This window comes from Actinoplanes regularis (genome assembly GCF_900188005.1).
Lineage (GTDB): Bacteria > Actinomycetota > Actinomycetes > Mycobacteriales > Micromonosporaceae > Actinoplanes > Actinoplanes regularis.
Map to the genome: position 1 here is coordinate 56,025 of NZ_FZNR01000014.1, position 55,023 is coordinate 111,047.

Consider the following 55,023-nt stretch of genomic DNA (forward strand, 5'->3'; position numbering starts at 1 on the left):
CCCTGCACGAGAACGCCGAAGCCATGCGCCGGCTCGCGGCCTCGCCGAAGCTGCTGATCCGGCGGAGCGTCGCACGGGCGCCCCATCTGCCCGCCGACGTGGTGGCGGTGCTCGCCCGCGACGAGGATCGCATCGTGCGGCTCTTCCTCGCCGAGTCGTGCGACGACGCGCCGGCGGAGATGCTTCTGGAGGTGGCCGGCTGGTGGGAGGGGAGCCTGTCCTTCCCGGGCCGGCCGCGGAGTCACCCCAACTTCCCCCGCGAGGGCCTGCTGCGCTACGTGACGGATTCGAACCCTCGGATGCGGGCTCTCGCCCTCGCCGACCCGGCCTCCACGAGCGCCGTGGCCGAGCAGCTCAGCCACGACCTCGATCCGATCGTGCGCAGGGCCGCCGCCGAGGACCGGCGCCTGTCGCCGGAGTCGGTTCGGAGACTCGCCGTCGACGCCGATCAACGCGTCCGGCTACGGGCCTGGGTCAATCCGTCGATCTCGCCGGCCGCCCTGGTGATGCTGCTGCTCGACGTCCGCGGTGCCAAGCACGCCGCCCGCAACCCCGCCATCCCGGTCCCGGTCATGCACCGGATGGTCGCGCTCGCGAGCCTCCCGTCCGGAGCCCGGACGTCGTGAGCGCGGCCGCGTCCGCTCGGGCTGCTCCGGTCAGCCCGAGCGGGCCCGCAGGACCCGCAGCGCCAGCTCGCCCCAGGTGATGTTGTCCCGTTCGAAGCTGATGCCACGTTGGAGCGTCAGGTAGGGGCCGATCCGGTTCCCGGTGGCGAGGAACTCCTCGTGGCTCCGGCTGCCCAGAATCTCGGCGAGCGAGCGTTCGTACGTCTCGACGCGCTGCTCGCTCTGCTTGATCCGGGACTCGATCGACGTACGGACGCTGGCGACGTCGGCCCAGGCCAGCGCCTCCACCTGGACCAACAGCTCGTCCCGGACCGTGGTCGGTTTCGGCTCCTGCCGGGTGAAGTCGAACAGCGCGGCCCGTCCCGCGTCGGTGACCGAGAAGAGCCGCTTGTCCGGTCGTTTCTCCTGCTTGACCACCCGCGCCGCGAGCAGCCCCTCGGACTCCATCTTGTCGAGTTCGCGGTAGAGCTGCTGCGGCGTGGCGGTCCAGAAGTTAGCGACCGAGACCGAGAACCGTTTGGCCAGGTCATACCCGGACGATTCCCGGTCGATCAGCGCCGCGAGCACGGCGTTCCTCAGGGCCACAGACGCATCCTACGGGCCCGTGGCCGGAACTCCGGGGTGGCCTTCTTCAGCACGGCGCGCCGCAGGATGCCGGTGTTCGGCAGGCGCAGCAGCCGGAGCTGCTCCCACCGCTCGCGGGCGAACGTCCGCCGGGCGCTGCCGGTCAGCGCGCCGTCGACGAGGCGCTTGGCGGCGGCGAGCGCGTCCGGCGATTTGGGCAGCAGGCTCTCGGCGAACACGGTGGCGGCCTTGATCGGGTCGTCGTGCAGCTCGGTGACCAGGCCCAGGCGGTCGGCCTCGGCGCCGCTGAACTGTTCCGCGGTCATCGTGAGCCGCTTCGCGACGTCCGGCCCGACGATCTCGGTGAGGGTGCGGATGCCGGTCATGTCGGGGATGATGCCCCACTTGCCCTCGAGGACCGACCACTTCGAGTCGGCGGTGGCGAAGCGCAGGTCGGCTGCGAGCGCGATCTGTACGCCGCCGCCGTAGCAGTGGCCGCGGACAGCGGCGATCACCGGCACGGGGATGCGCCGCCACGCCCAGCAGGCCTCCTGGAACAGGTTGGTGCCGCGCCAGGGTGCGGGCACGAAGGCCCGGGCGACCCGGCTGGGGGTGCGCAGCGTACCGGCGATGTCCAGGCCGGCGCTGAACGACGGGCCCTCGCCGGCGATGACGACGGCCCGCACGGTGCGGTCGCGGCGCAGCTGCCGGGCGGTGGCGATCAGCTCGTGCAAGGTGTCGAGGGTGAGGGCGTTGAGCTTGTCCGGGCGGTTCAGCCGGACCTGCGCGATGCCGTTCTCGATGTTCAGGCTTACGTATCTCATGTCAGGTCCCCTGGATCAGATGCGGGCGGCGAGCTCGGTGGCCTGTTTGATGGCGCGCTTGGCGTCGAGTTCCGCCGCGACGTCAGCGCCGCCGATGACGTGCGCCCGGATGCCGCGCTCCTCGAGCGGCGCGACCAGGTCGCGGACCGAGACCTGGCCCGCGCAGAGCAGCACGGTGTCCACGTCCAGGACGCGGGTCTTCTCCCCCACCCGGATGTGCAGGCCCTCGTCGTCGATGCGCTGGTACTCCACCCCGCGCAGCATGGTCACGCCGGAGTCCTGCAGGGCGGCCCGGTGCACCCACCCGGTGGTCTTCCCGAGCCCCTTGCCGAGCGCGGTCTCCTTGCGTTGCAGCAGGTAGACCTCGCGGCGCGGGGGCACCTTCACCTTGGTGGCCAGCCCGCCCGGCGCGGTCTCCGGGTCGGTCACGCCCCATCGCCGCATCCAGTCCTCGACGGGCTCGTCCGTCGAGTGCAGCAGGAACTCGCCGACGTCGAAGCCGATTCCGCCGGCCCCGATGACCGCCACCCGGTCCCCGGCCGGGGCGCCGTCGATGAGCTGCTGGTAGGTGAGCACCTTCGGGTGGTCCACACCCGCGATGTCGGGGATCCGCGGCTGCACGCCGGTCGCGATCACCACCTCGTCGAACCCGGCCAGTTCGTCCACGGTGGCGCGGACGCCGAGGTGCAGGGTGACCCCGCGGACGTCGATCATGTGCCGGTAGTAGTCGAGGGTCCGGGCGAACTCCTCCTTGCCCGGAATCCTCGCGGCGAGCCGGAACTGCCCGCCGATCGAGTCACCCGCCTCGAACAGCTCGACCCGGTGACCCCGGCCGGCGAGCTCGATCGCGGCGGCGAGCCCGGCCGGCCCGGCACCGACGACGGCGACGCGCCGGACGGTACGGGTGGGCAGCAGCACCAGCTCGGTCTCGTGCCCGGCCCGGGGGTTGAGCAGGCAGGACGCCCGCTGGTTGCGGAAGGTGTGGTCCAGGCACGCCTGGTTGCAGGCGATGCACGTGATGATCTCGCGCTCCCGGCCCTGGGCGCTCTTCTCGACCCACTCGGCGTCGGCGAGCAGCGGCCGGGCCATCGACACCAGGTCGGCGTCGCCGTCGGCGAGGATCCGCTCGGCGGCCTCCGGACGGTTGATCCGGTTGGACGCGATGACCGGGATCTTCACCTCCTGCCGCAGCTTGCGGGTGACCCAGGTGAAGGCGCCGGGCGGGACCGAGGTGACGATGGTCGGCACCCGGGCCTCGTGCCAGCCGATGCCGGTATTGAAGAGGGACACACCGGCGGTCTCGAGCCGACGGGCGAGCTCGACGGTCTCCTCCCAGGACTGGGCGTTGTCGACCAGGTCGAGCAGGCTGATCCGGTACTGGACGATGAAGTCGTCGCCGACCAGGTCGCGGGTGCGGCGGACGATCTCGGTCGGGAACCGCATCCGCTTGTCGGCGCTGCCGCCCCAGGCGTCACCGCGATCGTTCGTACGGGCGGCGAGGAACTGATTGATCAGGTACCCCTCGGAGCCCATGATCTCGACGCCGTCGTACCCCGCCCGCCGGGCCAGCCGCGCCGCGCGCGCGAAGCTCGTCACGGTCCGGTCGACCTGCCGCGTCGACATCGCCCGCGGGCTGAACGGCGTGATCGGCGACTTGCGGCTCGACGCGCCGAGGCTGAACGGGTGGTACGAGTACCGCCCGGCGTGCAGCACCTGCAGCAGGATCTTGCCGCCGTGCTCGTGGACCGCGTCGGTGACGACCCGGTGCGCGTCGGCGTGGCGTTCGCTGGTCATCTGGCTGCCGAACGGTGACAGCCAGCCCCGCCACGTCGGGGCGTAGCCGCCGGTCACCATCAGGCCGACCCCGCCCTTCGCCCGCTCGGCGAAGTAGGCGGCCAGTTTCGGCAGGTCACGGGCGCGGTCTTCGAGTTTGGTGTGCATCGAGCCCATGACCACCCGGTTGCGCAGGGTGGTGTGGCCGAGGTCCAGCGGGCTCAGCAGCGTCGGGTACCGGGTCATGAGCGCGACTATACAAAGAGTTGCATAGTAAAGAAAGTGACTACATCAGCATTCGATGACGTTGACCGCGAGGCCGCCGCGCGACGTCTCCTTGTACTTGATCTTCATGTCGGCGCCGGTCTCCTTCATCGTCTTGATGACCTTGTCGAGGGAGACGTGGTGACGGCCGTCCCCGCGCAGCGCCATCCGCGCCGCGGTCACCGCCTTGACCGCGGCCATCCCGTTGCGCTCGATGCACGGGATCTGCACCAGGCCGCCGACCGGGTCGCAGGTCAGCCCCAGGTTGTGCTCCATGCCGATCTCGGCGGCGTTCTCCACCTGCTCCGGGGTGCCGCCGAGCGCCTCGGCCAGCCCGGCGGCGGCCATCGCGCACGCCGAGCCGACCTCACCCTGGCACCCGACCTCGGCCCCGGAGATCGACGCGTTCTCCTTGAACAGGAGCCCGATCGCACCGGCCGCGAGCAGGAACCGCACCACGTCGTCGGGCGAGGCGCCGGGCACGAACGCCATGTAGTAGCTGAGCACCGCCGGGATGATCCCCGCGGCGCCGTTGGTCGGCGCGGTCACCACGCGACCTCCGGCCGCGTTCTGTTCATTCACGGCCATCGCGTACGCCGTCAGCCACTCCATCGCGTGCACGGCCGGGTCCCCCGCCGCGCGCAGCTGACGGGCGGTCGCGGCGGCCCGGCGACGCACCTTCAGCCCGCCCGGCAGCACCCCCTCGGCCTCGAGACCGGCGGAGACGCACTCACGCATCACCGACCAGATGTCGAGCAGCCCGGTCCGGATCTCGGACTCGGGACGCCAGGCCGTCTCGTTGACCAGCATCAGCCGTGAGATCGACAGCCCGGTCGTCCGGGTCAGCTCCAGCAGCTCCGCGCCCGAGGAGAACGGGTGCGGCAGCGGCGTGTCGTCCGTACGTACCGTGGAAGTGCTCTCATCCACGACGAACCCGCCGCCGACCGAGAAGTAGGTGCGGCTCAGCAGCTCGGCGCCGTCGGCGCCGAGCGCGGTGAAGATCATCCCGTTGGGGTGTTCCGGCAGCGACCGCCGCCGGTGCAGCATCAGATCCACGCTGATCTCGGCGCCCGAGGGCAGCGTGATCCGGCCGTCGGCCGGCGGTTCGCGAGTCGTGTCGACCGTCTCCGGCTCCTCCCCCGCCAGCCCGAGCAGCACCGCCCGCGGGGTGCCGTGGCCGTGCCCGGTCGCGCCCAGCGAGCCGAACAACTCGGCCCGGACGCCGGTCACGCGCTCGTCCAGGAACCGGGTGAACATCCGTGCCGCTCGCATCGGACCGACCGTGTGCGAGCTGGACGGGCCGATGCCGACGGAGAAGAGGTCGAAGACGGAGACGGCCATGTGATCCTCTATCGCTGGTTGAAGGGAAGCTGGACGATCGCGGCCGCTTCGTGGGCGCCACGAATATCGACCGCTCGGGGCGCCTTGTCCAGATTTTTCGGGATATCTGCCAGCGAAAGCTTGGTGCATCGCAACAGGGAGGCTCCTTGGCGGTCCGGCCTCCCTCGCTCTGTCATCTTCAAGCCTGAGAGCTTCACCGCCGGCGTGGGCGGCTTGCACCTTGGGCGCGGCGCCCGTCATGGAGGGAGCCGACTTTCCAGAGTCGCCTGACCGCTGCGGTACGTGGGCCTGAGAGATTCTGAGGAAGTAGTTGCTCCTTCGGCGATCCGCCCATCAGGGCGGATACTCTCCCGCGGCGGCTGTCACGGCGAAGTCTTCAGTTGTTCGGGTTGCGACCCTACCTCACCCCCGGACCCCACCTGCCCGGCCTCCGCCAGCCGCACGAGCGCCGGCACCGCCCGCAGAATGGCGTCGCCGTCCTCCGGACTCAGCCGGTCGAAGAGCTGGTCGAGCGTCGCCGCGTAGTGCGCATAGGTCCGCGCGCGCAGCTCCCGCCCCTCCTGCGTCACCTCGACCAGCACGCCGCGCCCGTCGGTCGGGTCGGGCACGCGCCGGACCAGGCCGGACTTCTCCAACCGGCCGATCAGCTGGGTCATCCCCGGCTGCGAGGCCCGGGTCAGCCGGGCCAGATCGGTCACCCGGCCCGGGCCGTCGTCGTCGAGCAGGCGCAGCACCGAGAGCGCGACCGAGCTCGGATTGTCCGGCCCCTCCAGCTCGCGCAGGAAGCGCACGAGCTGCGAGAGCACCGGCAACAACTGCGAACCACGACTCTCGCCGCCACCCATCTAGCCAACCTCATCGTCGATCCGGTGTTGAACGTCCCAGATCTTTTCGCATCGAAGCTTCGGGGATTCGAGGTCCCCTCGGCTCCCTCAGGTCCTCGACCGCCCAGCGCCTGCGGTTGACCGCTTCGGGCTCCGCGTCCGGCACCCTGCACGTCAGCGCCCGGGGCGTTGCGGGCTGCCCTGGTTCAAGCGGTCGCCGCACCGTCCACCGAGTCCAGTGAATCCGCCGCTTGCGGGCTCCGCTGGGCGCGGGGCAGGCGTAGCACGAACCGGCTGCCGTGTGGAACGACGTCCTCGTACCAGACCTGGCCCTGGTTCGCCTCGGCGAGCAGCTTGGACAGGTACAGCCCGAAACCGGCGCCGGTCCTCGCTCCACCGGACTGCTCGGCCTGGGTGAAACGGTCGAACAGGTGCGCGACGAAGTCCGGCGGCACCCCGTTGCCTTCATCGCTGACGGCGAACAGGACCTCATTGCCCATGTCGTCCAGGGACGCCGACATGTGAATGCCGCCGGGGCTGTACTTGACCGCGTTCGTGACGAAGTTGGTCAGCACCTCGTGGGTGTGTACCGGGTCGGCCCACACGGCCGCGCCGGGTGGGCCATAACTGGCGCTGACCCGCTTACGGGCCTGTTTGGTCAGGTTGTCGGTGACCCGGGTCAGCGCCTGCTGGACCGGCAGCGCGACGGGATGGGTATGGATCTGGCCCGGCTCGACGCGGCAGAGCACGAGCAGGTGCGCGGCCATGTCGAGCAACTGGGTGACCCGGTTGCCCAGGGCCTGGACGGCCGCGCGGCGTTCGTAGTCGGTGGTGGTGTCCCACTCGTGCGTCAGTTCCTCGGAGCAGGCCAGGATCACCGCCAGGGGCTGGTTGATCTCGTGGGTGAGGGTGGCGATGATGTCGCTCTTCCAGTTGCTGGCGGCCTCCAGTTCGAGATTGGCAACGGTGAGACGCTCGGCCCGGCGGCTCAGTTCGCGGTGTGCCCGGTCGAGATCCTGGTGGGCTGCCGCGAGACCCTGGTGGGCTGCCGAGAGCTGACGGTAGAGGCTCGCGGTTTCGGCGAGCAGGGCCAGCAGCACCACCCCCGCGGAGATCAGCAGACCAACCCGTGCCGCATACCAGCCGAGCGTGTAGCGGTGCGGAGCGGCCAGATGAAGGATCGCGGTGGCCAGGGACGCGCTGATCGCCACCACCACCCACCGCTCCACCGGTGGCCGGCGGGGCAGATCCCTGCTCACCGCCAGCAGGCTGACAGCCGTGACCAGCACCGCCGTCCACCCTGCCCATTCACCGGCCGCGGTCAGCGTATCGCCCTGATAGAGCGGGGGCAGCCACTGCGCGGCACCGACGACGAGGATCGTCACCGCGACCACCAGGGCGAGCACCGCAGCGGCCGCGACCGCGGCATTGGCTCGCCGCCGAGTCCGGTCCTGTCCGCTCAACCGAGCCGGTAGCACCGGGACGACTCGCTGTTGCGCCGCCACCAGCATCGGAAACCCGAGCGCAAGTGCATAAAACAGCCAGGGTGCATAGATCTCGGCCGAGGTCGAGCTGGCACCCGAGCGCCGCATCCGGATGAAGGCGACGGCGTAAGGCGCCATCATCATGCTGGAGTAGAGGTAGGTCGATGACAGGGCCAGCGTCGCCAGCCGCCCACCGGCCAGGAACTGCTGCACCAGCAGATGCGCGGTCAGCAGATCGGCCGCCGCCATGAGGACGAAGAACACGATGATCAGGTTCGGGAGAACGGGCAGGCGGTGGTCGGCGACCGGCACAACGATCAGGGCGGCGGTGATCACCACGACCGCGTACACCCACAAACCCCGGCGTACCGGGGCCTCTTCCGGTCCGCCCGCCGCACTCCCCGGGCTCACGGCCATAGACCCCCAAACCGTCACAGATTTACCTGGTCGAAGGCTACCTGGGATCGCCGCCGGACTTACCGGAATTCGAGGACGGCCGGGCCCGCGTCTTCGCCGGTTCTCAATCCTGCAATTCGGCTATCCAGCGCAGGGCGCGCAGGCCCGGCAGGAAGCAGTACTCGCCGCCGCGGGTGGCCACGAAACTGGGCAGGTTCCGCAGGCGGCGCCGGACGGGCTTCTCGGGGATGGTGACGCTGCCGGTTCCGTTGTGATGCCCGGCCACCGGGTCCTGCTCGCCGGGGTAGCCGATGAAGTTGCCGTCGTTCACCCACTCGGCCTTGATGAATTCGAACTGCCGCTCGAGGTGGGCTCCGATGAAGACTCCGACCAGGCCCCGGTCGGCGCCGTCGTCCTCCAGCACACCCTCCGGCAACGGCGGGCCGTAGGTGGTGCCGCGGCGGATGAGGCGGTGCATCCGCGCGTCGCCGATGATGGCGGCGTCACGGGGGTTGACCCGCCGGATGTGCGCCCCGGCGGGGCACCGAAGGCCCTGCTCGTCGTTCTCCCGGTACAGGAAGTCGTTGTTGCGGTGCGGATCGGCGGCCAGCTCCGGGTCGTCGTGTTCCGGGGTCAGCGTCAGCGGCGCCCCGCTGGGCCAGCGCCCGACCATCTTCGCGGCCAGGAGCGCCTCGTCCTCGGCACCGGAGGTGTTCGCGCGCAGGTACCGGCGCCAAGCCGCCGCCTTGGTGTGAATCTTGCGTACGGCGACATAGGTTCCGTTGCGCCCCAGGACATCGGGGCTGGGCATGGGCGGCAGGCCGCCGGTTTCGCAGGGGTAGCCGAGGATGAACTCGCCGGCTTTGATGGGCGCTTCCCGTGGGTTGGAGCCGGGCAGCCCCAGGCCCTCGATGTTCGGGTGGCTGATGCCGTCACGGAAACCGAAGGTGGTACGCCCGGTCGGGAGTTGGCGCACCTCCTGCTGCCAGATCAGCTCCACGCCGGGGGTTTCGTGGAAAGCGACGCGGGCCCGCTCCAGGGCCTTGGCCAGCCGGGCCGCATCGGTAGAGAGCGCGCTCACCGCGATGTGCACCTCGCCCGTTCCGAACGGTGGCTCCCAGTTGGCCGGGGCGCTCTCGCCCACGTCTCCGATCTGGTCCGCGCGCGCGGCCATACCCTCGCGAAACGGCCGGGAAAAGCTGTCCAGCGACTCCTGGGGCACCCCGAGGGCCCGCAGTCCCTGATAGGTGAAGGCCACCGCCACCCAGGCGTCCCGGCTCGGGTCCGGGCCGGCAAGGCCACCCCCGATGGTCGGGATCAGCCGTCGCAGCAGGGCACGCCCGGCGTGGCGGTCATCGACGCGCAGGAAGTTGAACTCCCCCTCGTACGGCACGGGCCGTGGACGCAACGCCCCACTCTGGATGTCGTCGATCTCGATGCCCACGCCGGCTCCGCTCAGGCCTGTCGCCGCTGTCATGATCGCCCGCGCCTCCGCATCGAGCCGCCCCTAGGCTTGCGCTTCCTTCATCAGCTTTTGGAACGCCGGCGTGGCTTTCAGCGCCGCGTTGGCCGGATTGTCCAGCGCCTCCCGGAATTCGGGGGTGTCCAGCACCTCCTGGAACGCCTCGTTCACGCGCTGGTCCTTCCAGATCTGCTGAACGGTCAGATCGGGATAGGAGCTGACGAACACCCCCGCGGGTGCCTGGCGCTCCAGGAACCAGTCCTTGATTCCCGGATCAGCGATGCCGGGGAACCCCTCGCAGTGCCGGAAGACCATGTCGAAGCGCTCCCCGACCACGGTCTTGCCGAAGTCGTCGATGTACGTGTCCCAGGTGCCGTCGAAGACGCTGGCGAACATGAATCGGGTGTCGTTGTCGAACATCACGTGGCGTGCGTCGTGCAGCGTGCCGATCTCGCGCAGCGCCGCACGGGCGCTCATGTCGGCCGCCCCGGCGGTGAGCTCGGCGAGAACCTCGCGCAGCGCCTCCGCATGGCCCGCCTTGATCTTGGCGAAAACAGTGAACTCGGTGCACACCCCATCCTTCGCGCCCTTGCGCTCGAGCTGAGCTGACGTTGCGGCCATGGTGAGTCTCCTGCCACGAATTCGCCCGGGGGCCGCCCGGCCCCAGGGATGAGGTGCCATCGCCCTCGTCACCGATTCTGGCCGCCTTCCCGACGCTGAACCGCGGATTGAGGAAAGACGGACCAAGAACAAGGCCGCAGGCCACCGGCCGCCCGGCCGCGGACGACGCGACCTGTCGCAATCCAGGGATCCGCTGCATCGGGCCGGGTTAGAGTCTCATGACAAAATCACCTTATAGCCCTGATATCGGACACACTCGGAAGCCGGTCGAGCATGGCTCCAAAATTTGTTCCCTACACCCCGGATGTCGAGGTCATCGATTCCCACTTCGACAAGCACGCCCAGACGGTGATCGGGAAGACCCAGCGGTTCATCACCGGGTCGGTCGAGTCCGAGGGCACCGGGCAGGCGGTGCGTGACGCACACGCCAAGGGATACGGACTCGTCCGGGGTGAGGTCGAGATCCTCGACCGGTTGCCCGCCGAGTACGCGCAGGGCATCTACGCCACGCCCGGCCGGCATGACGCGCTCCTCCGCTTCTCCAACGGCTCGCCGCATGCCGGCGCTGACGCGCGACTCGGCAAGGCGACCGGGCTGGCGCTGAAGATCTTTGACATCGACGGGCAGACGCTGCTGGAGGACGAGCCCGACAGCCGCACCTTCGACTACACCAACATCAACGCCCCGGTCTTCTTCTGCAACACCGTCGAGCACTACCTGTTCATCCAGGAACTCTTCCTCGCGGCGCCGGAATACTTCGCCCAGGGCCGTCCCGGGCGGCACCGGTTCTACCGGGATTTCATCACCGGTAAGGGGACGCTGGGCGAGGACGAGTGGGCGTGGGACGAGTTCCTGGCCTTCCTCGTCGTCTCGCAGCGGCCCCTGGTCAACCTCCTGCTGTCGACGTACTGGTCGATGGGCGCGGTCCGGCACGGTGACTACATCGCCAAGGTCCGCTTCGCCCCCGACCCGACCTGCGCCCAAGCAGTGGTCCAGCGGACCATCGACCCGTCGTCCGCTGAGGACGTGTTCCGGCCCGCCCTGGTGGCCGAGCTCCGCGACCGGCCGTACACATTCGACATCCAGGTCCAACTCTGCGCCGACCTGGCTCGGATGCCCGTCGAGGACCTCACCGTCGAGTGGCCGGAGAAGCTCTCGCCGTTCGTCACGGTAGCCAAGCTGCGCCTGCCGCAGCAGGACATCTCGAGCGGCGACAACCTCAAGAAAATGGACGCACTCTCCTTCACTCCGTGGCGGGTCACGGCCGCACACGCGCCCCTGGGCGAGCTGATGCGCACCCGCAAGGAGGTCTACCGCCAGTCCTCCATCCTGCGCCACACGCTCAACAACCAGGAACGCCGCGAACCACGCAGCGCGGCCGAAGTGCTGCCGTAGCGAAGCGCTGCCGCCGAGGGCGCCGCGCGCCTCTCCAGGTCCGGCACGATCACGCTGGGTAGCTCGGGAGAGCACTGCGGAGTCCCTGAGTCCCGGACTGTCCGGTGCCAGGTGGCGTTGATCAGCGCGCGGTGCGCTGTGGTTCGACGGCCGGGCTGGTGACCGGCAGGGTGACGATGAAGGTCGCCCCTTGGGGTTGGTTTGGCCGGTAGCCGATCCGCAGGCCGCTGGCGGTGGCGAGTCGGTGGGCGAGGTACAGGCCGAGTCCGGTGCCGGGTTTGGTGGTGGCCACGCCGGTGTCGGCGCGGGCGAAGCGGTCGAACAGTCGGTCGACGAACTGCGGTGGGACGCCTTCGCCATGGTCGCTGACCTCGATGTTCAGGTTCCCGTCCTCGGGAGTGACGGTGATGTCGATCGGGGGGCTGCCGTATTTGACGGCGTTGCCGATCAGGTTGCCGAGGATCAGCTGGAGGAAGGCGGGGTCGGCGTAGGCGGTGGCTTCGTCGTCGGGCGTGGTGACGGTGATGGCATGACCGGGATCGAGGCCGAGGCCCTCGACTGCTTGCCGGATGACCCGGCTGATGTTCAGCGGCCGCGGATGCGCGGTGATGGCGCCCGCGTCGAGCCGGGACAGGGTGAGGATCTCCTCGACGATGTGGTCGGCGCGGTGCCCGCCGGTGGTGATGCGCCGGATGTATCGGTGTTTCTCTTCGTCGTCCAGATCGGTCCATTCGTCGAGCAGGATGTGGCCGTAGGAGACGATGGAACTCAGTGGCTGGCGCACATCGTGGCTGAGCATGGTGATGAAGTCGCCCAACTGCGTGTTCGCCCGATGCAGGTCCTGGCGGCTGCGTCGCGTACGAGCGACCGCGACGACCAGTAGCAACCCGGTGGTGACGGCGACGGCCAGGGCCACGCGGCCACCGAGTTCGGTGTCGGCCATCGGCGCGAACCAATGGTCTTCGGTGGTGGCCGCTTTCAGCTGCCACGGGGTGCCGGCGACGTCCACCGTGACGTATCGCCACCACTGGTCGTCCTGCCGTAAACGGCCTTGTTGATGCCCTCGCTGTGCTGCGGCCAGCTCTGCGTCGAGCAGGGTCGACTCAGACCCGCCGGCGCCGTTCTCGTTGGAGGCGACGACCGTGCCGGCGTCGTCGACCAGGTCGAGGCGCACCTCTGAGCGGGGGATCGCGGTGGCCAGGAACGCCGACAGCGGACTCTTGACGATCTCGATCGATCCGGCGAGCACCCGTCGACCGGTTGTGGTGTCAAAGGGCACTGCGAGGTTCACCACGGGCGGACGTTCCGAAGTGAATATGATGGCTGAGGACACGGCTGGCCGGCCCTGGTGTACCGCGACGGCCAGATGCGGGTACAGCCCGGTCAGATCCTGGCCGAGAGGTATTTTGCCGGTGGGGTCCACAAGCAGCACCCGTCCCCGGGCGTCGAACAGGACAGCGGTCGAAAGGCGCAACCCTTCGACCGCTCGATGGAAGTCGCGTTCCGCGACGACGGGGTCGCTGAGGAACGTCTCCGCCTGCTGGCGCTGCCGGTCGATCAGATCATCGACGAAGGCGGTGACGAAGTCCGCCACAAGCTCGACTCGATCGTGAAACCGCGTCACCAACGCGTCACGGCTGGCGCGTTCGAGCGCGGCGACAGTGCCCACTGCGGCGACGGTCAGAACCAGCCACACGACCAGCGGCAGCGCGGCGTAACGCCATCGGTTGAGAAGCCGCGAAAACCGCATATAGGGTAGAATACCCACACACACCCGATGAACGGGGGGGAAAGACTCGTCTTTAGGTTGGCCCGCCGGCAGCAGCCCCGTTCGAGTACAGAGCGGGCGCCGTTGAACGGGGTCGGCCCGCTGCCGCGAGCACCTTTGCTGGTCGTCAGTCGATGTCGCCTTCGATCCTGTCGATCAGGTCGAGGATGTCCGGGACGGCATCCAGGACGGTGACCTCGACCAATGCGCCGTCGCGGCCATGCCGGCGGCGGTACTCGCCGTACGGGTAGTCGGCGATCGGCAGCCAGGATCGGTGCCCGCGTACGGGATGATTCTTCTGCGTCACCGCTCCGGAGTTGAGCCGGCAGAGTTCGATGCGTGGGCCGTGCCGCTCGACGAGGGCGCGGGTGTCGACGTGCAGGACGACCTGATCCTCGCTGCGGTACTCCTTCGCTTGACGCAGCCGCTCCAGTCGCTCAGTGCTGGCCCAGAAGAAGACCCGGGAGTTGATGGCGTCGAGGTAGTCGGCGAGCGAGGAGTCTGGATCGATCTTCTCCGCAATGAACTTCATCGGCTTCTGATCGCGGATCACGGCCGGCGGCAGGCCGGGCGCGCGCAACACGGTGGACTGCCGGCGGGGTGAACTCAGGAGCCTGTCACGCTCGGCGGCGTCGAGGCCGAACAGGTCGATCAGCCGGCGGGTGGACTGCAGACCGTGCCGTTTCACCGACGGCCACGCGGCCGCCGACATCGTGTGAAAGACCCGGGGGTGGCGCTCGATCAGTTCCTCGACGTCCATGCCGCACATGATGCCGGACGTCCGCGCCCGCGAGTCATCGGAGATTCGGTGGCATGCCCGTGCCCCCACAGTGAGCGGATCGCGGCCGATTGAGCGCGTCGAAACCTCCGCTGCGCGACAATCGCGGCTGTGTCGGATCGCGCGGTCATCCAGAAGATCATCACAGGCACCGCCCGGTCCGTCCTGCGGCCGCTTGGCCTTTCACAGAAAGGGCGAAGCCGGATCTGGTACGACGACCGAGGGTGGTCGTTGACCGTGGTCGAGTTCCAACCCGGGAGTAGTCCGGGCACCTACTTGAACGTGGGCGCCATGTGGCTCTGGGCAGACCGCGCCTTCTGGGCCTTCGACTACGGCGGCCGGACCTCCTGGCGCAACGACGTCACGTTCACCTGGCGGCCGCTTGATGGCGAGGCCGGATGGCAGCAGCGCGTCGGATTCCTCAATGCCGATCAGTTCAGTCGGGAGATGGCTCTCGTCGCCAGGGTCGCAGCACTCCAGGTCCAAAAGCTCAGGCAGCAATTTCCCGATGCCGCCGCAGTCTGCGACGAGCTGACCAACTCATCGGCTCAAATGGGCGAGTCGCCCCTGTGGCATGCCTTCCACGGCGGTGCCGCAGCCGCACTCAGCGGAGACCTGCCGGCAGCCAAGCAGAATCTTGAGACCGTCGCATCAGCCGATCTGCATTTCGAGTGGCAGCATGAGCTGGCCGCGCAAGCCGTAGGGCTTCTGCAGCTGATGCACGATCCCGCCGCCCTGCGGACCCGCGTCGCCGAGACGATCGCATGCAGTCGGCGCCTGCTGGGACTACCGGCGGTGACAGCCGGCTCCGAGGCAGACGACTCGGCCAGGTGACGTCGACCTGTCTGCCGAACGGCTCCGACGACGCGGCGCCGATCAGAAAATCCACACCCCCTGCGATGTGATATGGGTCACAAATCTGCGCCGTTTGTGGTGATGTGGCGGATTGGAGTTGATCTTCACAGGGCCCCCGGGGAGCTAAGGTGTGCCGTTCCAAAACGGGGAGGAAGACATGCATTTTCTGTTCGCGATCGCCAAGAACCGGTGGGCCGCTCTGCTCATCGGCCTCGCGCTGATTCCGCTGGGCCTGGTCAACGCGACCTCGACGGACGAGGTCACCTGCGGTAGCCGGGTGATGGAGCAGGGCGACATCTGCGAGACGACCAGGCGGGGCTCCACGACGGAGCGCTCCTACGACGAGCAGAAGAAGAGTGACGTCACCGGCGGCTACGTCCTCGCCGGGGTCGGCGGGGTGCTGGTACTCGTCGGCGCGACCCAGTTCGTGCTGCGTGCCCGCCGCCGCTCGGAAGCCGCCGCGACCACCATCGCCGCACCCACCACCACCGCCTGACGGCGCTCCCGGGTGGGCGCCTGCGCCTACCCGGGATCATGGCGTCGGACGAAGCCTCCCGACAAGCGTCACGAAAGCCACCGCACCGCTTCCCGCACGGCGACGTCCACCTGAGTACGGTCGTAGCCGCGAAGGCGCACCTTGAAATCGGCCGAACGCAGCGCGTCGCGCACCGAGGCCCGCGCGAATACGTCGTCAGACCCCCGCGCCACCTCCAATCGCGCGAAAGCCTCATCGACCTGCGCCATGTCGTACCCGCGTAGAACGACGACAAAGGACGGCGCGGGATCGCCCACCGGTGCGTTCGAGTCTGTCGTCGACCTCAACGAGAGCAGGCGATCGCGGATGGCGTCGTTTACCTCACCGCACGAATACCCGCGCAGGACCTGGAGGAAATCCGGCTTGAGCAGCCGCCGTTGAGCCTGTTCTCGCAGTGCGGGGTCGGATGAAGCGAGAGCCGCATCCGCCTCGGCGAGAAGCCGCTCCACCTGTTGCCTGTCGTAGCCACGTAGCTCGACAGTGAAGTCCGATGTCATGGAGGGCACAGTAGCGACGCGGTCCCACGCCCGCGCCCCTGGCGATCAACCGGGGTTTAATCGAAGGGATGTCGGATTCCTGTCCGAAAAAGACACCCCTTCGGGTGTGGCGATCATGAGCCGATGCCCCCACTCTGATCCCTGCAACGCTCCGTAATCAGAATCGGGGGAGCGAGCGCGTGGCGGGCGCCGATCGAACACTCTCCGTATGCAACAACGCCCGCGACGGTCAATCTTCGTCGTGAAGGGTGTACTCGGGATGCCAAGCAGTAACAGACGATGGATCTGGGCCGGACGGGTCGTCTTCGGCCTCATCGTCGTCGCGTTGGCGGTCTATCTCGCCTCGGTGGGGATCGATGAGGCGGACAAGCGGGCCAGCGGCATCGCCGCCGTCCTAGCGCTGGTGACACTGGGCGCGCCCTACCTGCTGCCCCGGCCGGGAGGCGTGCCGGCGATCCGGGTCGAAGACTCCGGCGATGCCACGGCGACCCGGGGCGGAGAAGCCGACAGCGGCGTCCGCCTCGCCGCCGGCAGCGGAGCGGCCCACGTCACGCGATCCGGTAATGCCAGCGCCGACGGGCCGGGCTCGATCGCGAACACCGGCGTCCGTCATGGGGCCCAGCGGTGACCACTACCGACGAGACCCCGCCGCCGGCGCGGGACGGATCCGCCGTCTCCGGCTCGGGAGACGCCCACGCCGCCACGGGCGGCCTCGCCAACAGTGGTGCCATCGACGTCAAGGTCGAGACCACCTATCAGCGCGGGAGGACGGCGTGGTGGCTCCTGGCGTTCGTGGCCGCCGCGGTCGCCCTCCTGCTCGCCTGGGAACACCGCCAGGCCGTCTTCGGCGCGGAGCCCCTGAACCCCACGCCTGCCGCGTCCACGGGCGCCCAGGCCGGCCCTCCCGCCCAGCCGACCGGGACTCACCAGGAACCCGGCAGCGGGAACGCCGCCGTTCCGGCCCCGGTGACCACCGCTCCCCGGGCCGGCGAGTCCGCCACACCGGCCTCCGAGGTGACCTCGTCGCCCTCGCCTTCGCCCACGACTGCGCAGAAGTCCGTCGCGCAGAACTGCAACGGCCAGTTCACCCTTCGCGCCGGCATGGGCGCCGACCTGGCGACGTGCAAGGTGGGAAGCGGGAGCGCCTTCGCCGACGTGCTGTTCACCGACGCGGGGACAGCCGTGGGCGACGGCATCAGCACGCGCACGGCGGGCAAAGGCGGATCATTGAAGTACACCTCGTACGAGACGTGCCGCGGCACGTTCCGCTCCGCGACCCATCCGACCGCCGATCTTCCGATCACGACAGCCGCCTGCCTGATGTCGGATCGGAGCGTCGCCTACATCGACGTCATCGACAGGGACTCCACGCGGATGGTCGTCAACCTGCTCGCCTGGAAGCTGAAGGACTGATCAGGCGTCGGCGAAGAACTCGCCGAGCGCGCCGGCGACCAGGTCAGGGGCCAGGTCGACGGCCTCATGTCCGTGACCCTCGAGCACGGCGATCGTGGACTCCGGCAGCTTCTCGTGCAACAGCCGCGTGATCTCCGGCGCCCAGGCCGGGCTGGTCCCGCCGAGAAGCAGCAGGACGGGCTGGGTCACCGCGATCGTCAGGGCCGTCAGGTCGAGGGTGCTGAGGGCCTCGGCCTCGCGCGGCATGGTGTTCGCCATGATCGGGAGCGGGTCGTACGCCATGGGCGTGTCCCGCATCGCCAGGACCTGCTCCCGCGGCAGCCCGATCACCTCGATGAGGAAGCTCCCCACCGCCCGGCCGAGTTCGCCCGCGGCGACGAAGGCGTGCAGGCGCTCCAGCCACGGCGCGGGTACCGTCTGCGGGCCGGGCGGCTCGTAGAGCGCGATGCGGCGTACGGGCGCGCCCTGTGCCGCGGCGCCGAGGGCGCACACCGCGCCATAGCTGTGGGCGAAGACGTCGACCGGCCGGCCCGCGCCGCGGCGCAGATGTTCGGCGACGGCGCGTACGTCGTCGTACTCGGCGTCGAGTCGATAGGACCCCGCGTCGCCGCTGCTGCCGCGGCCACGCCGGTCCATCGCGGTCACCGTGTAACGGGCGGTCAGGAGCGGCCACAGCGGCGCCCAGCGCTCGAGGCGGCACATCCCACCGTGCACCAGCAACAACGGCGGCCCGGCGCCGTCGGTCAGCAGGCCGATCTCGGTACCGTCGACGCTGTCGATGGACTCACGCTTGCCTTGCAACAGTTTTCTCCCTCGTGTCGTTGCCGGAGTCAGGAAATGGGCAGGGCGACGTCGCAGATCTCCTCGTCCGGCGCCGCGTCCGGGAAGTAGCCGAGGTAGACCTCACGGGGCGGACCGGTCCACCGGTCGCCGCGCTCCGCCGCCCGGCGGAAGACCGCGTCGTAGGCGGTCAGGATCTGGGGGTACTCCGCCTGCGCCCTGGTCAACCGCAGGTACCACTCGTCGTGTGCCGGCTCGGCCCGGGTGGTGAGGCCCGCCCGCAGCGCCGCCGCCGGGTCCACCGGCAGGCAGAACTCCACGGGTCCGTCGCTGTCCTCGCTGATCTCGCCGTGGTACAGGAAGACGACGTTCCCGGCGGAAACCGCATGACGGCGTGCGACGGTCATCAACCGGTTCGCGCTGTCGTCGGTCACCGCGGCGAACTCGCCGATGGTGGCGTGGCGCTTCTCCGTGATGAAGGTCTGTTCGGCGACGTGGCGCAGCCGTGGTTCGGCGAAGCCGGGGACGCGCTGGTCGCCGGAGAACTGGGCCTGGACGTACCGGGCCAGTTCCCGCTGCGACGCCGCACGCCGCTCGACCTCGTCCCAGTACCGGCCGACGAGGTCCGCCGCCTGGCTCCCGGAGACGGTGAGCACCTCCGCGACCCGGGACAGCGGCATGTCCAGCCGGCGCAGCAACATCACCAGCCGAGCTGTGGTGAGCTGGCTCTCCCGGTACCGCCGGTAACCGGTGTCGTCGTCCACCTCGGCCGGCACCAGGATCCCCTGGCCGTCGTACAGCCGAAGGGCCCGGGGCGACAGGCGGGACCGCCGCGCGAACTCCCCGATCGACAGCAGCTCTGTTGACTCCATGTGACTACCGTGCGCCTTGACGCAAGGTCAAAGTCAAGACGTGGGGGCGAACCGGAGCCGGTCCGCCCCCACGGGCGCCTAACTGAGCGTCAGGTTCAGCCTCTTCGTGCCGCCGTTGGCCGGGATGCCGACCTTGGTGGCGGTGTCGATGTCGGTGGCGTTGTCGTACCAGCCGTGGTGATCACCATCGCCGATGTACCAGCTCCAGTCGATCTTCACCTGCTGACCGCCGATCACCTTCATCTCGTACGTACCACCGGGGCCGGCGCCGTACGAGTCGAAGACGCCCATCTGGTCACCGGTGGCCGCGTTGAAGGCGTGGATCCGCCAGTTCGCACCGGCCGGCGCGGTGACCGTGCCCTTCAGGGTCGAGCCGGCCACCGGGGTGAAATCGTAGGTGGTGGTTCCGGACGCGACCACGGTCACCGTCTCGGCCTGGTGGCGGTTGCCGACCTGGCCCGACCACTGCCGCGGGTACCCGGAAACGCCGAAGAGCAGCGGCCACGCGTACGGGCCGAGGTCGGTGATCGTGTAGCGGCCCTGAGTGTCCGTGTCGGTGTCCCAACCCGGGCCGGCGTCGCCCCAGGCGCTCCACGCCACGTTCGCCCCGGCCAGCGGCCTGCCGACGGCGTCGGTCACCAGGCCGGTGATGGTGCCGGCCCGGTCGAGCCGCACGGCCGGCGCACGCACGGTCTTGCCCGGCACGACCTTGATGCGGGCCGCCGCCTTCTGGTCGCCCGTGCCGCCGGTCTTACCGACCCACTGGTCGCCGTAGCCGGTGGGCGCGACCGCGTACATCTCGTAGGTGCCGGCGGCCATGTGGGCCGAGGTCGCCTTGCCGGTGGCGTCGGTGCAGTTGCCGTAGCCGTCCCCCAGACCGCCGTGGCCGAGCACCTTGAACACCGCGCACGTACGGTTGACGGCGGCCCCGCTCGCACGGTCGGTGACCGTGAACGAGACCTTGCCGCCGAGCGCCAGTTTGATCGTCGCCGTGGTGGTCTCACCGGGCGTCAGCGTCACCGGCTGGTACCCGGTGGGGAGGTAGTAGCTGCCCTCGCCCGGGGTGGCCGACATCTGATAGGTGCCGCCCGGCAGGTCGGTGATGGTCACCGTGTTGCCGGTGGTGGCGCAGCCGGAGCCGTCACCGAACGAGGTGACCCACACGCAATAATCACCGACCGGGGCGCCGGTGGTGGCGTCGACCGCGTTGACCACCAGGGTGGCGCCGGGCAGCCAGGTGTCGTCGACCTTGATGTCGCCGCCGCCCGGGACCGCGATCACGGTCGCGGTCTCCTCGCTGCTCTTGCCGTACGCCCATTGGGTGCGCCCGCCGTCGGGACGGGCGAACGAGACCCGGTAGTCGCCGGGGACGACGTCGTGCACCGTCCAGGTGCCGTCGGCTCCGGTAGTGGCGTTGAGCTGGATCCAGTTGTCGTTGCTGGCCAGAGCGACCGTGACCGGATAGCCCGCCTTGGGGCTGCCGTCACCGTCGGTCAGCGTGCCGTGCACGGTGGCCGGGACGGGCCGGGTGTCGTCGACCGTGCTCCGCTGACCGGCCACGACCGTGAACTTGCGGGCCTTGGCCGGGTCGGCGGTGCCGGGCACGTAGATGTCGGGACCACCGTCGACCGAGTAGGACACCGTGTAGCCGTCGCCGGCCAGCGCCTCGCCGAGCGAGTAGTTGCCCTCCTCGTCGGTGCTGGCCCAGCCGACCTGGTCCCCACCGCGGCGCAGCGTGACGCTGGTGAAAGCCAGCGGCGACCCGTCGCTCGCGCTCAGGTGGCCGCCGACCGTGCCGGTCGGGAGCTTGTGGTCGTCCACCGTGGTGGTCTGGCCGGCCGTGACGGTGAAGGTGGTCGCGGCATCCTCGGTGGCGGCCTGGACGGCCCACTGCTGAGCGCTGTCCCACTTGAAAGTGACCTTGTAGGTGCCCGGCAGGGCCTCGATCGAATACGCGCCCTGATCGTCGGCGGAGCCGTAGAGCCACGCCGGCGAGTCGACGCCGCTGACGGTGACGTTCGCGTACGGCACCGGCTCGCCGCCGGCGTCGCTGAAGTGCCCGGCGATGGTGCCGGTGGCCGGCTGCCTCTCGTCGACCGTGAGGGTGCCACCCGCGGCCAGCGTGTAGGTCGTGGCGTGCTCCTGGTCGGTGACGCCCGGCGACCAGTGCTCGAGGCCGTTGTTGTTGAACTGGAGCTGTACGCCGCCGGCGGTCACGCCGGTGAGGCGGTAGCTCCCGGCGGAGTTCGTCATCGTGTCCTTGAGCCAGTCGCCCTCGCCCGAATAGGCGGTGACGCCGGCGCCGGCGATCGGTGTGCCGGTGCTCGTGGTGAAGACGCCCTGGACCGTGCCGGTGGCGGCGAGCGCCGGCGCGGTGAAAGCCCCCGCGACCAGCATCCCTACGGCGACAGCGGATCCAAGACGAGCCAGGTGAATGCGGCCCATCGCTTCCTCCCCGTGTGATTTTGTCGAGGGGATCCTAGTCCTCCATCGATATATGCGTCGCCCGGAGTTCGGGGACCGCTCGGGGTACACCGGCCACCGGCGGCCGGCATGAGTATCGATACTCATGCCGGCCACTCGCGGTTCTGGGATCTTGTAGGCATGGCTCTCTACGGGATGGATCGCCGTCTGATCCGAATCGGACTGACAGCGGCGATCCCAGGGAGCGTATCGCGCGGTCGGCGCAACTATGATGATCATCGACATGGGTGAGGGATCGTCGCGGTGGTGCACGGCGGTAGCCGGCCTGGGCGGTTGCCTTCTCATTCTGTTGGTCAGGTCCGTCGGCGAGGTCACCTACTCGCCGTGGTCCGGCGCGCACGGGTACGACCGGTACTTCGCCAACGGGTCGTTGTTCTTGGCGCTCGTGCCGGCGATTACTACCGTGCTGGCGTTGTGCCTGGTGCGCCGGTGGCCGTACCTGTTGCTGGCCGGTGGGGTGTCAGGCGTGCCTCTTGCCGGTCACACGCTGGTCGCCGAGCCCTGGACCGCCGGGCTCCACTACTCGCTTGCCGTGGCGTTTCCGCTGCTGATCGTCGGCGTGCTCGGTGGTGTGCAGAGTCTGCTGAGCCGCGGGGCGCCGGGACTGGGAGCGGCTGTGGCCGGGCTGGCCACCGGGGCGGTGCTGTTCGGCGACGCGCTCGCCGGGGAGAATGCGCCGACGATGTCGCGGGCCACACTCGTCTGGCGTGTCGTGGTGCTGGCGGCCGGTCTGGCCGGCGTCGCTTCAGCGTTCGGTCGGCGGTGGCGCGGGGAGGACACCGCAGGTCTGCCGGACGTGGAGGCGCGCAACTGGCGGCGCCTGCGGCTCGTGGGTGGGGCCGGGGTCGCGATGTTCCTCATCTCGCCGGTGTCCGGGATGCTCATCGGCCGGCTCGGTTCGTGGCTGGGCGTCGGTTCGTCGACGTTCGCCCGGTATCCGCTGGCGGCAGTCGCCATCGTCGGCGCCGTGGTGCTGGTACTGGGGACCGGGCTCGCCGCCGTCGCCGGGAAGTGGCCGCTGGCCGGCGCGGCCACCGCCGCGGTCACCCAGATCGGAGCCTCGACGCCGCTGATGCTCGCGTTCGCCGCGCTTCGCGAGGATGGGGCGGTGCGCTGGCTGGGCGCGCTGGCCGGTGCGGCGATCGGCGTGGCGGCCGCCGCGAGCCGGTGGCGGGTCGTTGCCGCGGCTTCGCTCACGGTCAGCGCGGCGACGGCGTTGTTCATCATGTACGAGGCCGCCGGCGGTCACCCGGAGAAGGTCGTCGAGCAGCATCGTGTGGTGCCGGCCCTGGTGCTTCTCGTGATGGTCTGCGCGGCGGCGACCGCGGTGATCGGAGCGACCGCACCGGTGCTCGCGCCGCGCGGTGCGATACCGGCCGTGCTCGGCCCGTTCGCCGGGGTGCTCACCCTCGCCGGGATGTACACGACTCAGGTGAGCTTCGTGCGGGGCCGCACACCGGTGGACTTCACGCTCAACCCGGTGCCACACACGGTCATCGCGGGATATCTGCTGCTGGCGGCAGCCGGGGCGATCGGTGGGCTGGGCGTCGCCCACCACATGACCGAGCGATGGGCGGAACGCAAGCAGGCCGAGCTGATCCGGCGGGAAGCGGCCGCCGCGGAACGGGACCGGCTGGCCCGCCCGATCCACGACGGGGTGCTGCAGGTGCTCGCCCTGGTCCAGCGGGAAGGCGCCGGCCTCGGCGGATCCGGCGCTCAGTTGGCGGCGCTGGCCGCCGAGCAGGAGGCGGCGCTGCGTAACCTGCTCAACAGCGGTGGGGCCCCGACCGGCCCGGCGTCGACGACGGATCTTCGGGCCGTGCTCACCGCGCTGGCCGGCCCGACGATCGAGGTCTCCGCACCGGTCGGACCGGTCGAACTGGCGGCCGGCTCCGTCGCCGAACTCACCGCGGCCGTACAGGCCGCGCTGGACAACGTACGCCAGCACGCCGGCGCCGGAGCGCGGGCCTGGATTCTCCTCGAGGACGAGGGCGGCGCCGTGCGCGTGACCGTACGGGACGACGGCGTCGGCTTCGAGCCGCGCCGGCTGGACGAGGCGGCCCGAGCCGGTCGGCTCGGCGTGGCGCAGTCGATGCGCGGCCGGATCAGTGATCTCGGCGGGACCGCGACGATCCACAGCCGTTCCGGTGACGGGACCGAGGTCGAGTTCTGGGTGCCCCGACGGCGCCGGTAGGACGAATACGGACAGAGGCCGCCTTACTCAGGGCCGCCCTCCTGGCCACCTGACCGGCGTACCAGATCATCGTCGTCTCTCGGTTTCGGTCCGAGGTCCTGGATCTCGTAGCCGTCGGGATAGGTGGACGTCGTGAGGCGACCGTCAGGGAAGCGCGGCACCGCCCGCGGCCGGCCGAAATGCCGCAGGAAGCCGGCCCGGGCGCGCAAGAGCGTATGCACCGCGGACCGCACCGGCCAGGCGGGTTCGCGCAGGCCGGTAGCGGCACGCAGCCGATCGTCGTAGAGCGCGCTGACCATGGCATCACCCAGCGGGACCAGCGGACGCGGGAGTTTCCCGAGCAGCAGGGAGCGGGTCGCCTTCTCGATCGCGACCGCGGCCTCGTTGGGTTTGAGATTTTCGGCGTCGTAGGTGTCGAACCAGGTCTCCAGCGCGGCCAGATCGTCCGGGATGCCGGTGACGTTCATGAGGCGGCCCAGCTCCGCGTAGAAACGGAAGGTGGCCTGGCGCTCGTGGCAGCACGGCTTGCGCCAGGCGTACCGATCGAGCCAGCGCAGCGGGATCACCGCGCAGCAGGCGAGAACGTAGAGATACTCCTCGGCGGGCAGACCGCGGTACGGGCGGTGGATCTGGTTGATCCGGCGGATCGCTGCGCGGCTGCGCGGGTGGTCGAGACCGTTGATGACCAGCTCGTACATGAGGATGCCGGTGTCGTCGCGACGCTTCTGGGTGCGTTCGGTGAGCTCGCCGGTGCCGGCCAGCACCCGGGCGACCGCCGGGGTGGAGAAGGAACGGTTGAAGCCGAGGTTCAGGCCGAGTTTGAGGTCGAACGGGAACTCGACACGGACCATCTGCTGGTAGATGTCGTGGTAGTCGCGGTCGGGGTCAAGGGCCTGGACGCGCGTGAGATTCGCAAACCTGTTCGACACCGGTCGATTATGGATCACCGGTGCGGCCTGGAATCATCGGTGGCCGCGCGCCAGTGCCAATCGGGTCACCTCGTCGGCGCATCCCCAGGAGAGCGTCATCCCGGCTCCGCCGTGGCCGTAGTTGTGCACCAGCCAGCCGTCCTCGGCTTCCACCCGGGCACCGCCGTGGCGGGCGGGGCGGAGGCCGGCGAACTGGCCGAGCACGCGTGCCCCGCGCAGCTCGGGCACCAGCCGGATGCACCGTTCGACGATGGCGCGTGCCGTCGCCTCGGCCGGCACCGGGTCGTGACAGTCCGGCTCGAACGTGCCCCCGAGCACCACGTCGCCGGAGCGCGGGTGGACGTACAGCATGCCGTCCGGATGGTCCTCGTCGCGTACCGACACGGTCAGACCCGGATTGGTGACCAGGACGACCTGGCCGCGCGCCGGGTGCACCGCCGGGTCGTCGGCGAGGACGCCCGCGGCCAGTCCGGTCGTGTTGACGACGACGGGCGCGTACGCGGTCGCGTCCAGGAGGCTGGCGAGCCGGCGGCGCAGCACGACGCCGCCGGCGGCGATGAACCGATCGGAGAGCCAGCCGAGGTACGGAACCATCTCCGCGCTCGGCACGGTGAAGCGCCACTCCGCGGCGTATCCGGCCGGCACCTCGCCGGACGGCGCGTAGCGGAAGTCATGCGGGATCTCCGCCCACCACGGCTTCGGGGCCGGCTCGCGGAGCAGCATCCGGGTGGGCCGCTGGGCGACGCCCGGGACGCCGAGCTCCGCCTGCTTCATGAACTCGTCGAACGTCCGCCGCGCCCAGTCGGCGACGCGCGGGTTCCCCGCGGTATGTGTCGGGTACCAGACGGCGGCGGCGAGCGCCGACACCGTGTCAGTGAAATTGTCCGCGGTCGCCACCGTCACCGAGGCGCCGGCCTGTTGCAGGCGGAGCGCGCTGGTCAGCCCGGAGATGCCGGAGCCGACGACTATCACCTTCGTCATGCGATCCATAGCCTCATGGGACGGGGCCGACTGTCTAATTCAGAATTGCTTGCCCGCTATTAGAAACGCTTATAGTGGCGTATGGACCTGCGCCGCCTGCACTACTTCGTGGTACTCGCCGAGGAGGAGAGCTTCACCAAGGCCGCGGATCGGCTGCACATCACGCAGCCCGCACTGAGTCAGCAGCTCCGCGTTCTGGAGCGGGAACTGGGCGCCCGGCTGATCGAGCGGGGACCGGGCCGTTGCACGCTGACCGCGGTCGGCACGGTGGCCGTGGCCGAAGCCCGGGAACTGCTCGCACAGGCCGACAGCGCGCAGGCACGGATCGACGCGGCGGTGCGCGAGCAGAGCGGCCGGCTCCGCCTCGCGTATACGAGGTCGGCGCGGGGCGGGATGGTCGACGCGATCGTGTCGCGGTTCCGTGAGCAGAACCCGCGCGTGGAGTTGATCTCGGAGACCGCGTGGACGGCGCCGAACGTCGAGGGCCTGCTGTCCGGCAGATTCGACGTCGCGTTCGTACGGCCGCCGCTGTATGAGGACCGGCTCTGCTGCCGCACCATCGGCAGTGAGGAACTGCTTCTGGCGGTGCCCAGCGGCCACCGGCTGGCCAGGCGGGGCCGGATAACGCGCGAGGAGGTCGTCGACGAGCCCGCGGTGATGTGGCCGCGCGAGAACGGACCCGGCATGTTCGACCGGACCGTCGGCCAGGTCTGGCCCAATGACGGCTTCAACCTGGTCCGGCACGAGCCCGACGACGAACAGTTGCTCCGGGCGGTGGCCGAGGGATCCGTGGTGGCGGCGGTACCGGCCGGTCGTGCGCGGGCGCTGCGCCTGCCGGGAGTCAGGCTACGCCGCTTCACCGCACCGGTGCCCACCGTCGACATCGGGCTCGCCTATCACCCTCGGCGGGTGTCGCCCGCCACGCAGCGGCTGATCTCCGTACTGGACGAACTGGTACCGCCAGGGGCATCAGCCGACTGAGCCGGGCAAGCCGTCAGCCCTGGTTGAGGCCCGGGTGCAGTTCGCCGTCCGGACGGCCGGGGAGCGAGAGCACCCCGGTCACACCGTCCGGCAGGGCGGCGTCGACCGTGAGGGTGTCGCCGTCGACGCGCAACGCCACCTCGACGCGCCCGTGGCTTGGCCGAACGCCGGCGAGCGCGGCCGGGTGACTCAAGCGGGGTCGCGGGCGGTGAAGGCGGCGCGGGCGGCGACCAGGTCGTCCATGTTCTCCGAGCACCAGGAGCGGGCGGCGTCGACCAGGTCGAGCAGGGTGCGGCCCAGGGGCGTCAGCTCGTATTCGACGCGGGGTGGATTCTCGTCGTACGCGAATCGGTTGATCAGGCCGTCTCGCTCCATCGAACGCAACGTCTCGGCCAGGACCTTCGAGGTGACGCGGCGCAGCGGCACGCGCAGCTCGTTGAAGCGGCGCGGCCCGTCCTCGAGGCACAGCACCACCATCACGGTCCACTTGTCACCGATCTGGAACGGCATCGCGGTCGTCGGGCAGGCGGCATCGAACATGTCCGGGTTCAGGCTGGCCGTCATCGCCCGAGCTTAGCGCCGGTTCCGTTGCGGTAACCGGGGGTGCGCCTCCTAGCCTCGCCGACATGACCAGCATCGCCATCTTCGGCGCGGGCGGCCGGGCCGGCCGCGCCATCACCGCCGAGGCCGTCAGCCGCGGCCACACCGTCACCGCCGTCGTCCGGGAACCCGCCCGCCACCCCGACCTCCCGTCCGCGGTACGCGGCGACGTCACCGACCCCGAGTCGGTCGCCGCGATCGTTCGCGGTCACGACGCCGCCGTCAACGCGGTCAGCCCGGCCTCCGGGCCGGAGGAGTTGGCCCGGCTCGACCTCGACCCGGAGTACTTCGCCAAGGCCGCCGACGCCCTGGTCACCTCCGGCGTGCCGAGGGTGGTCGCGGTCGGCCTGTTCAGCAATCTCGAAGGGGCCGGTCCGCTGCCCGAGCAGTTCCAGGCGTTCGCTCGGGCGCACACGGCCGGCCTGGAGCGGCTGCGGGAGTCGGACGCGGACTGGGCGATGCTGACACCGCCCGCGCTGCTGTCGCTGGAGCAGCCGCGGCTGGGCCGCTATCGCCTCGGCGGCGAGACCGCCGAGGAGGGGCATCTGTCGTACGCGGATCTCGCCGTCGCGGTGATCGACGAGATCGAGAAGCCGACCCTGCACCGCGCCCGCGCCGCAATCCTCAACGCGGACTGATCGTCGTCCTGTCCGCCCCGCAAAGCCCGCCGGGCGGCAGTACCTCGATCTCAACACGGACTCATCGCCGTCCGGCGGCCCGCGAAGCTACAGGAACGCCGGGCGGCAGCACCCCGATCTCAACACGGACTGATCGCCGTCCGGCGGCCCGCGAAGCTACAGGAACGCCGGGCGGCAGCGCCGCGATCTCAACGCGGACTGATCGTGGTTCGCCCGCCCGGCGCCCCGTAAAGCCACAGGGTGCCGGGCGGCGGCGACAGCAGCACCCCGCGCAGGAGCTCGGCCAGCGCCTGCCCGAGCTCGGCGATCGGGCCCAGGTCGTACGCATGGTCCCCGCGGAAGACCAGGTGCCACTCGTCGGCTTGGCCCGGCGTCCGCGGCGCCCGCTCGCGCAGCCGTTGCGCGGTGCCCTCGAACAGGTCAGCGAGCTCGTCCCGTTCGTCCGCGGTGAGCCGGAGCGCGACGTCGAAGAACAGGTCGCTGAACATGGCCTGGGTGCGCAGCTCCTCCACACACGACCCCCACCAGGCCGGGCGGTGCTCGGGCGGGATGCCGTCGACGTCCCGCAGCAGCTGGCCGAGCAGAATCGACAGGGCGCCGTCGTACGCCCAGATCTCGCGTCCCGGGTCCGGAACCTCTGGCGGTGGTCCTCCATAGCAGCCGATCGACCTGGTTTTGCTCACCGATCCATAGTCGCGTATTCCCGGCTACGGCACGAGGATCGACCAGTGCCCCTGAAAGGGGTTCCGCGTTCAGGTGACCGGGTGGCGGCATTTGCTACCCGCTCGTGTCGGCTTCCACCTGCGTCTCCGCGCCCTCTTCCTCCCGGCCGGTGGTCGTCAGGTTCCACCGCCGAGCTGACCCGCGACAAGGGACTGCGGGCGGCTGGCCGGTGACGACCTGCCCGGCACGCTGCACGGCGCCGTCGAGCAGGTCACCGACCTGTTCACGAAGATGGGCGGCCTGATGGCCGCTGACCGGATGGCCACCGACCTGCCGCACCTCACCGACCCCTGGCAGCCGGCCGTGCTCCAGCTGGTCGCGATCACGGCCCGCGCCGGGCAGCGGGCGGGTAAGCCCGCCGGGGTGTGCGGCGAGGCCGCCGCCGACCCCGCGCTGGCGGCGGTGCTGCTCGGCCTGGGAATTACGTCGCTCTCGATGGCCGGGGCGGAGGTCCGCGTGGTGGGGCGCAGCTCGGTCAAGTCACCGCAGAACAGTCCTCCCGGGCCGCGCCGCGCGGTCGGGACGCAGCTCGGCCAGCTCACCGCAGAACAATCCTCCCAGGCCGCGCCGCGCGGTCAGGACGCAGCTCGGCCAGCTCACCGCGGAACAGTGCTCCCAGGCCGCCGAGGCGGCGCTCGCCGCGAGCGACTCGGCCGAGGCGCGGGACGCGGCCCGCGCCGCCCTCGGCCAGTCGACGAAGTGAGCCGCTCTCAGGCTGGGCCTCCGTGCCGGCCGGCCACGCCGAGGGCGGCGGCCGCCTTGGCGACCCGATCGGCATCGGTGACAAAGTAGGCGCCCGGATCGTCGTCCCCCGGCCGGAGGGCCGCGCAGGTCCCCGCCCCGGCGGCACGCCGCTTCGCCGACAGGTGGATCGCGTCCACGCCGGCGGCCGTCAGCGCCGGGATGTCGTCCAGGCGGACGCCGCCACCGGCCATGATCTCGATCCGTCCCGCGGACTGCCCCGCCAGGCCGGCGAGCTCCCCCACAGCCTGGCCGGCGGCGGCCTTGCCACCCGAGGTCAGCACCCGGTCGACCAGGCCGAGGTCGAGCAGCTCCGCCAGGGCCTGGGTGATCGAGGCGGTCTGATCGAACGCGCGGTGGAACGTCACCGTCACCTCCGGGGCGCTCTCCCGGGCGGTCTCGGCCAGCAGGCGCAGCGCGGCCGTGTCGACGGCGCCGCCGTCGGTCAGCGCGCCGACCACGACCCCCTGGGCGCCGGCGCGGCAGACCGCCCGGACCTCCGCCGCCGCGGTGGCCAGCTCGTCGGCGTCGTAGACGAAGTCTCCCGGCCGCGGCCGGATCAGGACGTGAACGCCCTGCCACGGCCGGCCCGGTTCCCGGGGCTGCGGGGTGAGCGCCGCGAGGCCGGCCAATGTGGTGTCCAGCAGCCCTTCCGACGGGGTCAGGCCGTCGACCTCGAGGGCCGAACACAGTTCGACCCGGTCGGCGCCGCACCGATAGGCGGTGCGCGCACCCTCTGCGGAGGTCACCGCGATCTCCAGAGCCGTCACGGCAGCCGCCTTTCAGGAAGATCCGTTGACCATCAGCCTAGGCCCGGCCGGTCGACCATGATCGCTTAGGCTGCGGGCAGGTGCGCCGTGGTGAACGGTTCCAGACGAGCGCGCAGGTCCGCGTAGGTGGCCACGGTCAGCGGTGTCAGCACGATGCCGGAGATCAGCGACGCCACGGCGCTCAGGACCGTCCCCATCAACGAGTTCGCGATGACGGCTCCGGTACTCGTGACGGCCGACGTGTCCGGGAACGTCGATCCCCACAGGATCCCGCTCCAGGTACAGCTCACGCACACGAAGGCCAGGCCGATACCGATGCCCAGTCCGGCGATCGCGCCGACCCGGCTGACGGCGGCGCCGAGGTCGTGGTTGAACAGCTTGAAGCAGCGGGTGATGACGTTGCCCCGCTCGAACAGCACCACAACCGGCAGCACGACGAAGACCGCCCCGACGTAGATGACGGGCAGGATGCACGCCAGCAGCGCGACGAGCATGATCAGTCCCGACAGCAGCGTCCAGCCGATCAACGCCGGCACTCGCGGCAGCGCCGCTCGCACGGCCTGGCCGAAACTGACCTGCGCGCCGGTCGCGATGGTGACCACCAGCCGCGCCGTGGCGAGGGCCGCGACGGAATAGATCAGCCACATCAGAACCGAGGCGACCAGCAGGGCGCCCGTGGCGGCCACGGTTTCACCGGTCCCGAAGGAATCGCCCCCGTCCCTCTCGTCCCTCGCGGCGAGGTCGGCGAGGAGCTGGCTGGGGATCATCAGGACCAGGCCGGGGACGATCGCACACAACTGCATCAGGGCCAGCACCCGCCAGCCTCGCCGGATGATCGCGAAGCCGCGCCGCCACCAGCCCGCGAAGTCGGCACTGATCAGGGGATCGGCCGGGTCGAACCGCGGGTCGGCGGGTGGCATCCCCCAGCCGGGATGGCCGGTCGGCCCCGGAAAAGGTTGAGCCGGTGGCGGTTGGTCCGACGACCAGCCGGGTCCACCGGCCGGCCCCGGAGACGGTTGAGATGGCGGCCAGCCGGGCTCGCGCGGTTCGCCGGGTTCACCGGGCTGTTCGCCGTACGGGCCGAAGGGTGGGTGTTGCGACATGCCGGTCACTCCGAACGGATGTGGGCAAGACCCGCCGTGGCCCGGCACGCCGGACAGGGGGTACGGAAGCATGGTTGGCCGCAGTACAAAACGGCTCAACCAGGTTGATCATAGCCCGATTCGGGACGTGGCACGCCCAATCGGTCCAGTCAACCCGGGACGATAGACCGGTTTCGACCATTTGCGATGTGGATCACCACGGGGAACCGACAGGTGACATTGATGCACGACTTGGTGGCGGGATAGGGTGAATTGTCCGGCCACATGAAACAGACGCTGCTGTGGACGCCCACGCCCGAGTATGTCTGAAAAGATTTTCCGCGCCTTTGAATGAACGGCCCGGACGGTTGCGGCCTCAGCTCGAAAATGGTCCGATATGCCGTTGACAGCATTCGCTGCTCGATTACGGGGAAAGGGAACGCCTGGCATGCGTACGCGTCGCGGCCTCGTCACTTCCGGACTACTGTCCGTATTATTACTATTCGGGACCTCCACCACCGGATCCGCCGCCGCCAATGTCGAGCACACGCATGCCGACGGCCACGTCCACGAACACGCCGAGGGCCAGGCGCACGACGACTCGCCCGAGCACATGGCCCAGGATCTGGTGGGAACACCGATCGGGGTCATCGAGCAGCGGACCGCCGGGAACGCGGCGCGGATCCAGCGTGCGACCGGGTTGCGCCCGGGAACGGCGCGGAGCAAGGCGTCGCTGGCCACCGACCCGGGCCAGTCGGGATCGTGGAGTCCGGTCGTCGACACGCCCGTCATTCCGGTCTTCCAGGCGGTACTGCCGAACGGCAAGGTGCTGATCTGGGACTCGGTCGGCGACAATGCGGCGGAATCCTATCCGGATCACAGCTTCACACGCGCAATGGTGTGGAATCCGGCGGACGACACATATAAGCGGGTTGATTTACAGGGTTCCAACATCTTCTGTGCGGGTTTCGCGCATCTCAGCAACGGCAATATTCTGATCGCCGGCGGCAATGCGAACGCACAACTGCAAGGCACGGTCCGGACCTACGTCTTCAATTGGCAGAACGAAACGTGGACGCGCGGCAATGACATGGCCGCCGCGCGCTGGTACCCCTCGGTCGCGGAGACGGCGAACGGCGAGGAGGTCATCATCGGCGGAGGCCCCGCGACCGCCGAGGTCTACCAGACGAACGGCGCCCTCCGGCCGCTCACCGGCTTCACCCAGTACAGCGCCCGCATCTACCCGTTCCTGGGCTCGCGCCCGGACACCCAGCTCGGCCTCTTCGGGCCGTACGCCACCGGGTACACCATCAACACCGCGGGAAACGGCGTGATCACGGCGACCAGCACCCGCGACACGATCGCGCGGGAGTACGGGAGCTTCGCCACGTACGACATCGGCAAGACCATCGTCGTCGGGGGCGGAAAGATCACCGAGGGCGGTGTCGCCAACGTACCCACCCGGACCGCCGTCGTCGTCGGCACCACCGGGCAGCCCATGACCGTCGCGCCGACCGGATCCCTGGCGACCGGCCGGCGGCAACTCAACGCCACCCTGCTCGCTGACGGCTCGGTCCTGGCGACCGGCGGCATGACCAGCGCGGCGACCTCGCTCCTGGTCGACCTGGATCATGCCGCGACGACGGCGGAGCGCTGGGATCCCGTGACGAACCAGTGGACGGTGCTCGCCGGCGCCGGTCGCATCCGGCAGTATCACTCGACGGCCTCGCTGTTGCCGGACGGGCGGGTGATGACCGGCGGCGGCGGAATCTGCAGCGACTGCATGACCGTCGGATACCTCGAGAAGAACATCGAGTACTTCACTCCGCCGTACCTCTACAAGAAGGATGGCAGCGGTGACCTGGCCGAGCGACCGGTCATCTCCGCGGCACCGGCCAGCGTCGGCATCAACACGGCGTTCACGATCTCCTCGCCGCAGGCCACGAGCATCAGCAAGGTCGCGCTGGTCGGCCTGAGCGACGTGACTCACAGCATCGACCAGGGGCAGCGCTACGTGCCGTTGGCGTTCTCGGCCTCCGGCACGACGCTGACGGTCACCGGTCCTCCGACCGGCGGGGTGGCGCCGCCCGGCTACTACCTGCTCTTCGTCATCGGCGCCGACGGCGTCCCGTCGATCGCCAGGACGGTTCAGGTCGCCAAGAGCCCGAACCCGCTGATGAGCCCGGTCAAGAGCAGCAGCGGGCGCTGCGTCGACGTGCCGCAGGCGGTGCTCACGATCCGGACCTACCTCCAGACCCACACCTGCAACAACACGAAGGCACAGGCGCTGAGCCGGCTTCCGGGCGACAAGACGCTGCGTGTCCTCGGGAACTGCGCCGACGTACCGAATCGGAATTTCGCGGTGGGTCAGCGGATCTGGGCCTACACGTGCAACAACACTGCCGCGCAGACGTGGCAGTTCGGTTCGGACGCCACGATCCGGCCGACGGCGAGTCCCACGCTGTGTCTGGCCGCGGCGTCGACGGCGGAGGACGCGGCGATCGCACTCGCGACGTGCAACGGCAACGCGCTTCAGAAGTGGACCTGGTGACGAAAGTGGACGGTGCCGGAACCGGCGGCGGAAAACGGGTCGGGAAATGTCGGGTGTGGGTGCTACGGTCCCCGGGCAGAAAGGGGACACCGTGCCGAAGCTGAATCAGATCATCGCCGTGGAGAAGGGCGTCAAGAGCAAGGCGTTCGCTGATCTGAGCGACGCCCACCACGCCGTTCAGAAGACGGGGCCGCTGGCCGGCATCTCGCGGACCTACCAGCCGAAGGACGAGGAGGGCGAGCAGCTGCCCGCCGAGTCGACCCGGGTGCAGATCAAGGCCGAGGAGATTCTGCGCGACGTCGCGGGCACGCTGACCCGGCTCTTCGACGTGACCGCCACGAAGGACTTCACCAACTGCGTGGCGCGGGCGGACGTGGTGGTCGAGGGGCGGACGATCGCCCACGAGGTCCCGGTGACCTATCTGCTCTTCCTGGAGAAGCAGCTGGTCGACCTGCACACGTTCGTGAAGAAGCTGCCGGTGCTGGACGCGGCCGAGAGCTGGGTGCGCGACGACTCCACCGACAGCTGGCGGACCGACCCGGTGCGGACCAACCGGACCAAGAAGGTGCCGCGCAACCACGTCAAGGCGGAGGCCACCGACAAGCACCCGGCGCAGGTCGAGGTGTACTACGAGGACGTCGCCGTCGGTTACTGGACGACCGTGAAGTTCTCCGGGGCGCTGCCGGCCAAGCGGGTCAACGAACTGCTCGACCGGGTGCTCGCCCTGCAGACCGCGGTCAAATTCGCACGCGAGGAGGCGAACAACACCGAGGCCACCGACCAGCGGATCGGCGCGGCCGTGTTCGGTTACCTCTTCGAGTAGGAGACTCCCCCGTGGGAGCGCGGGGGTGCGCCGGGCGACCGGCGCGAAGCTGACAGCTGAGGCTGAAGCTGAATCCACCGGTGACAGTGCGGGTTCGAGTCCCGCCCCCCGCACGATCCGCGCGGGGGTAGCCCAACTGGCAGAGGCAGCCGGTATGAGACTCAGATTCTCGCTCCAAGGTCAGCATTCTCCACTGATCACCAGATCGAACGGGTGCGGACGACGACACCGGATGCCGGTTCAAATCCGGCCCGCCGTGCTTCGAACGGCGGTAGTTTAATGGCAAAACCCGGTGTCATTATGACTGATCCATGCCCTTAAAAGTGCTGGTGTGTGCAATTCAGTGGCAATCGAGTCCCGGCGAATGGCCATTTCGCCGGGACTCACCATTTCCGGCCGGGAACACCCCCGGCGTCGGCGGCGCCGACCGGCGGCTGACTGGTCGCCGCCCCGGCGGACGTGCGAGCATTCTGTCCTGACCTGCGGTAATGGGGAGGGAACATGCGTACGGTGACTCGCCGGGTCACGCTCTGGCAGGCCGATCTCGAGGCCTCGGGCTGCACCGCCCCGGAGGAGATCGCCGAGGTCCTGCACGGCCAGGACCCGGTCACGGTCGTCCTGGAGCACCGGGTGAAGGGGACGACCGCGGTCCGGGAGGTCTTCGAGGCGACGTTGGAGCAGGTGGAGGCCGGCTGGCGGTTCACCGGCATCGCCTGGCCGGCCGACGTCCGGACCGGGATGTTCGTGACCGTCTCCTGGCAGGCCGGCCGGGACGCGGTGGTCCTGCGCACCAAGGTGACCGAGGACCCGATGCGGATCGACGGGGTGAACTACTACCACGAGTACGACCCCACAGTGGTCACCCGCGACTACGACCCGCGCCCGTCGAACCGGGGCCAGGTGCTGAAGACGATCCGCAAGCTGGGCCGGGTCTTCGAGGACGGCAGCGCGATGTTCCCCGAGGAGGCGCTGGCAAAGCAGTCCGGGCTCGGCCGGGGGCAGAAGGGCGCGTTCCTGCTGAAGAACGCGGTTGAGCAACTGATCCGGGAGGGCTACGTGACCCGGCTGGCGGGCAGCGTCGCCGACAGCGGCCTGCCCTCCTACCCGGCGGTCGACGGGGAGGAGCCGGCCGACCTGCTGTTCTACGCCCCGCTGCTGGAGCCGGCGCTGCCTCCCAGCGAGACGGAGAGCGAGGCTCATGATCGCCGCGAGCACTGGGTGAAGGGCTTCATCCGGAAACTGCCGCCCGGCGCCCAGCCTTCCGAGAAGCAGTTGTCCGCCTTCCACCGCGCGGTGGAGAACGAGCAGATGGACGAGGACGCGCTCGAGCCCGGCTACACGTATGTCAAGAAGCACCACCGGCACGGCTGACCTCACGCAACGCGTCCAGCACGGTCCGGACGGCCGCCCGGTGCAGGGTCTCCGGCCGGGTGAGCACGTCGATGTGCCGGCCGGCCGGCAGGTCGGCGAGCGGCCGCAGCACCAGCCGCGGGTCGGGCACCGTGGTGTGCCCGGGCAGCAGCGCCAGTCCGGCACCGGCGGCGACCATCGACGCGGTGACGGTGAACTCGTTGACCCGGTGCACGATGTCGAGCGGCCGTCCCGCCGCGGCCGCGATCGCGGTCAGCACTCCGCCCACCGGGAACCCCTCGTGCACGCTGATCCACGGCTCACCGGCCACGTCGACGGCGGTGAGCCGTGCTCTGGCGGCCAGCGGCGAGTCGGCGGCCATCGCGACGTACAGCGGCTCGTAGATCAGGGGCAGCACGGTCACCCGGTCGGCCGGCCAGGGCGGGCTGTGCTCCAGCCGGTGCGCCAGCACCAGGTCGTAGTCTCCGGCCAGGCTGGGGAAGTCGGCCCGCGCGACATCCTCGTCGGCGCAGCGCACCGGCGGCCCCCCGGTCTCCGCGAGCCGCCTCAGGAGCGGCCCGAACCAGGTCAGCGCGGCGCTGTGGAACGCGGAGACGGTGACCGGCGCGGACGGATCGTCGAGGTAGGCGCCGACGGCCCGGTCGGCTCGGTCGAGCGCGGTCATCACCTCGACCGCCGCGACGGCCAGGGCCCGCCCCGCCTCGGTCAGCACCAGCCGCCGGCCGCTGCGCTCGGTCAGCGGCACCCGCGCCGACCGCTGCAGCGTGTTCAACTGCTGGGACACCGCGGACGGCGTGATATGCAGGGCGCGGGCGACCGCCGCGACGCTCCCCCGGTCCCCGAGCTCGCGTAACAGCCGCAGATGGTGCGGATCCATGAGGCTCCACTACATCGTCGATTCAGAGGTTGCCCTCTTGTCTACCGGATCGGCGCGTCGGAGGCTCACCCCGTGTCGACAACGCGTTCGAGCGACCTCCTGCTGCTGGCCGTCGCCGTGGTCTGGGGAAGCAGCTATCTGACCGCCAAGACCGTGGTGGTCACCGGTGGCGTGCTGGTCCTGCTGGCCCTGCGGTTCCTGATCTCGGCGGCCGCGATGCTGCCGCTGCTGGCGGCCCGCCGCTCGCGCGGATTCTCCCGGCGCGAGACCGCCGTCGGCCTGCTGCTGGGTGCCACCCAGGCGTCGATCCTGGTGCTCGAGACGTACGGCGTGGCGCGCACCAGCGCCACCAACGCCGGCGTGCTGATCAGCCTGACCATCCTGCTCACCCCGGTCCTGGAGGGTTTCGCCAACCGCCGCTGGCTCCCGCCGTCGTTCTTCCTCGCCGCCGCCACCGCGACGGCCGGCGTGATCCTCCTGGTCGCCGGGCCCGGCCTGCGCCGGCCCTCGCTCGGCGACGCCCTGATGCTGGCGGCCGCCGTGGTCCGCGCCGCGCACGTCACGCTCTCCGCCCGGCTGACCCGCGGCCGCGACTTCGACACGACCACGCTGACCACCCTGCAGACCGTGTTCGGCGCGGTCGTCTTCACCGCGGCCGCCGCGCCGTCCCTGCTGCCCACGGCCGCCGCCTACCGCCCGGCCCAGTGGCTGGCCGTGCTGTACCTCGCGCTGGGCTGCAGCGTCTTCGCCTTCGTGGTCCAGCTCTGGGCGATCCGCCGCACCTCCGCTTCCCGGGCCGGTCTGCTGCTCGGCACCGAGCCGGTCTGGGCCGTCGTGGTCGGCGTCCTGATCGGCGGTGAACATCTGACCCCGATCACGGTGGCCGGTATCGCGCTGGTCCTGGCCGGAACGTTCCACGGCCGGCGCGTCGAGAGCCGGGCCCGGGCCGCGACACCGTTACCGGATCTCGCGCATGTCGAGGTCCCGCGGGAGCGGTCCAACGTTTAACGTCCAGGGATGGATCTACGGATGTTCGTCGATGGCGCCTGGCGCGGGGCCCGGTCCGGAGCGGTCACGACGGCGACCAGCCCGGCGACCGGCGAAGTGATCGGCACGGTGCCGGACGGGGATCGTACCGATGCTCGCGAAGCGATCGCGGCCGCCCGCGAGGCCGCCGCTGGATGGGCCCGCCTCTCCGCTTTCGACCGTGCCGCCCTGCTGCACCGGGTCGCCGACGTGATCGAGGCGAAGCGCGACTCCCTCGCCCGCACGCTCACCCTGGACCAGGGCAAGCCCCTGAAGGCGGAGGCGTACGACGAGGTCGGCGAGCTGATCCTCTACTGGCGGATGGCGGCCGAGGACGCCAAGCGGCTCGGCGGGCTGCTGCCACCCTCGTCCGGCCGGGGCACCCGGGCTCTGCTGGTCCGCCGCCCGCGCGGCGTGGTCGGGGTGATCACGCCGTGGAACTGGCCGTACACCATGCCGGCCGAGCTGATCGCGCCCGCGCTCGCGGTCGGCAACACCGTCGTCTGGACGCCCGCGCCCTCCACCTCGATCTCCGCGATCGCCCTCGCCGGGTGTGTCGCCGAGGCCGACCTGCCACCCGGCGTCCTGAATCTGGTGACCGGGCCCGGCCCGCTGGTCGGCAACGAGATCGCCGGCAATCCCGGCGTCGACGCGGTCGCCTTCATCGGCTCGACCGCGACCGGCCGCCTCGTCGCCCAGGCCGCCGCCAGCAAGGCGACCCTGCTGGAGATGGGCGGCAACGGTCCGCTCGTCGTCCTCGACGACGCCGACCTGGATCGGGCCGTGGCGGGCGCGCTCACCGCCTGCTTCCTGTGCGCGGGCCAGAGCTGCACCGCCGGCGAGCGGCTGCTCGTCCACGAGTCCGTGCACGACGACTTCGCCGACCGGCTCACGGCGGCGGTCCGGGACCGGATCCGCCTCGGTGACCCGTTCGACGACGCGACCACGATGGGCCCGCTCAACAACCCGGAGGTGGCCGCCAAGATGGCCGCGCACGTGGCCGACGCGGTCGCCCGCGGTGCGACCGTCCGCACCGGTGGCGCTCCCGCCGGCGGTTTCCCGACCGGTCTGTACTGGCCGGCCACGGTTCTCACCGGGGTCCCCGCCGACGCTCTCGCGGCGTCCGAGGAGACCTTCGGCCCGATCGCGCCGATCGTCATGATCCGGAGCCTGCGGGAAGCGATCGAGTTGACCAACGCGTCCCGCTACGGCCTGCTCGCCGCGATCTACACCGAAGATCTGCAACGGGGCCTGGCCTTCGCCGACGCGGTCCGCACCGGCTGGGTCAACATCAACGAGTCGACGAACTACTGGGAGAGCCACCTGCCGTTCGGTGGCCGCGCGGGCTCGGACAGCGGCCTCGGGCGGGTGGGCGGGCCGCACGCGATGGAGACGTTCACCGAGCTGCAGACCGTCATCATCGGCGCCCCGGCCGGCCGCGATCCTCAATGATCGCGGTTGCCGAACTCCCAGTACGCCCGCAGCGCCGCGATCTTGCCCGCGCCGTCGCCCCGATATGTGAAGACGCCGCGCACCCGCGTGGACTTTCCGCCCGGCAGCGTGATGTGGATGGCGCCGACGTCGGCGACCTCGTCGCCGCAGAGGTAGGACCGCTCGATCTCGAAGCGCATCCGCTCGGCCCGCCCGATCACGTTGTCGTAGAACCGGGCGATGGCCGCGGCACCGCGATGTCCGCGACCGTCCGGGCAGAGCGGGGACGGACCGACCGGGTCCTCGACGACCGCGTCGTCGGCGAAGAGGCCGAGCCAGCCCTCGCGGTCCTTCGCGCCGGCCGCCGCCTGCGATCGCCGCGCCAGGTCACGGATGGTCGACACCACCGAGGTCATCGCACGTCCCTCCTCTGCCGAGCAGCCGGAACGTCAATGAGAATAGAACACGTTTCACTTGTGGACAATCGCGCCGAGTCCACGAGGCACCTACCGAATCATCTGGCCGATCATGCGGAGTGAGTTCTCCACCGTGTCGAAACCACGCGGGATCATGACCCGTTCGTAGGCGGCGACCGCCTCCAGAACCGGTTTTCCGGAGAGCAGTTCAGCGGCGAGGGTGGCCGCGTCCTGCAGGGCGGTGTTGGCGCCGACCCCGCCGGCCGGCGGCATGGTGTGGATGGCATCGCCGAGCAGGGTGACCGGGCCGGACGGCCACGGGTCGACGCGGTCGCTCGCCCGGATCGTGATCGGGAAGAACGAGGTGCTGTCGGCGTACGACAGCAAGGTCTTGATCGCCGGATGCCAGTCCGCAGTGGCCTCCAGCACCACCCCCAACAGGTCGCCGGGCAGCGCCTCAGCGGCCGTGACCAGGGCGATCATCAGGTAGCCGCCGGACCGGTCGCGGAACCGGACGGGCGCGAAGCCGACGCCGTAGCCGTTCTCGCCGGCGACCCAGCAGAAGCCGCGGCTGAAGTCCGCGGGGATCAGCGGCTCGGTGGTCGCGTCGATCGGCATCCGGCCATAGACGCACCGCAGGCCGAGGTCGCGCGGCGCCGCGTGCGGGATCAGCTTCCGTCGCACGGCGGAGCCGACGCCGTCCGCGCCGACCAGCAGGTCGCCCTCGTCGCCGCCACCGTCGGCGAACTCGACCCGGACCCGGCCCGCACCGGTGATCCGGTAGCCGGTCACCGTCCGGCCGAAGGTGACGTTCTCGCTCAACCCGGTGAGCAGCCCGCGCCGGAGCGTCTCCCGGTCGACGTTGGTGATCTCGTCGGCGGGGATGCCGGGGAACTCCTGCCCGTACACCCGCACCAGGTGCTGGGTGTACGTCGCCACCAGGTCACCGTTGACCCCGCTGGTGCGCCGGACCAGGTCCAGGACCTCGGGCGGCAGGCAGGCCCGGAGCGCGGCGTTCCCGTTCGGGTCGATGTGCAGGCGATAGCCCTGGCCGCGGGTCTGCGGGGTGGGATCCTGCTCGTGGACGGCGACGTCCAGGCCACCTCGGCGCAGCGCCTGGGCGAGCGCGAGGCCACCGATGCCGGCGCCGCTGATCAGTACTCGTGTCATGCCCGCAAGGTATCAACCTCCTGCATGCTCTTGTCAATCAAATGATTGGTTAAAGGCCCTTCGCAGGCGTACGATCAAGGTGTGACATCACCACGTCCGCGCAGGTCACCCACACCGCAGGAGCGGCAGCGCGACCCCGAGCGCACCCGGCAACGGATCCTCGATGCGGCGGCCGCCGAGTTCGCCGAGCACGGCTACGCCGGCGCCCGGACCAGGGGCATCGCCACCCGGGCCGGAGTCAACCAGCAACTGGTGTCGTACTACTTCGGCGGCAAGGAGGGCCTGTACCGGGCCATGTCCGAGCAGTGGCAGCAGCGTCGCGGCGAGTTGTCACCGCCCGGGACACCCCTGCCGGAACAGCTGCGCGGCTATGCCTTGGAGGCGTTGCGCAACCCGGCGGGCTTCCGCATGTTCGCCTGGAGCGGCCTGCAGTACACCGGCCCGCACGACGACCCCGACCGGGAAGCCCGGTCCCGGATGCTCGGCGACAGCGTCACCAAGCTCCGCGCCCTGCAGGACGACGGCCGGCTGCCGCCCGAGCTCGATCCGGTCTGCCTGCAGATCATGCTGATGGCCGCGTGCATGGCGCCGACCACGTTGCCGCACGTGATCGAGGGCCTGTGCGGGGTGGATCCGCGCTCCCCCGAGTTCATCGAGCACTTCGCGGACCAGGTGGCCCTGCTCGCCCGGGTGATCGGCCTCGAGGAGAACTGACGACGGGCGATCCAGGATTCATCGACGGTTCTTGACGGAACGGCCCTCGGGCACGCATGTTAGCGATCACAAACCTGCGTCCCCGTCCCCCGTCTCCGTCCACAAGGAAGTCACGATGGATCTCCCCGCTCACATCCGTCGCAAAGCCACGGTCGTACTGGCCCTGGTGGTCACGCTGCTGGCCGGGTTCGCCGCACCGGCGTCCGCCCAGTTCATCACCGTTCGCAATCCGGTCATCTCCCAGCGCGCCGACACCGCGATCTTCAAGCACACCGACGGCTACTACTACATGACCGCCTCGGTGCCCGACTACAAGCGCGTCGAACTGCGCCGCGCGACCACCCTGCAGGGGCTGGGCACCGCCGCGACGACGAACGCGTTCGTCGCGCCGTCCAGCGGAGCGCTCAGCGGCTGGATCTGGGCACCCGACCTCCAGTACATCGACGGCGCCTGGTACATGTACTTCTCGGCGTCGCCCGGCACCGCGCGGTTCGATCAGCGGCTGTACTGGATCCGCAACACCTGCGCAAACCCGATGACCTGCACGTGGAGCGCGCCGCAGCGGTTCAACACGGGCTGGGAGTCGTTCCAGCTCGACGCGGCGTCGTTCGTCAATCGCGGGATCCGCTACTTCGTCTGGGCACAGGACAGCCCGTCGACGAACTTCAACAGCCACATGTACATCGCCCGGATGAACGGCGCCACCGGCATCACCGGGACCGCGGTGGAGATCGCCCGGCCGACCGTCAGCTGGGAGATGGAGGGCGTCGCCGGCGTCGTGGAGGGCCCGTCACCGCTGGTGAAGAACGGCCGCGTCTACATCGCCTATTCGGCCTCCGCGACGGACTCCCGCTACAAGCTGGGCCTGCTGTCGTCCTGGGACGACGCCGATCTGCTCAATCCCACGTCCTGGTACAAGCATCCCAACCCGGTGTTCCAGACCGCCAACGGCGTCTACGGCCCCGGCCACGGCAGCTTCACCGTCGCCGAGGACGGCACCACCGACATGCTCGTCTACCACGCCCGGGACTACGCCACCCCGACGCCGGACGCGCTGACCGACCCGAACCGGCACACCCGTATGCAGCAGCTGCTCTGGCGTGAGAACGGCGATCCGTTCTTCGGCCAGCCGATTCCCAGCACCGTCACCGATCCGGGAATCCGTGGCCAGCACAGCAACCGGTGCGTCGACAACTACAACCGGGACACCACACTGGGCGCCCTAGTCCGCCTCTACGACTGCAACGGCGGCGTCGCCCAGCAGTGGGAGCTCAGCTACAAGGCCGGCGGGTACTACGAGATCCGTAACCGCAACACCGGCACCTGCCTGGACGACCTGAACTCCAGCACCGCGTCGAACGCGGATGTCGGCCTTTACACCTGCAACGGGTCCACCGCCCAGCGGTGGACCGTCCAGGATCGCGGCAACGGCTGGTTCTCCCTGCGCAACATCGCCGGCAACATGTGCCTGGACAACTACGAGTGGAACGCCGCCAACGGCGCGCGCCTGTCCCTGTACGCCTGCAACGGCCTGGCCGCCCAGCTGTGGCGGCTGGGCTGACCGGCAGGAACCGCCGGGGCGGTGGCGCTGCCGCCGCCCCGGCTCACTCGCCGACCGGGACCAGGCGGAAGATCCGCAGGGTGCGGTGCGCGGCCCGCTCACGGTAGCGGGCGTAACCCGGCCACTGGTCGACGAAGAGCTGCCAGAGCCGTTCCCGGTCGTCGTCGGTGGCCTCGCGCGCCTCGACCGCGATGTCCCGTCCGCCGACGGTGACGGTGGCGCGGGGGTTCGCGCGCAGGTTGTGCACCCAGGCCGGGGCGTTCGGCCCACCCCAGTTGGAGCCGACCACGACGTAGGCGTCACCCTCGGCCACGAACTGCAGCGGCGACTGCCGCTGCTGGCCGCTGCGCCGGCCGATCGTGGTGAGCAGCAGCCCGGGCGCCATCCCGAGCGCGACGACCCGGCCGTGGGTGACCCGGCTCAGCCAGCGGTCGATCACGACCGTGCGCTTCGCGACCGGCGTGAAACCCGGGATCGACCCGATCGCGCGCCAGAAACTCTTCCAAACCATCAGCCGATGACCTTCCCGGGTTGAACAGGGCCGAGCGGGATCCCGAGTCTGCTTGATCACGACCGGAATCGCCAGCACCGCGGGAGAGGATTCCGGCCGTGCCCTACGGTGTCGGCATGGATCAACGTCCCGTGGTGCTCATCACCGGTGCGAGTGCCGGCCTGGGCGAGGAGATGGCGCGTCAGTTCGCCGCGCTCGGCTACGACCTGGCACTGTGCGCCCGCCGGATCGACCGGCTCGAGAAGCTTCGTGACGAGCTTCCCGACCGGCGGGTGCTGGTGAAGCGGCTGGACGTCACCGACGACGACGCGGTGTTCGCCGTGTTCCAGCAGTTCGCGGACGAGTTCGGGCAGATCGACCGGGTGGTCGTCAACGCCGGTCTCGGCAAGGGCGCGCCGCTGGGGACCGGGCGGTTCGACGCGAACCGGGCGACCGCCATGGTGAACTTCGTCGGCGCGCTCACGCAGACCGAGGCCGCTCTGCAGATCTTCCGGGCGCAGGGGCGGGGACACCTGGTCATGATCTCGTCGATGTCCGCGCTGCGCGGCATGCGCAAGTCGATGACCACCTATGCCGCGACCAAGGCCGGCGTGGCGGCGATCGCCGAGGGTGTCCGATCGGAGCGGATCCCCGGCGTGGACGTCTCGGTCGTCTACCCCGGATACATCCGCTCGGAGATGAACGAGCACGTGACGCAGAAGACCAAATTCATTGTCGAAACCCCGGTCGGGGTACGGGCGATGGTCAAGGCGATCGAGAAGCGCCGGGTCAAGGCGTACGTTCCGGCGTGGCCGTGGGTCCCGATCGGCGTGGCGATGCGGTTGTTGCCGCTTTCGATCGTACGAAAGATGGTGTGACCGAATCATGGCCCGTCTTCTGCTGATCCGGCACGGTCAGGCGTCCTTCGGCGCGGACGACTACGACGCGTTGTCCGAACTCGGCCACGAGCAGGCCCGCGTGCTCGGCCGGGTCCTCGCCGCCCGTGGCTTCGCACCGGGTCTGGTCCTGCGCGGAACGATGCGCCGCCACGAGGAGACCCTCGACGGGATCCTCGAGGGCCTGGGCGCCTCGATCCCGCTGGTCACCGACCCGGGTTGGAACGAGTTCGACTTCCAGCACGTCGTCGAGATCCACCGCCCGGCGTTCCGCGACCGCGCGGCGATGATGGCCGAGCTGAACCTCTCGGAGCGCCCGGACCGCGCGTTCCAGGAGGTCTTCGACGCGGCCACGCTGCGCTGGTCCTCCGGCGGGCACGACGTGGAGTACGCCGAGTCGTTCACCGCCTTCCGCGATCGCGTCGCCACCGCCCTGAAGGAGGTCTCCACGCTGCTGCGGCAGCACCGCGACATCCTCGCCGTGAGCTCCGGCGGCCCGATCGCCATGGCGGCCGCCCTGCTCACCGTCGGCCCGGAGGCTCCGGCGACGCTCTGGGCCGCGTTGAACCGCGTCTCGGTCAACACCGGCGTGACCAAGGTGATCGCCGGCCGCGGCGGCCTCTCCCTGTCCACCTTCAACGAGCACACCCACACGGAGACGGCACCGGGCCTGCTCACCTATCGCTGACTCGTCAATCGGCGTCGAGGTGCGGGAGAAGGCGGTCGAGCCGGGCGGGCAACCACCAGTTCCACCGACCGGCGAGGCACATGACGGCGGGCACGAGCACGATACGGATCAGGGTGGCGTCGATGAGCACGGCGGCGGCGAGACCGAAGCCGATCTGTTTCATCTCCAGCACGTCGGAGGTGACGAAGGCGCCGAAGACGGCGGCCATGATCGCGGCCGCGGCGGTGATCGGCAGCGCGGTGTGCCGCAGCCCGGCCGTGACGGCGTGGGTCGTGTCGCCGGTGGCGCGCCAGACCTCCCGGATGCGCCGGATCAGGAACACCTCGTAGTCCATGGACAGTCCGAACAGCAGCGCGAACGCGGTCAGCGGCAGGTAGACCTGGACACTGCCGCTGCTGGCGAAGTCCAGCGGCCGCGCCAGCCGGCCGTCCTGGAATCCCCACACCAGCAGCCCGTACGCGGCACCGGTGGCGAGCAGGTTCATGGCGACCGCTTTCAACGGCAGCAGCAGGCTCCGGAAGACGACCGTCAGGAACACGAACGACAGCCCCAGCACCAGGGCGATGACCAGCCACGTCCGGTCGCGGGTCTGCTCGCTCAGGTCGAGGAACTCCGCGGTGGGCCCACCGACCTGAAGATCGCCGTCCGAAACGGGTAGCGCCCGGAGTTCACGGACGACCTCGAGCGCCGCGGCCGAGTCGGGCGGCACCGCGAGGATCACGGACAGATGGACCGAACGGCCGTCCGCGCTCCGGTCGCCGGGGCCGGAGAGCACCTCGGCCACGCCGGGAATCCGCCGGATCCGCTCTGTCACCGTCCCCGAGTCACGTGCGGTGTGGACCACGTCCAAGGGCAGGACCGCGTTCGCGCTGAACCGCTCGGCCAGGATCCGGTGGCCCTGCCCGGCCGCGGAGTCACCGAGCCCGTTCGCGCCCAGGTCGATGCCGAGCCGCAGGTGCAGCACCGGCAGGGTGGCGACGAGGAGCGCGGCCACCGCGAGCGCGGCCACCGGCACCGGGTGGCGCGTCACCGTATCGACCCAGCGGGCCAGAGCCGTGCCCGGACGCTCGGCGCGTGCCACGACCCGGTCCCGCCAGGGCAGGGCCGGCCGCTCGACGCCGCCGCCGAGCAGGGTGAGGACCGCCGGCAGCAGGGTCAGCGCCGTCAGGACAGCGGTGCCGACGGCGAGGGTCATGCCCAGTGCCAGATGGCGGAACGTCTGAGCGGGAATCACGAGCAGGGTCAGCAGACACATCATGACGACGGCGCCCGAGAACAGCACGGTGGTGCCGGAGGTCCGCATGGCGGCCGCGACCGCGTCCACCACCGCCGGCCGTCCCGGACGCGTTCCGGTGCCGCCGGCCGCCAGGTTCTCCCGGAACCGGGTGACGAGGAACATCGCGTAGTCGATGCCCACACCCAGCCCGATCATCGGGACGACCGCGGACAGGATCCCGTTGAGCGGTGTCGCCAGGCTCGCCAGGCCCAGGATTCCGAAGGCCAGCAGCAGGCCGAACCCGCCGGTCGCGATCGGCAGCAGCGCCGCGACGACCGTGCCCAGCGCGAGCAGCAGCACCAGCAGCGCGATCGGCACGCCGATCGCCTCGGCGCGGCTGGCGCCGGCGGTCTCGGCGTCGACCACCGCCTGCGCGAGCGGTCCGTAGCCGACCAGGTACGCGCGGACCGGCGTACCCCGGGTCTCGTCGTCGAGCAGGCGTTGCAGCTCCGGTGCCCGCCGCTGGATCCCGGCGCGGCTGCCCCGTAACGCGACGGCCGCGACCGCCGCTCGCGAGTCGGCGGCCACCATGCCCGGCCCGGAGTACGGCGACAGCACCCGGACGACGTCCGGCTCCCGCTCGAGCCGGCTCAGGACCCGCTCGACGATGTCCCGCTGGGCCGGTTCGGCGATCGAGGCGCTCGGTGTGGAGAGGACCACCAGGTCGTCCTCCGCGCCGCGCCCGGGAAACCGGGTCCGCAACAGCTCCTCGACCCGGGCGGACTCGCTGCCGTCGACCGTGTACGTGATCGCGGTCTGCCGGGCGCTGAACACCGGCTCCAGCGCGACCGCGCCGGCCAGCAGCACCAGCCAGACACCCAGCATCCGCCAGGGGTGCCGAGCGACCCACGTGCCGACGGCGGCGAGGGCACGACCGGTCACCGGCCGAGCCCGCGCACGATCGTCCGAGCGAGGCGGCCGGCGTCCACCAGGCCGGTATCGGCCCCGTCGGGCAGCGCGCAGAGGACCGTGACGCCGTACAGCGCCGTCAGCACGTCGCCCGCGGCGGCCCGCGCGTCCAGGCCGGCCCGCAGCTCGCCGGCGGCTTCCGCCTCCGCCAGCGTGGGCAGCAGCGCCTCCAGCCACAGATCGGTGGCCTGCTGTTTCTCCCGCAGGCCCGGGGCGAGCTCCGGCCGCGACCCGGTTCGCAGCACCACGACCGTGAGCAGCTCCCGGAATCTCGGCTCGCTCCGGGCGCGCCGCGCGTAGCCGGCGACGAACCGCTCCAGACGCCGCAGCGCCGGCTCCGTGCCGTCGAGGTCGCCGAAGACCTCGACGGCCACCTCGGCCCAGCGAGCCGCGACCGCCGCGTCGAACAGCTCGGCCTTGCCGCTGAAGTGGTGATAGAGCGCGCCTCGGGTCACGCCGGCGTGCTTCGCGACCTCCTCCAGCCGGGTCGCCGGGTAACCGTCGCGAGCGATCACCGCGAGCGCCGCGTCAAGCAGTGCGACCCGGGTGGCCGCCGCATCCTCCGCCGTTCGTCTCATACATACATTCTTGCACGTATGTATGAGCCCGGCAAAGCCGCTCGTTCGGCCCGCACAGGCGGGACATCACGCAGTGGCACCCGTGCCGTCGTGCACGCGAGGGCGGGAATTCGGTGTCCTGGCAGCCACCTCCGGCTGGAACACCCGCTTCGTAGCATTGACGGCTTACTGTCTTCCGCGAGCACCGGCATTCAACTTCATGGACGTCTACTGTGCCCTCTCCCTGCCGGGAGCCCCGGAACCGGGACTCTGTCAATCGAAAGGTGGATCGATCATGGACACCCGTGTCGACGTAACGGTTCTCGGCAGCGGCATCGGCGGCAGCACCGTCGCCACGATTCTGGCCCGGCTCGGCCTGTCGGTGGCGATCGTGGACGCCGCGAGGCACCCGAGGTTCGCCCTGGGCGAGTCCACCATCGGCGAGACGTCGTTCCTGCTGCGCCTGCTCGCCGCCCGTTATGACGTGCCGGAACTCGCGCACGTCTCGACGAATGAGGGCATCCGGGAGCACGCCAGCCGCCGGTGCGGCGTCAAGACCAACTTCGGGTTCGTGTACCACCACGAGGGCCGCGAGCACGACCCGTTCGAGGTGACGCAGTGCAGCGTGTCCGCGGGACCATTCGGTCCGGAGTCGCACCTGATGCGCGCCGACATCGACCAATACCTGTTCGAGGCGTCGAAGCGGTACGGCGCGATCGCGCGGGAGGGTGTCCGCGTCCAGTCGGTGGACATCCGGCCGGACGGGGCGGTGGTGACGCTCGACGGCGGCGAGGCGTTCCGCAGCGACTACGTCATCGACGCGACCGGCCGCACATCGGTGCTGGCCGACGCGTTCGGCCTGCGTGAGCAGCCGTGCCGGTTCGAGACGAACTCACGCACGATCTTCACCCACCTGCGCGGCGTCGTGCCGTACGACTCGGTGGCAGACTCCAGCGGCCAACCCAACCTCTGGCACGAGGGCACCCTGCATCACCTGTTCGACGGCGGCTGGATGTGGGTCATCCCGTTCGACAACCAGCCCGGCAGCGAGTCCGACCTGGTCAGCGTCGGCCTCAACCTGGACGTCGACAAATACCCGAGACGTGAGGCCGTCACCCCCGAGCAGGAGTGGGCCGAGTTCCTCGATCGGTTCCCGGCGCTCAAACGCCAGTTCGCGAACGCCACCCCCGCCTTCGGCTGGATCTCCACCGGCCGTACTCAGTTCTCCTCGTCCCGCACGGTCGGCGACCGCTGGGTGCTGATGAGCCATGCGGCCGGCGCGATCGATGCCCTGTTCAGCCGCGGCATGGCGAACACCATGGCGGTGATCGAGGCGTTCGTGCCCCTCCTCATGAAGGCCCGGGAGTCCGGCGACTACTCGGCCGCCCGCTTCGGGCCCATCGACACACTGAACCAGAGCATCCTCGACAACAACGACAAACTGATCGCCGGCTCGTACCTCGCCTTCCGTGACTTCGACCTTTGGCGGGCCTGGTCGAAGGTGTGGTACCTGGCCTGGAACCTCGGCGTCATCCGCGTCGCCGGCACGTACTACCGGTTCCTGGAGACCGCCGACCCCGGCCTGCTGGACCGGATGCGCCAGGGTCCCGTGCCCGGCTCGTTCTGTCCGGATCTGCCCAGCGCCCAGGAGCAGTTCGACGCATGCTTCGACGTCATGCGCCGGGTCCGTGACGGCGCACTTGCGCCGGCCGACGCCGTACCGGAGCTCGCTCTCCTCCTCGGCGACGGCGAAGCCTCGCCGGGCCCGCTCAACCTGCATGATGTCCTGCGCCGCTGGCACGACGGCTCGATGGAGACGCAGCGCCTGCTCTACCAGTGGGGCCGCACGGCGGCGCCGCGGCCGCTGCGCGACTACTTCGACTACGATCTCGCCACCATCGCCAAGGCCGCCACCCTCGTCCGGACCGTCTGAGGCAGAATCCGCGGAAAGCGCGGCGTCCGCTCGGGGTCGCGACCGACGATTTCCCGGTACGCCGATCTCGGGTGTGACCGGATCGGGCCCTCGGCCAGTCATATCGGCAGAAGCCCGAACCGGACACCGAGGAGAGCGGACCGTGCAACGGAACCTGCGAGACCATTTCGAAGCGGCGGTCAGCGATGACCCCGGCTTCGCCCTCGACGGGATGGCGCAAGCCGCCATCGTCGAGGGCAGCCGGTTGCGCCGCCGGCACGGCTGGCTGGCCCCCGTGGGGGTGGCAGCCGGCCTGATCGCGGTGATCGGCGCGGTGACCGCTCCGCGGCTGCTGGCCGACGCGCCCAAGTCGGCGGATTCGCCGGTGACCGTCGCGGCGGCGATGATGCCGGTGACGGCGCCCTCCTGCTGGCGCGAGCCGGTGGACCGCGACGCCACCGACGTGGTCATCTACCTCACCGACGTGACCGGCGAGCAGCTGTCGCTGCTCCGGGAGCTGCTGCACGGTGATCCAGGGCTCGCCGCGCTCGCCTTCGAGAGCCGCGAGGAGGCGTATTCGAAATTCCGGACCCGGTGGGCGACGAACCCGGATCTGCTCGCGGCCGTCACCGTCACCGACTTCCCCGCCGCTTTCCGCCTGCGTTTGCAGCCGGGCACCGACTTCCCCACGGTCCGCGCCCGATACGAGAACGCGGCCGGCGTAGACCGGATCGTCGGCCGCCGGTGCGCCACGGATGCCCCGGTCGGAGGCGTCCAGTGACCGACACCCGCATCGCGGCGCCGATGCTGGGCGGCTGGGGCGCCGCCCGCCGCCGGGCGAAAGCGGCCCGGGACGCGGAGTTCACCGCGTTCGTCGAGGCCACCGGCGTCCGGCTGCGCCGCAGCGCCTACCTGATGTGCCGCGACTGGCACCTCGCCCAGGACCTGACCCAGCACACCTTCGCCCGGATGTACGCCGCCTGGGAGCGGATCCGGAACGGCACGAACCTGGACGCGTACAGCCGCCGGGTGCTGATGAACGCGGTCTTCGACCAGCAACGCCGCCGCAGCGGCTCGGAGATCGTCCTGGCCGACCTGCCGGACCGGGCGGATCGGGCGTCGCCGGCCACCTCGGAGCTGCGCCTCGCACTGGTCGACGCCCTGGCCCGCCTCACGGTCAAGGATCGGGCGGTGCTGGTCCTGCGGCACGCCGAGGACCACAGCGTCGAAACGGTCGCGGCGATTCTCGGTCTGTCGGTGTCGGCGGTGAAGATGCGCGACAGCCGGGCACTGAGCCGGCTCCGGGCCCTGCTCGGCGAGGACTTCCCGGATCGCTAGCGGGGATCGGCGATCGCCGGCGGCACGTCGTTGGCCGCCAGCATCTCCCGGGTACGGCGCAGCAGCGCCTCCCGTACCTCGTCCGGGGACAGGACCCGTAACGGGGTAGCCAGGCCGAGCAGATATCGGGCGAGTCCGTCCGCATCGGGGCCGCCGATGTCGACGACGGTGGCGTCGGGCCCGTCCGCGCGGTGACTCCCGACCGTCGGCGGGACCAGCCGCAGCGCCCGCTCCATGGGCACCGGGAGGCGGACGGTCACCTGGAGCGGGTACCTGCCGGCCGCGATGGACCGGGAGACGAGCAGCACCGGGTCGGGCGGGTCGGCGAGCTCAACGGCGCGCCCGGTCGGCTGGATGCGAGCCATCCGGTCCGCCCGGAACGTCCGCCACTCCCCCCGCGTCACGTCCCGGGCGACGAAATACCAGCGGCGTCCGGTGTGCACGAGGCGGTACGGGTCGACGTCCCGGGTGGTGGCGTTCCCCTCCCGGTCCCGGTACGAGAGCTGGCTACGCTCGCCCCGGCGGCACGCGGTGGCCAGCTCCAGCAGCATGGCGGGCGCGATCTGCGGCTCGCCGGGCCGGCGAGTGTGCACGAACGCGGCGTCCATCTCACCGAGCCGGTGCGCGATCCGCGCCGGCAGCACCTGCCGCAGCTTCAGCAGCGCCGACAGCGCGGCCTGGTCCCCGCCGAGCACCCCGCTCAGTGCCGCCTCGCGCAGCCCGACGGCCACGGCGAGCGCCTCCTCGTCGTCGAGGATCAGCGGCGGCATCCGGCTCCCGTCCCGCAGGCGGTAACCGCCCCAGGGCCCGGGGTCGGACTCGACGCCGTAGCCGAGCTCCCGGAGCCGGGCGACGTCCCGGCGCACCGTGCGCGCGGTGACCGCCAGCTGGCCGGCCAGTTCGTCGCAGGTCCACGACGGTCGCGCGGAGAACAGCGCGACGAGTCGCAGCAGGCGGGCCGAAGTACTGATCACCCGGTGAAGTGTTCCCCATGACCAGGACCGAAACTGTCCTGGTCCCGGCCTAACGTCTGTCGCATGAGCAAATCCACACCCGCGATCCGCTACGCGGCCATCACCTTCGACTGCCAGGACCCCGCCGAGCTGGGCCGCTTCTACGGCGAGGCGCTCGGACTGCCCGTCGTCCACGCCTCTGACGACTTCGTCCTGCTCGGCCAGGAGGGCGCGGCCGGACTGGCGTTTTACCGCCTGGCCGATTACCGGCCTCCCACCTGGCCGGACCCCGCCCAGGAGAAGCAGGCCCACATCGAACTGGGCGTCGACGATCTGGACGAGGCACAGGCCTGGCTGCTCGCCCTGGGGGCCACCGAGCCGGCGGTTCAGCCGAAACCCGACCGGTGGCGGGTCCTGCTGGACCCGGCGGGCCACCCCTTCTGCATCACCACCCTGGTCTGAGCATGATCGGCAGGCTGATGACCATGACGGCGCACCCGGGCCGGGGCGGCGAACTCACCGACCTCCTGCTGCGGGTGGCGGAGCGGCTGCACGGCTTCCCCGGCTGCGAGATCTACCTGATCAGCCAGGCCGCGACCGATCCGGACACCGTGCACGTCACCGAGGTCTGGCGCGACGACGCCAGTGCGCAGGCGGCGCTGGCCGCTCCACCGCCGCCCGACGCTCCCACCCCGGCGGAGGTCCTCGCGCTGGTGTCGGCTCCACCGGACCGCGTCGACCTCACCGTCCTGGGCGGGGTGGGTCTCCCCGCCGACGGCCGGCCCTGACGAATCCGCCGTCTCGTCAGACCAGGCCGGCGTCGTGGGCGAGCAGCGCGATCTGGGTGCGGTTGTCGAGGGCGAGCTTGGTCAGGATGTGCGAGACGTGGGACTTCACGGTGGCCAGGGTCATGTCGAGGGCGGTCGCCGTCTCCGTGTTGGACCGGCCCTGGCCGATCGCCGCCACGACGTCCCGCTCGCGTGGGCTCAGGGTGGCGAGGGCGGCTCGGGCCTGGGCGTAGGCGCCGGCCTGGACGGCGACGCGGTCCATCAGGCGGCGGGTGATCCGTGGGGACAGGATCGGCTCGCCGGCGGCGACCTGGCGGACCGCCTCGGCGATCCGGGCCGGCGGGGTGTCCTTGAGCAGGAAGCCGCTGGCCCCGGCGCGCAGCGCGTGCAGGATGTTCTCGTCGGTGTCGAACGTGGTCAGCACGATGATCTCGGGTGGGCGGGGGCGGGCCCGCAGGCGGCGGGTCGCGGTGATCCCGTCGACGCGCGGCATGCGCAGATCCATCAGTACGACATCGGGCCCGTGCGCGTCGGCCGCCGCCGGCACCTCGTCGCCGTCCGCGGCCTCGCCCACGACCGCGATGCCCGCGGCCCCGTCCAGCATCATGGTCAGTCCGGCCCGGACGAGCGCGTCATCGTCGACGACGAGCACCCGCACCGGCCGGAACCCGTTCGCGGATGGATCGGGGGCGGCCGGCTGGGTCATGCCGGCCATGGTATCGACGCGTGCAGACGGAACTCGCCCCCGACCGTCCGGTGGTCGAGCCGGCCGCCGGCCAGGTGCACCCGCTCGGTCAGCCCCACCAGCCCGGCGCCCCCGGACCAGCCCGGCGGTGCGGCGGATGCCGGCGCGAGCCCGTTGCGCACGTCGATCTCCAGTCCGGCGCCGGGTCCGCCACGCAGCGCCACCCGGACCGGCTGCCCCGACGCGTGTTTCCGCGCGTTGGTCAGTCCCTCCTGGATCACCCGGTACGCCGTACGAGCCACCGCGGGCGGCGCCTGGCCCGGCTCCTCCACCGCCTCCCGGAGCAGGACCTCGGCCCCGGCCGAGCGGGACTCCTCGACCAGCCGCGGCACGTCGGTCAGCAGCGGCTGCGGGTGAACGCCGTCGCCGTCCGGCGGGGCGTCGTCGCGCAGCAGCGAGATCACCTCGCGCAGCTCCTCCAGCGCCTGGTGCACACCGTCACGCACGACCCCGGCGGCCCGGGACAGCTGTTCGGGCGGGGCGTCCGGGCGGTACTCCATCGCGCCGGCGAACGTCGCCAGCAGCGACAGCCGGTGTGCGAGCACGTCGTGCATCTCCCGGGCGATCTTGCGGCGTTCCAGCATGCGCGCCTCGGCGACCCGGCGCCCCTGCTCGGCCTCGGCCCGCTGGGCCCGCTCGCGCAGCGACCGGATCAGCGTCTCCCTGGCCTGCGCCCACGCGCCCCAGCCCAGCAGCGCGCCGTAACCGATCGTGATCAGCACCAGCCACCAGCCGTAGGACATCCCGCCGTTGGATCGCCAGAATCCCTGGATCGCGTGCGCGGCGACGCCGCCCGCCGCCACCGCGATCCCGGCCGCGAGGCGCCGTCGGCGCGCCACTTGCAGCGCCCCGATCGTGGCCGCCGGGGTGGCCGCCGGCGACACCACCGCCAGCGCGGTCAGCACCACCGTCGCGGGCACCGGCCGCCACAGCGCCAGTGGCGTGAGCAGCCAGCTGAGCACGCCTGCGACCAGGTCGAGCAAAAACAGCGGCCCGAGCGGACGGCCAGTCCACAGGGACAGGATGGTGGCCGCGATGAGCAGGCCGGACCCGATCAGGCTCACCGCGACGGCGACCCGGCCCGGAGACCGGACGCACTCCTGCGGGGTGGCCGGGAAGCTGTCCATCCGGCGAGGCTAACCGGCCGGCGGGCCCGCCGACACCGACTAAAGTTGGTGGTCGCTCACGCCAAGGAGGGCGCGTGCGACGCCGTCGGCCCGATGTGGACACCGGGCCTGCACCGCGACGCTGCTCGGTATGACAAACGATGTGAACACCGTCCCGACCGGCACCACCGCCCACCGCGCCGGCCGCGCCATCACGGTCGCCGCCGGGG

55 protein-coding genes, 1 tRNA gene, 1 pseudogene and 2 riboswitches (2 of these 59 running past the window's edge) are annotated in these 55,023 nt (G+C 70.5%); of the genes and pseudogenes, 26 read left to right on the forward strand and 31 right to left on the reverse strand.

Annotated features, from left to right (window positions below):
- Positions 1-626 carry the 3' portion of a hypothetical protein gene (locus tag CHC09_RS29970; protein ID WP_143232657.1) on the forward strand. It extends 499 nt beyond the left edge of the window, so 626 of the gene's 1,125 nt are visible here — the last part of the coding sequence; the start codon falls outside the window, past its left edge; it ends in the stop codon at positions 624-626.
- A gap of 30 nt (positions 627-656) precedes the next feature.
- Here the strand turns inward: CHC09_RS29970 and CHC09_RS29975 are convergent, their stop codons facing one another.
- From CHC09_RS29975 to CHC09_RS30010, 8 genes are all read right to left on the reverse strand, one after another.
- Positions 657-1,211 carry a PadR family transcriptional regulator gene (locus CHC09_RS29975; RefSeq protein ID WP_089296591.1) on the reverse strand — a complete coding sequence of 185 codons (555 nt, stop codon included), beginning with the start codon at positions 1,209-1,211 and terminating at the stop codon, positions 657-659.
- Positions 1,202-2,014 carry a crotonase/enoyl-CoA hydratase family protein gene (locus CHC09_RS29980; RefSeq protein WP_089296592.1) on the reverse strand — a complete coding sequence of 271 codons (813 nt, stop codon included), beginning with the start codon at positions 2,012-2,014 and terminating at the stop codon, positions 1,202-1,204. The genes CHC09_RS29975 and CHC09_RS29980 overlap by 10 nt, the downstream gene beginning before the upstream one ends.
- A gap of 15 nt (positions 2,015-2,029) precedes the next feature.
- Positions 2,030-4,033 carry an NADPH-dependent 2,4-dienoyl-CoA reductase gene (locus tag CHC09_RS29985; protein WP_089296593.1) on the reverse strand — a complete coding sequence of 668 codons (2,004 nt, stop codon included), beginning with the start codon at positions 4,031-4,033 and terminating at the stop codon, positions 2,030-2,032.
- Positions 4,034-4,078: 45 nt separating this feature from the next.
- On the reverse strand, positions 4,079-5,392 hold the full coding sequence (locus tag CHC09_RS29990) for an L-serine ammonia-lyase (RefSeq protein WP_089296594.1): 1,314 nt from the start codon (positions 5,390-5,392) through the stop codon (positions 4,079-4,081).
- Positions 5,393-5,559: 167 nt separating this feature from the next.
- A riboswitch (glycine riboswitch) is annotated at positions 5,560-5,654 on the reverse strand.
- Between the two features lie 4 nt (positions 5,655-5,658).
- Positions 5,659-5,755: riboswitch (glycine riboswitch) on the reverse strand.
- Positions 5,755-6,237 (reverse strand): MarR family winged helix-turn-helix transcriptional regulator, encoded by a 483-nt coding sequence (locus CHC09_RS29995; protein WP_089296595.1) that lies wholly within the window; start codon positions 6,235-6,237, stop codon positions 5,755-5,757. (Overlaps the previous riboswitch by 1 nt.)
- A 185-nt stretch (positions 6,238-6,422) precedes the next feature.
- A complete protein-coding gene (locus CHC09_RS30000; RefSeq protein ID WP_179277339.1) occupies positions 6,423-8,051 on the reverse strand; it encodes a sensor histidine kinase in 1,629 nt (542 codons plus the stop codon).
- Between the two features lie 169 nt (positions 8,052-8,220).
- Positions 8,221-9,540 carry a Dyp-type peroxidase gene (locus tag CHC09_RS30005; RefSeq protein ID WP_218827178.1) on the reverse strand — a complete coding sequence of 440 codons (1,320 nt, stop codon included), beginning with the start codon at positions 9,538-9,540 and terminating at the stop codon, positions 8,221-8,223.
- 63 nt (positions 9,541-9,603) lie between these two features.
- Complete coding sequence (locus tag CHC09_RS30010) at positions 9,604-10,179, reverse strand: hypothetical protein (RefSeq protein ID WP_089296598.1); 576 nt, start codon at positions 10,177-10,179, stop codon at positions 9,604-9,606.
- Between the two features lie 273 nt (positions 10,180-10,452).
- On the opposite strand from CHC09_RS30010, the gene CHC09_RS30015 reads away from it, so the two are divergent.
- A complete protein-coding gene (locus CHC09_RS30015; protein ID WP_089296599.1) occupies positions 10,453-11,574 on the forward strand; it encodes a catalase family protein in 1,122 nt (373 codons plus the stop codon).
- A 121-nt stretch (positions 11,575-11,695) separates the two neighbouring features.
- Here the strand turns inward: CHC09_RS30015 and CHC09_RS30020 are convergent, their stop codons facing one another.
- Positions 11,696-13,324 (reverse strand): sensor histidine kinase, encoded by a 1,629-nt coding sequence (locus CHC09_RS30020; RefSeq protein WP_089296600.1) that lies wholly within the window; start codon positions 13,322-13,324, stop codon positions 11,696-11,698.
- A gap of 145 nt (positions 13,325-13,469) precedes the next feature.
- A complete protein-coding gene (locus CHC09_RS30025) occupies positions 13,470-14,102 on the reverse strand; it encodes a DUF7002 family protein (RefSeq protein WP_089296601.1) in 633 nt (210 codons plus the stop codon).
- A gap of 129 nt (positions 14,103-14,231) precedes the next feature.
- Here CHC09_RS30025 and CHC09_RS30030 point away from each other — a divergent pair, with 129 nt between their 5' ends.
- A complete protein-coding gene (locus CHC09_RS30030) occupies positions 14,232-14,954 on the forward strand; it encodes a hypothetical protein (protein WP_089296602.1) in 723 nt (240 codons plus the stop codon).
- A gap of 178 nt (positions 14,955-15,132) precedes the next feature.
- Positions 15,133-15,471: a hypothetical protein gene (locus CHC09_RS30035; protein ID WP_089296603.1), complete on the forward strand. Its 339-nt coding sequence runs from the start codon at positions 15,133-15,135 to the stop codon at positions 15,469-15,471.
- A gap of 68 nt (positions 15,472-15,539) precedes the next feature.
- Here CHC09_RS30035 and CHC09_RS30040 read toward each other — a convergent pair whose 3' ends face one another.
- A complete protein-coding gene (locus CHC09_RS30040) occupies positions 15,540-16,007 on the reverse strand; it encodes a hypothetical protein (RefSeq protein ID WP_089296604.1) in 468 nt (155 codons plus the stop codon).
- Between the two features lie 259 nt (positions 16,008-16,266).
- Here CHC09_RS30040 and CHC09_RS30045 point away from each other — a divergent pair, with 259 nt between their 5' ends.
- The gene (locus CHC09_RS30045) at positions 16,267-16,635 is read left to right on the forward strand and encodes a hypothetical protein (protein WP_089296605.1); all 369 of its coding nucleotides are present in this window, start codon (positions 16,267-16,269) and stop codon (positions 16,633-16,635) included.
- A complete protein-coding gene (locus tag CHC09_RS30050; protein WP_089296606.1) occupies positions 16,632-17,420 on the forward strand; it encodes a hypothetical protein in 789 nt (262 codons plus the stop codon). The genes CHC09_RS30045 and CHC09_RS30050 overlap by 4 nt, the downstream gene beginning before the upstream one ends.
- Here CHC09_RS30050 and CHC09_RS30055 read toward each other — a convergent pair whose 3' ends face one another.
- The 3 genes from CHC09_RS30055 to CHC09_RS30065 all read right to left on the reverse strand — a co-directional run bounded on the left by CHC09_RS30055 (position 17,421) and on the right by CHC09_RS30065 (position 21,517).
- Entirely contained in the window at positions 17,421-18,221 is an 801-nt protein-coding gene (locus CHC09_RS30055) for an alpha/beta fold hydrolase (protein ID WP_089296607.1), read from the reverse strand.
- Between the two features lie 29 nt (positions 18,222-18,250).
- Entirely contained in the window at positions 18,251-19,072 is an 822-nt protein-coding gene (locus CHC09_RS30060; RefSeq protein ID WP_089296608.1) for a MerR family transcriptional regulator, read from the reverse strand.
- A 78-nt stretch (positions 19,073-19,150) separates the two neighbouring features.
- A complete protein-coding gene (locus tag CHC09_RS30065; protein WP_179277340.1) occupies positions 19,151-21,517 on the reverse strand; it encodes a carboxypeptidase-like regulatory domain-containing protein in 2,367 nt (788 codons plus the stop codon).
- A 328-nt stretch (positions 21,518-21,845) separates the two neighbouring features.
- Between CHC09_RS30065 and CHC09_RS47190 the strand changes: the two genes are divergently transcribed.
- Entirely contained in the window at positions 21,846-23,750 is a 1,905-nt protein-coding gene (locus CHC09_RS47190) for a sensor histidine kinase (protein ID WP_203833254.1), read from the forward strand.
- Positions 23,751-23,773: 23 nt separating this feature from the next.
- Here the strand turns inward: CHC09_RS47190 and CHC09_RS30075 are convergent, their stop codons facing one another.
- Together CHC09_RS30075 and CHC09_RS30080 are read right to left on the reverse strand one after the other, a co-directional pair.
- The gene (locus CHC09_RS30075) at positions 23,774-24,679 is read right to left on the reverse strand and encodes an oxygenase MpaB family protein (RefSeq protein WP_089296610.1); all 906 of its coding nucleotides are present in this window, start codon (positions 24,677-24,679) and stop codon (positions 23,774-23,776) included.
- Between the two features lie 33 nt (positions 24,680-24,712).
- Positions 24,713-25,669 carry an FAD-dependent oxidoreductase gene (locus CHC09_RS30080; protein WP_089296611.1) on the reverse strand — a complete coding sequence of 319 codons (957 nt, stop codon included), beginning with the start codon at positions 25,667-25,669 and terminating at the stop codon, positions 24,713-24,715.
- Positions 25,670-25,741: 72 nt separating this feature from the next.
- On the opposite strand from CHC09_RS30080, the gene CHC09_RS30085 reads away from it, so the two are divergent.
- Positions 25,742-26,641: a LysR family transcriptional regulator gene (locus CHC09_RS30085; protein WP_089296612.1), complete on the forward strand. Its 900-nt coding sequence runs from the start codon at positions 25,742-25,744 to the stop codon at positions 26,639-26,641.
- A 13-nt stretch (positions 26,642-26,654) separates the two neighbouring features.
- Here the strand turns inward: CHC09_RS30085 and CHC09_RS48530 are convergent, their stop codons facing one another.
- On the reverse strand, positions 26,655-26,780 hold the full coding sequence (locus tag CHC09_RS48530; protein ID WP_275407900.1) for a hypothetical protein: 126 nt from the start codon (positions 26,778-26,780) through the stop codon (positions 26,655-26,657).
- A gap of 50 nt (positions 26,781-26,830) precedes the next feature.
- Positions 26,831-27,205: a winged helix-turn-helix transcriptional regulator gene (locus CHC09_RS30090; protein ID WP_089296613.1), complete on the reverse strand. Its 375-nt coding sequence runs from the start codon at positions 27,203-27,205 to the stop codon at positions 26,831-26,833.
- Between the two features lie 62 nt (positions 27,206-27,267).
- Between CHC09_RS30090 and CHC09_RS30095 the strand changes: the two genes are divergently transcribed.
- On the forward strand, positions 27,268-27,879 hold the full coding sequence (locus CHC09_RS30095; protein WP_089296614.1) for an NAD(P)-dependent oxidoreductase: 612 nt from the start codon (positions 27,268-27,270) through the stop codon (positions 27,877-27,879).
- Between the two features lie 188 nt (positions 27,880-28,067).
- Here CHC09_RS30095 and CHC09_RS30100 read toward each other — a convergent pair whose 3' ends face one another.
- On the reverse strand, positions 28,068-28,562 hold the full coding sequence (locus CHC09_RS30100; protein ID WP_089296615.1) for a hypothetical protein: 495 nt from the start codon (positions 28,560-28,562) through the stop codon (positions 28,068-28,070).
- A 94-nt stretch (positions 28,563-28,656) separates the two neighbouring features.
- Positions 28,657-28,881, reverse strand: a complete 225-nt coding sequence (locus CHC09_RS46645; protein WP_179277335.1) for a hypothetical protein — start codon at positions 28,879-28,881, stop codon at positions 28,657-28,659.
- On the opposite strand from CHC09_RS46645, the pseudogene CHC09_RS47940 reads away from it, so the two are divergent.
- Positions 28,849-29,043 (forward strand): annotated as a pseudogene (locus CHC09_RS47940) (putative PEP-binding protein); the annotation flags it as partial. The gene CHC09_RS46645 and the pseudogene CHC09_RS47940 sit on opposite strands and share 33 nt — an antisense overlap.
- Positions 29,044-29,312: 269 nt before the next feature.
- Here the strand turns inward: CHC09_RS47940 and CHC09_RS30110 are convergent.
- Positions 29,313-30,113, reverse strand: a complete 801-nt coding sequence (locus tag CHC09_RS30110) for a copper homeostasis protein CutC (RefSeq protein WP_089296617.1) — start codon at positions 30,111-30,113, stop codon at positions 29,313-29,315.
- Positions 30,114-30,178: 65 nt separating this feature from the next.
- Complete coding sequence (locus CHC09_RS30115) at positions 30,179-31,033, reverse strand: hypothetical protein (protein WP_089296618.1); 855 nt, start codon at positions 31,031-31,033, stop codon at positions 30,179-30,181.
- Between the two features lie 610 nt (positions 31,034-31,643).
- On the opposite strand from CHC09_RS30115, the gene CHC09_RS30120 reads away from it, so the two are divergent.
- The 4 genes from CHC09_RS30120 to CHC09_RS30130 all read left to right on the forward strand — a co-directional run bounded on the left by CHC09_RS30120 (position 31,644) and on the right by CHC09_RS30130 (position 35,940).
- On the forward strand, positions 31,644-33,746 hold the full coding sequence (locus CHC09_RS30120) for a galactose oxidase-like domain-containing protein (RefSeq protein WP_089296619.1): 2,103 nt from the start codon (positions 31,644-31,646) through the stop codon (positions 33,744-33,746).
- Positions 33,747-33,837: 91 nt separating this feature from the next.
- Positions 33,838-34,569 (forward strand): DUF7873 family protein, encoded by a 732-nt coding sequence (locus tag CHC09_RS30125; RefSeq protein ID WP_089296737.1) that lies wholly within the window; start codon positions 33,838-33,840, stop codon positions 34,567-34,569.
- A gap of 19 nt (positions 34,570-34,588) precedes the next feature.
- Positions 34,589-34,682: transfer RNA gene (locus tag CHC09_RS46650), tRNA-OTHER, on the forward strand.
- A 388-nt stretch (positions 34,683-35,070) separates the two neighbouring features.
- A complete protein-coding gene (locus tag CHC09_RS30130; protein WP_089296620.1) occupies positions 35,071-35,940 on the forward strand; it encodes a hypothetical protein in 870 nt (289 codons plus the stop codon).
- Here CHC09_RS30130 and CHC09_RS30135 read toward each other — a convergent pair.
- Positions 35,915-36,817 (reverse strand): LysR family transcriptional regulator, encoded by a 903-nt coding sequence (locus tag CHC09_RS30135; RefSeq protein ID WP_089296621.1) that lies wholly within the window; start codon positions 36,815-36,817, stop codon positions 35,915-35,917. The two genes, CHC09_RS30130 and CHC09_RS30135, sit on opposite strands and share 26 nt — an antisense overlap.
- Before the next feature lie 72 nt (positions 36,818-36,889).
- Between CHC09_RS30135 and CHC09_RS30140 the strand changes: the two genes are divergently transcribed.
- Positions 36,890-37,825, forward strand: a complete 936-nt coding sequence (locus CHC09_RS30140; RefSeq protein WP_239138579.1) for a DMT family transporter — start codon at positions 36,890-36,892, stop codon at positions 37,823-37,825.
- Positions 37,826-37,834: 9 nt separating this feature from the next.
- On the forward strand, positions 37,835-39,295 hold the full coding sequence (locus tag CHC09_RS30145) for an aldehyde dehydrogenase family protein (RefSeq protein WP_089296623.1): 1,461 nt from the start codon (positions 37,835-37,837) through the stop codon (positions 39,293-39,295).
- On the opposite strand, the gene CHC09_RS30150 is transcribed toward CHC09_RS30145, so the two are convergent.
- Both CHC09_RS30150 and CHC09_RS30155 read right to left on the reverse strand, forming a co-directional pair.
- The gene (locus tag CHC09_RS30150) at positions 39,289-39,690 is read right to left on the reverse strand and encodes a nuclear transport factor 2 family protein (RefSeq protein WP_089296624.1); all 402 of its coding nucleotides are present in this window, start codon (positions 39,688-39,690) and stop codon (positions 39,289-39,291) included. The two genes, CHC09_RS30145 and CHC09_RS30150, sit on opposite strands and share 7 nt — an antisense overlap.
- 90 nt (positions 39,691-39,780) lie before the next feature.
- Positions 39,781-40,860 carry an FAD-dependent oxidoreductase gene (locus CHC09_RS30155; RefSeq protein WP_089296625.1) on the reverse strand — a complete coding sequence of 360 codons (1,080 nt, stop codon included), beginning with the start codon at positions 40,858-40,860 and terminating at the stop codon, positions 39,781-39,783.
- Between the two features lie 81 nt (positions 40,861-40,941).
- Between CHC09_RS30155 and CHC09_RS30160 the strand changes: the two genes are divergently transcribed.
- Both CHC09_RS30160 and CHC09_RS30165 read left to right on the forward strand, forming a co-directional pair.
- Positions 40,942-41,574 carry a TetR/AcrR family transcriptional regulator gene (locus tag CHC09_RS30160; RefSeq protein ID WP_089296626.1) on the forward strand — a complete coding sequence of 211 codons (633 nt, stop codon included), beginning with the start codon at positions 40,942-40,944 and terminating at the stop codon, positions 41,572-41,574.
- A 115-nt stretch (positions 41,575-41,689) separates the two neighbouring features.
- Positions 41,690-43,135 carry a family 43 glycosylhydrolase gene (locus CHC09_RS30165; protein WP_089296627.1) on the forward strand — a complete coding sequence of 482 codons (1,446 nt, stop codon included), beginning with the start codon at positions 41,690-41,692 and terminating at the stop codon, positions 43,133-43,135.
- A 43-nt stretch (positions 43,136-43,178) separates the two neighbouring features.
- Here CHC09_RS30165 and CHC09_RS30170 read toward each other — a convergent pair whose 3' ends face one another.
- Complete coding sequence (locus CHC09_RS30170) at positions 43,179-43,646, reverse strand: nitroreductase/quinone reductase family protein (RefSeq protein WP_089296628.1); 468 nt, start codon at positions 43,644-43,646, stop codon at positions 43,179-43,181.
- Positions 43,647-43,762: 116 nt separating this feature from the next.
- Here CHC09_RS30170 and CHC09_RS30175 point away from each other — a divergent pair, with 116 nt between their 5' ends.
- Positions 43,763-44,503 carry an SDR family oxidoreductase gene (locus CHC09_RS30175; protein WP_089296738.1) on the forward strand — a complete coding sequence of 247 codons (741 nt, stop codon included), beginning with the start codon at positions 43,763-43,765 and terminating at the stop codon, positions 44,501-44,503.
- 7 nt (positions 44,504-44,510) lie between these two features.
- The gene (locus CHC09_RS30180; RefSeq protein ID WP_089296629.1) at positions 44,511-45,209 is read left to right on the forward strand and encodes a histidine phosphatase family protein; all 699 of its coding nucleotides are present in this window, start codon (positions 44,511-44,513) and stop codon (positions 45,207-45,209) included.
- 4 nt (positions 45,210-45,213) lie between these two features.
- On the opposite strand, the gene CHC09_RS30185 is transcribed toward CHC09_RS30180, so the two are convergent.
- Both CHC09_RS30185 and CHC09_RS30190 read right to left on the reverse strand, forming a co-directional pair.
- Positions 45,214-47,367 (reverse strand): MMPL family transporter, encoded by a 2,154-nt coding sequence (locus tag CHC09_RS30185; protein ID WP_089296630.1) that lies wholly within the window; start codon positions 47,365-47,367, stop codon positions 45,214-45,216.
- On the reverse strand, positions 47,364-47,972 hold the full coding sequence (locus tag CHC09_RS30190; protein ID WP_089296631.1) for a TetR family transcriptional regulator: 609 nt from the start codon (positions 47,970-47,972) through the stop codon (positions 47,364-47,366). The genes CHC09_RS30185 and CHC09_RS30190 overlap by 4 nt, the downstream gene beginning before the upstream one ends.
- Before the next feature lie 274 nt (positions 47,973-48,246).
- Here CHC09_RS30190 and CHC09_RS30195 point away from each other — a divergent pair, with 274 nt between their 5' ends.
- The 3 genes from CHC09_RS30195 (at position 48,247) to CHC09_RS30205 (ending at position 51,201) form a co-directional block, all read left to right on the forward strand.
- Positions 48,247-49,884 carry an NAD(P)/FAD-dependent oxidoreductase gene (locus CHC09_RS30195; protein ID WP_089296632.1) on the forward strand — a complete coding sequence of 546 codons (1,638 nt, stop codon included), beginning with the start codon at positions 48,247-48,249 and terminating at the stop codon, positions 49,882-49,884.
- A gap of 142 nt (positions 49,885-50,026) precedes the next feature.
- Positions 50,027-50,644, forward strand: coding sequence for a permease-like cell division protein FtsX (locus CHC09_RS30200; protein WP_089296633.1), 618 nt, complete (start codon positions 50,027-50,029; stop codon positions 50,642-50,644).
- Entirely contained in the window at positions 50,641-51,201 is a 561-nt protein-coding gene (locus CHC09_RS30205) for a SigE family RNA polymerase sigma factor (RefSeq protein ID WP_089296634.1), read from the forward strand. Before CHC09_RS30200 ends, CHC09_RS30205 begins: the two co-directional genes overlap by 4 nt.
- On the opposite strand, the gene CHC09_RS30210 is transcribed toward CHC09_RS30205, so the two are convergent.
- Positions 51,198-52,175 (reverse strand): helix-turn-helix transcriptional regulator, encoded by a 978-nt coding sequence (locus tag CHC09_RS30210; protein WP_089296635.1) that lies wholly within the window; start codon positions 52,173-52,175, stop codon positions 51,198-51,200. The genes CHC09_RS30205 and CHC09_RS30210 overlap by 4 nt on opposite strands.
- Positions 52,176-52,238: 63 nt before the next feature.
- Between CHC09_RS30210 and CHC09_RS45520 the strand changes: the two genes are divergently transcribed.
- Complete coding sequence (locus tag CHC09_RS45520; protein ID WP_143232663.1) at positions 52,239-52,616, forward strand: VOC family protein; 378 nt, start codon at positions 52,239-52,241, stop codon at positions 52,614-52,616.
- A 2-nt stretch (positions 52,617-52,618) separates the two neighbouring features.
- Complete coding sequence (locus tag CHC09_RS45525) at positions 52,619-52,942, forward strand: putative quinol monooxygenase (protein WP_143232665.1); 324 nt, start codon at positions 52,619-52,621, stop codon at positions 52,940-52,942.
- Positions 52,943-52,958: 16 nt separating this feature from the next.
- On the opposite strand, the gene CHC09_RS30220 is transcribed toward CHC09_RS45525, so the two are convergent.
- Positions 52,959-53,657: a response regulator gene (locus tag CHC09_RS30220; RefSeq protein ID WP_203833253.1), complete on the reverse strand. Its 699-nt coding sequence runs from the start codon at positions 53,655-53,657 to the stop codon at positions 52,959-52,961.
- Complete coding sequence (locus CHC09_RS30225) at positions 53,645-54,814, reverse strand: sensor histidine kinase (protein WP_089296637.1); 1,170 nt, start codon at positions 54,812-54,814, stop codon at positions 53,645-53,647. The genes CHC09_RS30220 and CHC09_RS30225 overlap by 13 nt, the downstream gene beginning before the upstream one ends.
- Positions 54,815-54,944: 130 nt before the next feature.
- On the opposite strand from CHC09_RS30225, the gene CHC09_RS30230 reads away from it, so the two are divergent.
- Positions 54,945-55,023 carry the 5' end (the start) of a DUF6069 family protein gene (locus CHC09_RS30230; protein ID WP_089296638.1) on the forward strand. The gene runs 344 nt beyond the window's last position, so 79 of the gene's 423 nt are visible here — the first part of the coding sequence; it begins with the start codon at positions 54,945-54,947; its stop codon lies beyond the right edge, outside the window.

What these genes read in the sequence shown, in the direction of transcription:
- CHC09_RS29980 (WP_089296592.1), bottom strand. Translation starts at nt 2,014, where the DNA reads ATGAGATACGTAAGCCTGAACATCGAGAACGGCATCGCGCAGGTCCGG.
- CHC09_RS29985 (WP_089296593.1), bottom strand. Translation starts at nt 4,033, where the DNA reads ATGACCCGGTACCCGACGCTGCTGAGCCCGCTGGACCTCGGCCACACC.
- CHC09_RS29990 (WP_089296594.1), bottom strand. Translation starts at nt 5,392, where the DNA reads ATGGCCGTCTCCGTCTTCGACCTCTTCTCCGTCGGCATCGGCCCGTCC.
- CHC09_RS29995 (WP_089296595.1), bottom strand. Translation starts at nt 6,237, where the DNA reads ATGGGTGGCGGCGAGAGTCGTGGTTCGCAGTTGTTGCCGGTGCTCTCG.
- CHC09_RS30010 (WP_089296598.1), bottom strand. Translation starts at nt 10,179, where the DNA reads ATGGCCGCAACGTCAGCTCAGCTCGAGCGCAAGGGCGCGAAGGATGGG.
- CHC09_RS30015 (WP_089296599.1), top strand. Translation starts at nt 10,453, where the DNA reads ATGGCTCCAAAATTTGTTCCCTACACCCCGGATGTCGAGGTCATCGAT.
- CHC09_RS30020 (WP_089296600.1), bottom strand. Translation starts at nt 13,324, where the DNA reads ATGCGGTTTTCGCGGCTTCTCAACCGATGGCGTTACGCCGCGCTGCCG.
- CHC09_RS30025 (WP_089296601.1), bottom strand. Translation starts at nt 14,102, where the DNA reads ATGGACGTCGAGGAACTGATCGAGCGCCACCCCCGGGTCTTTCACACG.
- CHC09_RS30035 (WP_089296603.1), top strand. Translation starts at nt 15,133, where the DNA reads ATGCATTTTCTGTTCGCGATCGCCAAGAACCGGTGGGCCGCTCTGCTC.
- CHC09_RS30040 (WP_089296604.1), bottom strand. Translation starts at nt 16,007, where the DNA reads ATGACATCGGACTTCACTGTCGAGCTACGTGGCTACGACAGGCAACAG.
- CHC09_RS30045 (WP_089296605.1), top strand. Translation starts at nt 16,267, where the DNA reads ATGCCAAGCAGTAACAGACGATGGATCTGGGCCGGACGGGTCGTCTTC.
- CHC09_RS30060 (WP_089296608.1), bottom strand. Translation starts at nt 19,072, where the DNA reads ATGGAGTCAACAGAGCTGCTGTCGATCGGGGAGTTCGCGCGGCGGTCC.
- CHC09_RS30065 (WP_179277340.1), bottom strand. Translation starts at nt 21,517, where the DNA reads ATGGGCCGCATTCACCTGGCTCGTCTTGGATCCGCTGTCGCCGTAGGG.
- CHC09_RS30080 (WP_089296611.1), bottom strand. Translation starts at nt 25,669, where the DNA reads ATGGATCGCATGACGAAGGTGATAGTCGTCGGCTCCGGCATCTCCGGG.
- CHC09_RS30085 (WP_089296612.1), top strand. Translation starts at nt 25,742, where the DNA reads ATGGACCTGCGCCGCCTGCACTACTTCGTGGTACTCGCCGAGGAGGAG.
- CHC09_RS30090 (WP_089296613.1), bottom strand. Translation starts at nt 27,205, where the DNA reads ATGACGGCCAGCCTGAACCCGGACATGTTCGATGCCGCCTGCCCGACG.
- CHC09_RS30095 (WP_089296614.1), top strand. Translation starts at nt 27,268, where the DNA reads ATGACCAGCATCGCCATCTTCGGCGCGGGCGGCCGGGCCGGCCGCGCC.
- CHC09_RS30115 (WP_089296618.1), bottom strand. Translation starts at nt 31,033, where the DNA reads ATGCCACCCGCCGACCCGCGGTTCGACCCGGCCGATCCCCTGATCAGT.
- CHC09_RS30120 (WP_089296619.1), top strand. Translation starts at nt 31,644, where the DNA reads ATGCGTACGCGTCGCGGCCTCGTCACTTCCGGACTACTGTCCGTATTA.
- CHC09_RS30130 (WP_089296620.1), top strand. Translation starts at nt 35,071, where the DNA reads ATGCGTACGGTGACTCGCCGGGTCACGCTCTGGCAGGCCGATCTCGAG.
- CHC09_RS30135 (WP_089296621.1), bottom strand. Translation starts at nt 36,817, where the DNA reads ATGGATCCGCACCATCTGCGGCTGTTACGCGAGCTCGGGGACCGGGGG.
- CHC09_RS30145 (WP_089296623.1), top strand. Translation starts at nt 37,835, where the DNA reads ATGGATCTACGGATGTTCGTCGATGGCGCCTGGCGCGGGGCCCGGTCC.
- CHC09_RS30150 (WP_089296624.1), bottom strand. Translation starts at nt 39,690, where the DNA reads ATGACCTCGGTGGTGTCGACCATCCGTGACCTGGCGCGGCGATCGCAG.
- CHC09_RS30155 (WP_089296625.1), bottom strand. Translation starts at nt 40,860, where the DNA reads ATGACACGAGTACTGATCAGCGGCGCCGGCATCGGTGGCCTCGCGCTC.
- CHC09_RS30165 (WP_089296627.1), top strand. Translation starts at nt 41,690, where the DNA reads ATGGATCTCCCCGCTCACATCCGTCGCAAAGCCACGGTCGTACTGGCC.
- CHC09_RS30170 (WP_089296628.1), bottom strand. Translation starts at nt 43,646, where the DNA reads ATGGTTTGGAAGAGTTTCTGGCGCGCGATCGGGTCGATCCCGGGTTTC.
- CHC09_RS30175 (WP_089296738.1), top strand. Translation starts at nt 43,763, where the DNA reads ATGGATCAACGTCCCGTGGTGCTCATCACCGGTGCGAGTGCCGGCCTG.
- CHC09_RS30180 (WP_089296629.1), top strand. Translation starts at nt 44,511, where the DNA reads ATGGCCCGTCTTCTGCTGATCCGGCACGGTCAGGCGTCCTTCGGCGCG.
- CHC09_RS30190 (WP_089296631.1), bottom strand. Translation starts at nt 47,972, where the DNA reads ATGAGACGAACGGCGGAGGATGCGGCGGCCACCCGGGTCGCACTGCTT.
- CHC09_RS30195 (WP_089296632.1), top strand. Translation starts at nt 48,247, where the DNA reads ATGGACACCCGTGTCGACGTAACGGTTCTCGGCAGCGGCATCGGCGGC.
- CHC09_RS45520 (WP_143232663.1), top strand. Translation starts at nt 52,239, where the DNA reads ATGAGCAAATCCACACCCGCGATCCGCTACGCGGCCATCACCTTCGAC.
- CHC09_RS45525 (WP_143232665.1), top strand. Translation starts at nt 52,619, where the DNA reads ATGATCGGCAGGCTGATGACCATGACGGCGCACCCGGGCCGGGGCGGC.
- CHC09_RS30220 (WP_203833253.1), bottom strand. Translation starts at nt 53,657, where the DNA reads ATGGCCGGCATGACCCAGCCGGCCGCCCCCGATCCATCCGCGAACGGG.
- CHC09_RS30225 (WP_089296637.1), bottom strand. Translation starts at nt 54,814, where the DNA reads ATGGACAGCTTCCCGGCCACCCCGCAGGAGTGCGTCCGGTCTCCGGGC.